Genomic DNA, 56,905 nt, shown 5'->3' on the forward strand with positions numbered 1-56,905 from the left:
ACTTATCCAAGAACTTTATGTCCCGGACTCTTTATATATTGATGGTAGTCGATGATTAAATTGAAAATGCATTTGTCGCAAGCTTTTTTCTACTTTAGTCCTCTTTTTTGGGGACGACAAATTCAAAATGAATTCTATCTTACTTTTTTGGTTTGTATGGTATATATACATGAACAATACGATAAAATAAGTGATCACAACGAATTAGATACGTTCGTTGTGATCACTTACTTTTCAAATGTTCCTGGATTAAAAATTAGTTTCCATTCGTTAAATGGCCAATACCTCCAAACTACTTTATCTACAATTTTTTATCAACAAGACCAACCACATCAAATTGGCTATCTATACTATTATAAATAAATCTATTCGTTCTGCCACTCATTCATCCCAATCTATACATTAACTAAATAAAAAATTTCATATAATATATTTTCATATTAAATGTTAAAAACTATCCTTTTAGGGTAAGACATAAATAAACATGCTTTTTAAAGGTGATTTATAAATGATTTATAATAAATTAATTAGTGGTGTATTAGCTTTTACAATAATTTTGAGTGGATGTAGCTTAAACCTGAATTTAGATGATAAAGATAAAAAAAGTTCGAATGATCCACAACAATCAAAAGTGACAAAAAATGATAAAAACTCATCAAATGACCAAAATGAATCAGAGAATAATATCAATAATCAAAATATTAGTAAATCTTCAACATCTAAAGAAAATAATCAACAACCTCCAATAAATAAAAAACCTATAAGTGAATATCATGCATTAAATGTAGCTAAAATTTATGCTAAAAAATATTTAAATTCTGGACGAGAACAAAGTGGATTTTATATTGATAAAAATGCAACAAATAATGAAGCTTATTTTGTTAATTTTAAAAACGGAACAGTTGCTGGGCCTGCATTAACACAAACAATTAAGGTTAATAAATATCGTGGAGAAGTCGTAGATAGTTATACTAATGCAACTGATGAAGAAATGAAACAATTTAATAAAGCTAAAGAACAAAAGTATGGTCAAAATCAAGAAGACAATAATCAAATTACTAATGATAATCAAGAAGAAACAAACACCAAAAATCAATCATCGGAAGATAAAGAAGGTACGGAATCTAATCATAATGATGATAATGTGCAAGAAGAATCATCGTCTTCTGAGGATCAACAAGCACAAGACAAATCATCAGAAAATGATTAGTAGCTTAAATCTATGTAATTTAGACTATATTTTTAACATATTTTAGTGGAAATAGATAGAATACAAGAAAAATAAGGAGTGTTAAGTATGGCTAATAAAATTGCAATTGCTGGGGCGGGTGCAATGGGAAGTCGTATTGGTACTTACCTAAAACAAAGTGGACAAGATGTTACATTAATAGATTACTGGAAAGATCATGTTCATCGAATAAATGAAAAAGGAGTAGAAGTTCAAACTGAACATAATACTTATACTGTTGAAATGCATGCCACATTCCCTGAAGAGGTCAATCAAACCTATGATATTATCGTACTTTTAACAAAATCAATGCAATCTGAACAAATGATGCAAATTTTAAAAGAGCAGGGAGCAATTAGCGAGGATACTGCCATCTTATGTATGATGAATGGTTTAGGCCATGACGAACGTCTATCACAATTCGTTCCAAAATCACAAATTTTCTTAGCCGTAACAATGTGGACAGCTGGATTACGTGGTCCAGGTCAATTGCTATTAGAAGGTGAAGGTTCAATTGACTTTCAACGTGCTGATGGTAAAAAAGACCCACGTACTCAAGAAATTGCAGATATCTTAAATCAAGCTCATTTAAATGCCACTATTAGTAATGATGTATTTAAAGCAATATGGTCTAAAGCCACGCTTAACAGTGTTTTAAATCCACTGTGCACGATATTAGATAAAACAATCGGTGAATTGGGCGCTTATGATCATTCTAGAGCAATGATACGCCCAATCATTGAAGAAATTGTCGACGTAGCACATGCTAAAAATGTAGATATTCATATTAACGACTTAATCTCGAAAATTGAAGCAGCTTATCCTGATCATGCACAAGGTTTACACTATCCTTCAATGCATCAAGATTATAATCATGGTCGTTTAACTGAAATAGATTACTTAAATGGTCAAATTGTGAACTATGGTAAATCATTAGGTATCGCAACTCCTAATAATGAACTGATTACTCATCTCATTCATCAATTAGAAATGAAGTTAAATAAACGTTAATATGAAATAATGTAAAATTAAACTATACTTTTTTGTGAATTATTTGAAAGAATTGGTATTTTTGTGATAAAACTCAATTGTTGTCATTGCCCTAAATAATATATATATTGATTTTTAAATTAACTTGTAAATGAATAATCAATATTAAATCTTTCTATATAAGAATAAAATAATAAGACCACTAGTCAAAATTGTTAGACTAATGGTCTTATTATTTTATATATTATTTGTAAATATTTTAATTACTTTTTCAATAGCTTTATCCCAAAATGCATAATCATGTTTTCCTGAGCTCTTTATAAAGTCATACTGTACATTTTTTTTATCTAAATAGTTAATAAAATCTAAGTTACCTTTATAAAGTTCATCTTCTGTACCACACATAATTAATAACTCTGGCAAATCAATATTTTTCTCTATAGCTTTATCAACGAGATGATAAGGATCAAAATTACTACCAACTATCTCCTTATCCGTTCCAACTATAGACTCTGGTGAAAAATCATACCATTTGTATTTTTTAAGCATAGAAACGTCGAATGCAGCAGATAAAGGAGCAGCTTTAGAAAACAACTGACTTTGTGTTAATGCAAATTTAATTGTTCCATATCCTCCCATTGAATGCCCTGCAATAAAATTATCTTCTCTTTTTTTAGACAACGGTAAAATCTGGTGTACATAATTGTAAACTTCTAAAATGTAATCATAATAACTGTGTCCAAAAGCCATATTCGTATAAAAACTGTGATCTGCATTAGGCATTATAATCGCTAATTGATATTCATTAGCATAGCGTTCTATACTTGTATATCTCATATACGAATGAGTGTCGCTAGATAGTCCATGAAATAACATCATTGTTTTAAGTTTTTTTGTTTCGTTCGCTGAATCAAAATAACTGTCATCTTCAGGTAAAATAACATTTAAAGATTGATGCATTCCAAGCGTTTTTGATAAATAATTCATCTGGATTAAAGCCATATTATCTACTCCTTAAATACTTTATTAATTATTCGTTTGTGTAGCTGGATCTAATTTTTTCTCTGCTAGACGTAAAATAATATCTATAAGGATTACTATCACAACAATGGGTAATGCACCAGCCAAGATAAATAGTGTGCCATCAGTAGCATTCGTACCACGAATAACGACATCACCAAGTGAAGGCGCTCCAATGAACGAACCAACAGCAACAACACCTATTGCAACTACTAGTGCAATACGTATGCCTCCAATAATTACTGATAAAGAAAGTGGTAACTCAATCATACGTAAGACTTGATTACGTGTCATTCCCATTCCTTTTCCAGCATCTTTAATATTGATATCCACTTCATTAATACCAGTATACGTATTTTTTATAATAGGAAGAAGTGCATATAAGAAAACAGTGAAAATAACAGTATTAATACCTAGTCCTATTACTAACATTAAAATTGCTAACATAGCAATTACAGGCACTGTTTGAATAATGTTAGCTAATGTAATAATAATTCCAGACAACTTACCAAACCTTGCAATAAGTATTCCAAGAGGTATACCGATAATAGCAGCAAATAATACTCCATATATTGACATTAAGAAGTGATTAATAAATAACTCCCATAGATAACCAAAATTTGTTTGATAATAATGTATTAGTTGTTCGAATAAATTACCTTCCATTAGTTTTGAACACCTTTCTGTTTAGAGTCATTTTCATCGTCAAAGTAATTATGTTTTTTTAAGAAATCTTCTGCTACTGTTGCTGGTTCTTTACCTTTTCCATCTGCTTGATAGTTTAGTTCTTGCATTTGTTCAGTTGAAATTTTACCTTCCAATTTTTTTATAATTGGTTTTAATTCTGGTTTTTCTTTTAATAATTGATCAGTCGCTAAAGGACTTGCATCATATGGTGGAAAGAAATGTTTATCATCTTTAAGTACTTTCAAATCATATGCCGCTATACGACCATCAGTAGAATAACCTACTGCTACATCTAAATTACCAGAATGTAATGCATCATAAACCAAGCCAATTTGCATAGGTCTTACTGTTTTAAAATCGATACCATATTCTTTTTTAAATCCTGAATAGCCATCACCTTTACGACTTTCCCAAGAACTATCCATACCTACCCTTAATTTATTTGCATGTTTTTTCAAATCAGAGACTGTTTCTAAATGATATTTTTTTGCTGTTTCTTTCGTTACCATCAAAGCGTAAGTATTTGCAAAACCATATGAATTAAAGAATGTTTGATGATATTTATCTTTAAAGCCTTTTTGTGTTGCCTTCATTGCTTTGTTAGGGTCTTTAATTGGATCTTCCCCTAATGCCCCTGTTAAATCAGTACCTGTATAACGTGTACCAGACATATTTGCTTGATCACTTGTAATAGCATTATGCTGAATAACACTTGATCCTAAGTTATTAATTAAAGTAGGTTGTATTTTATTATTTGTATCATGTTCAATTAAAATTCTTAACATATGTGAAATGATTTGAGATTCACTTGTGCCTAAAGATGTAATTCTAACATCGTCATCTGAATTACTATTTTTTAAACCTGGTAAACTACATCCAGACAACACAGTTAGACATAGTACAAAAACTGCAATATATTTTTTATAATATTTCATAATGTCCTCCTTTATTGTTTATCTGGAAACTTTAAGTCCTTTCGGAACTATCCACTTTTCAATTTGAGCTAAAATTAAATCTACAATTAGTGCAAGTACAGTTACTAAAATAGTACCTACGATAATCATCATTGGCTCATATAAAGCTAAACCATTGAAAATCAAGTCACCTAGTCCTCCAGCACCAACATAACTTGCTAAAGCTGCCCAGCTAATTACATATACTGAAGATAAACGGATACCACTTAAAATCATTGGTAAAGCTAATGGTAATTCGACATCTTTCATCAATTGAAAATTTGTCATACCCATACTACGTCCTGCTTCTTTTACATTGCTATCAATATTTTGGACACCTACAATTGTATTATTTAAAATTGGTAATAATACGTAAATAAATAATGCAATAATTGCTGTTGTTTTACCCACACCAAAAAGTGGAATCATTAAAGCTAAAATTGCTAAAGTTGGAATTGTTTGTAAGATTCCAGCTACAGTTAAAGAAATCTTCGATAACTTTTCTCTTTTTGATAGTAGAACCCCCAAAGGAATAGCAACAATCATAGCAAGTAATAACGCTACTACTGATATATACAGATGCTCAAAAGTTTTATTAACTAATATGCCACCATTGTCTATTAAATAACTCATACTTTATCCGCCCCTATTTCTTTAGGCTCGACAATGCCTTCATCTTCATTTATTGTTTCTTCTTCAATTTCACCCCAAAGTGTATCGTATACGATATCTACTAAGTTAGATCGAGTTACTAATCCGATTAGAGTTTTACCATCTGTATCAACAATGGGGACATTTCTTACATTACGTTTTAAAATTGTACGTACAGTATCTTGTAATTTACTATCAACTTTAACGCGATAAATATCTCGCTGCATTGTATCAATAAGTTCTTTCATTTGACGTAGTCCTTGATTAATATCTTCAATATCTAAATATCCAAGTAAATGATGTTTATTATCAATTACAAAAACTGTGTCTACTCGTCGGTTTCTCATAATATTAACTGCATCATTTAATGACTCATCAATATGTACAGTGACTGGTGTAATCATTGCATCTTTTACTGTTCGTACATTTGGTCTATCTTGAATCAAACGATTCTGACCAATAAAATCTTTAACAAAATCGTTAGCTGGATGACGTAAAATATTATCTGGTGTATCATATTGAATTACTTTACCTTCAGACATAATACAAATTTTATCTGCTAATTTAATTGCTTCATCCATATCATGTGTAACAAAAATGAATGTTTTTCCTAGTTGTTTTTGTAATTTTTTCACTAAATCTTGTAATGTGTCTCTGGTAATTGGATCTAATGCACCAAATGGCTCATCCATTAAAATAATATCTTGCTCAGCTGCCAAGGCACGTACTACACCAATACGTTGTTGTTGTCCACCAGATAATTGTGAAGGATATCTATCTAAATATTCTTCAGGCAAATCTGCAAGTTTAATCAACTCTTTTGCTTTTCTGTCTTTTTTCTCTTGCGACCATTTTAATAGTTTAGGTACAAGTACAATATTTTCTTTAACTGTCATATGAGGCATTAGACCAATTTGTTGAATCACATAACCAATATTTCTTCTTAATTCTACTGCATTGATATCTTTAATATTCTTACCATTAATTGTAATCTCACCATCTGATGATTCGATCATTCTATTAATCATTCTTAATGCGGTTGTTTTACCACTCCCACTTGTTCCTATGAAAGCAACAAAATCTCCTGATTCAATATCAATGTTCATATTATCTACTGCTTTTTTCCCACCTGCATAGACTTTTGATAAGTTTCTAATACTTAACATATATCCAGTCCTCTCTTTTTTTATATTTATTACAAACTGAGGACTTAAAGTGTATGTTATACAAAGTTTACTAAGTAAAAACAAGGCACATTAAGTCCTCCATATTTCAATCATTCAATTATTAACTACTAAATTAGCCTCTATTTTCTTCTATTAATTCCTATTCGATGTCCTAATTGTTTAGGTCTTTCATTAATAGGTGTTGTATTAAAATATAACTCTATAGATTCTAATATTTGTTCAGGAAAAGGTGATGATCTATTTGTATTTATATCTATTCCCATCAACATAACTTCATATATGGCGCTACATATATCATCCTTATTAAACATCTCCATATAAACGTGTACACGTTTACTATCGTAATCATAAAGATGTACTTTTACCTGAATATTTTCGTCTTCTTTCATTTCTTTTAAAAATGTTATATGATTTTCTAATGTGAAAATTGTATACTGCAATCTTTGAATTGTTTCTTGATTAAGACCAATTAATGCTAACCATGCATCTGTTGCATCACTAAAAACACGGTTGTATTCAGCATCATTCATATGTCCGTTATAATCAACCCATTCTTTTTTTACATTTGTTTGGTAAATATAATGTTCTGACATATTAATTTACCACTTGATGTTTTTTAGATTTTTTCATTGAATCTGTATCTTCTGGCCAATATTCTTCTGCGAGTTGTTTTACTTTAATCAAGAATTCATTACGTTTTTGATCAAGTTCTGACATTGTATATCCTTGTGATGTCGCTTCACTACCGCTCACTACTTTTTCGTAAAGATCCTCTGTCAATTCTGGCGCAATTAACTTAGTCCATGGTTTTTTCAATGCAGGACCAAATTGTTTAAGCATGTGTCTCATACCACCTTCGCCACCTGCAAGATGAAATGTCATGAATGGTCCATATTGTGCATAACGTAAACCAGCTGCATGCGTAAATGCTTTATCTACTTCTTCTGTTGTCGCAATACCATCATTAACAATATGTAGAGATTCTCTCCATAATGCCTCCATTAGACGATCTGCAATATGTCCTTCAATTTCATTTCTTACATGGAGGACATCCATGCCAATATTCTCATAAATTTCCTCAGCTTTAATAATCGTTTCTTCTGAAGTACTTTGACCTGGTACAATCTCAACAAGAGGTAAGATATATACTGGATGGAAAGGATGTGCTACTACTAAACGTTCAGGATTCTTTAAATTTTTTTGCAATTCAGTTGGTATAATACCAGATGTACTTGAACCAATAATAGCAGACGGTTTCGCATAAAAATCAATTTCTTTTAAAACCGAATCTTTAATAGATTCTACTTCAGGAACGTTTTCTTGAATAAGATCTGCATCCTTAACTGCTGATTTTAAGTCCGTAGTAAAGCTTAAATTATCTAGTGATGCATTCTTAGCTAACCCCATTTTTTTAGCATAAGGCCAGTTTTGTTTAACTTGTGTTAGCATTCTTTCATAGGCACCTTCGCTAGGATCTGTAGCAACGACTTCATGCCCATGAGCGAGTATTCTTGTTATCCAGCCACTACCAATTACGCCTGTTCCAACTACTGCGAACTTCATTATTTACCTCCTTGATTATTTTTAAGATTAAGTTTCTCTCTTGCTTCTGCAGGTGTTAATGGGACTAAATCATATTCTTTCATTATTTTCTTAGCTTCTTCAACTAATGCTTCGTTAGTTGCTTTAACACCTTTTGAAATATACAAGTTATCTTCAAGACCAACACGAATATTTCCACCGCGTTTAGCAACTTCTCTAACTGTCGGTAATTGCATTCTACCAATACCGAATGCAGACCATTGTGCATCTTCAGGGATTCTTGAAATAAGATAGTCTAACGTTTGACCATCATTTTCAGCACCCCAAGGTATACCTAAACAAAATTGGAACATAGGTTGTTCGACTAAGCCTTCTTTAACAAGTTGCTTTGCAAAACTGACATGACCTGTATCAAAACATTCAAGTTCTGGTTGTACACCTGCATCTTTAATCATTTGCGCTTGTTCTCTCAGCCATGAAGCGGGACTAATATATATCGAATCTCCCATATTAACGCTGCCACAATCAAGCGTACACATTTCTGGTAATGTGTCACCTACTGGTCTATGACGCTCTTTAGGCGTTTGAATCCAGGTTCCTTTACCACCTGTTTCTGGGTGTTCTTGACTTGGAATAAAGTCGCCACCGCCACCAGCTGTTACATTAATAATAATATCTTCGTCTGCCTCTCTAATGAGTCTTACAGTTTCACTATACAGTTCTGGATCATGACTCACCCCGCCTGTTTTAGGGTCTCTAACATGAATATGTGCTACTGTTGCTCCAGCTTTTGCACACTTAATTGCTGAATCAGCAAGTTCTTGTGGTGTTACTGGAACATTTTCATTTTTGTCAATTGTATCTCCAGCGCCTGTAATTGCTGCAGTTAATAACACTTTTTTCAAGATAAGCACTCCTTTATATTTTAAATACGTTACAAACTATACCAACTGGTCGGTAAAGTTTCAACCGTAGCATAAAAAATAAGCTGAAAAGTTTCAATCTCACCTAACAGCTTAAAACCTGAAAATTTATTTTTTTTCTTTATTAATACCTACTTCTACGTTTTCTTTTAACCGATTTATTACTCTTTCACGCATTGATTCATCAATTGCACTTATTCCAAAAACTTCTGATAACCATAAACCATCAACAGCTAACCTAATGATTGTTGCATCTATTTCATCTAGACCGTCATTAACAATTTGAGATTGCCAATCTTCATATAAAGATTTTAATGGTAAGAGTAGCGCTTTATTTGAACCTTGTGCAGCAAGCATTGCAGAAGTAATAGGCGCATTTTCAACACGATGCTCTTTCGTTGCTTCAATAAACGCATTTAACCATTGTCCTTGTTTACAATGTGTATTATCAATATGACTATTTACATTTTCTCGATATAATTCATTAGCATAATTGACAAGTTCTTTTATTAGACCTTCTCTATTTTTAACATGATAAAGCAAACCACCCTTGCTTATACTTGCTTCTTTTGCTACTGCATCTAATGTTAAATAGTCAGTACCTTGTCTATTTACTATATTAGCTGCAGATTCTAAAATATACTGTTTCTTAGATTTCCTCGTCATCAATTCACCCTCTTCCAATTAAAATCAATATTGTTTACATAATACTCTTAAATAGATAGAGATTATTATATTATATAAATTATTTTAAAAAAAGTTTTACGTTCTAATCTTTTTAACTATATTAAAAATGATTACACTTAAAAAATGTATAAAGTATGTGAGAATAAGACAAAGAATTCAAAATGCATTCTTCTTCCTATCCCAACTGTGTATGTAACCTAATTTATATTGAATATAAACTTCTTTTACGAAAGTCCTAGCTCTATGACTTAAATCAAATTGAACTTAAATTTTTTAACCTTTTGTATTGATTGTATAAGAGTAGAAGTGAAAAACTTAATATAAGTGTATTTTCTTTCATTTTAATTATTGATTATCTTTGTAAACGATCATTTAAAATGCTTTATGTCAAGTAGATAAGTAAATAATTAAAAGATACTATTAAATTTAACTAATTTCTCATCTTTAAATTTCATTTTCATATTCTTCTCTCAATAAACTATCTGAGAATTCCCCAGGTAATCCTAAAAATTGTCGATTTTGTTTAGTTAAATCGTTAGTCACAATAATTCACTTTCTCCCTTTGCTTATTTGTGATTTCTTTAAAGTTGTTCGTTAGCAAGACGTTCTATAGGAAGACCTTTTTTAAAACGTTCAATATAACGATTAAAGCTTACTATTTCTTTTTTCATTTGGTTCAATTTTGATAGAATCAGTATCTTTAAAAGCAATTTCATTAAGATAACTAGATAAATTTACATAGTTTTCTGCTACAAGATATCTAGCTAAAACAGCAATCCCCCCATGCTCCACCCTCACTAGCAGTTTGCATAACACTAACGGGACTTTGCATTGCTGCTGCCAAAAATGTTTGAGCAACTTTTTTGGTTTTGAATATACCTCCGTGTCCATATATTGAATTAATTTCAATATCTTCATTCTTTTTAATAAATCAATACCAATTTTTAATGTACTAAATGCACTATATATGTGAGTCTTCATTATATTAGCTAAATTGAATGAACTATCTATCGATCATACTAACATAGGATAACCTGTTGAACCTCTGTAATAAATTCTCCGGAAATTATCACTTTTAAACTTAAATATTGTAATATTATAATTTATACCCCAAAACTGACTCCATCTTTACAATAGTTTTTATTGTGCTATCCTACACTTGGAATATTCTTAATCTAACATAAAAATTTTAACCACTTTCACTTTATTATATATAGTTTTACTAAACAATAAGCTTAAAAATAGAAAGAGATAACTCTATTCTCTATTATATTCGGAATGAATCTATAAGTGGATATCATACGTTTATTGATTACTTAAAAAATTATTATAAAATCATCTTGTAAATAAATTTGAATGTATATTTACAATAGAATTAATCATCATATTCTTCCCGGAGTAAACTATACACATAACTATCTGAAAATTCTCCTTGTAAACGTTCATCACTTCTCAATATACCCTCTTGTGTGAAACCAAGTCTTGTTGGTATAGCTCGGCTTTTCTTATTTTTAGTAGACATTCGTATTTCGATTCGGTTAATATCATATTCTTCATATACATATTGAATAAGTGCTTTAGTGCATCTAGTCATAATACCTTTCTTTTGAAAGTCTTCAGCTAAATAATAACCAATCGAAGTTGTTTTATTAACTAAGTCTAAATAGTGCAATCCTATGACCCCAATCAGTTCTTTATTACTCCATATTCCACAATGAAATCCATTACCATCGATAAATTGTTGCAACGCTGAATGGATAAAGTGTTTACTATCTTCCACCTTCTTTGTATGTTCGACAAAAGGTAGAAATTCTGCTAAGTAGTTACGATTGCTATCTACTAATTTAAATAACTGTTCTGCTTCTCGTTCTTCTAATATCTTTAATTTAATATCTTTATCTACTTGGTAACCAAAAATCATAACTATCCCGCCTATGTATTTAATTATTAATAAATCTCAAAGAAAAACCGCTACTAAAGTGGATATGGAAAGCCATCACCACGAGTGAACTATTCTAGTGCCGACTGAATAAACTTCTTACTGTGCGTAACTTCCGTTGTGTATTCTACAAATGGCAAGAACTCGCCTAAATAATCCCGATTCGCATCAACTAATTTGAAAAGTTGCTCCGCTTCACGTTCTTCTAATATCTTCAACGTCACATGTTCATTCACTTGATAACCAAACATCATAACTATCGCCTCCAGTTTAAATTTTCAAATTATTCGGTAAATTAAATATATAGTAACATAAATTGATTTAATTAATATTAAAGCTCATAAATTATTATGCTTCAAAAATCCTTAAAAATTAAGGCTGAGCAATTAAATTCAATCGCTCAACCTCATTATGATAATAACTATTCATTTATTAATAACCAGAACCGACTTCCTCACCATCTTCATCGTATTCAGTTACATAACCATCGTCAGTGTCAACGGTATATGATCCGGCTAAATCTCCGTCTTTGTCAGTAAATGAGAAGCCCCATTTACCATCATCTGTTTTTTCTGGTTCTTTGTATGTGTAAGTATCCGTATCTAACGTATGACCTTCGTATGATTCTACTTTATCAATGACGTTATCACGTGTCACTTCGCCTGAACTTGAATCAGAATCATCGCTATCACTATCAGACTCAGCATCCATTTTGTCATCAATATACTTATCAATCTCATCATCATCAAACGTAACTGTGACATCTGTTACGTCATCATCGTCTTCTCCAGAACTAGTCACATTAACAGAATCTGATTTGAACGTTTTACCTTCATAAGTACCTTGTGCATAAACAGTTACTTCTTCATCAGGGTCATATGGTCCAAATGTTTCAGAAGATGATTCACTTCCAATTTCTTTATCATTCGCGTATATTTTCACATTGTTTAACATATAGCCGCCATCAACGCTGACTGTGAAACGTTTTTGTTTAAATGATTCATAAGCAGTAGCATCATCACTCATGTTAATCATTAACGCACCTTTGAATTTCTTACCATCGATGTCTTTTGTTGCTTTTAAATTGTAATCACCGATTGGGAACGTACCTAACGTTTTTTCGTCATCTTCCGTAACCGTTGTCGTACGCTTTTTACCATTATATTCGTAAGTAATATCTCCACTACTACTTGGATAAATGCTCACTGATTTTTGTGGAACATTGAATGAATAATTATCAAAAAATAGGAATTTCTTGCCATCCTTTGAAATATTTAACACACTATTTCCATTAGCATCTACAGATAAATTATTATAACGATTATCTTTAATTTCTTTCGCGCTTTGTTCTACGTTACTACCGACATTATTTAAGTCGTCTTCTGTTTTGATGTAGTTTAAATATGCGCGTGCTTCTTGTTTGCTTAATTTTTGGTCATTTTGAGTTGTAACTTCTTTGGCTAATGCCTTTTCGTCATCTTTCTTGATTGCTTGTGCAATATTAGATGCTTGCTTTTCCGGAGAAAATTGATTTTTTAATACTGAAAATGCAAGAATCAAAGCAATTAGCAATACAGCTATAACTGCAATAATAATCCAAGTCTTTTTATTATCGCCTTTACGTGGTTGTTGATCATGTCTGTCGGTATAACCGTTTTGATTATGGTTATTATACCCTTGATATTGATGCTGCTCATGCTTATCTTGTCGACTTTGGTTGTGATGATCTTGCTGTGTGTTAGAGTGATTTGTTTTAGATTGCTGAACGGGTTTCCCACAATTTGTACATACCTTCACACCTTCGCGAAGAGGTTGACCGCAATTACTACAATATTTCATTAGTAAATCGAACTCCCATCAAATAGATTATTGAACTCACTGATTAAGTTTCCAAAGATTTGGTTAAATAAAGATTCACCGAAAATAGTCACAAATAAGAAGAACACAATAATGTAAATAATCACACCGTAAAAACTTGAAAAGCGAGTATGATGATTTGCACTATATTTGGCAATCATGTAAACACCTGAAACAACGATTAATAAAATGGATAGTATAAATAATGCGCCACCAAAGCTAAAAGAATTAGCGAACATTAAAATAAGTGCAATCAATAGTACTGCGACTGAAACACTATTAATAAGTACAAAATCTGACAATACTTTTTTAAATGTGATTGGCTGTCTAACTACTAAGCGCGTAATACCATATGTTGCTCCCACTATCACTGCTAGGAATAAAATGATACCTAAAACAACAGAAAAGATAATTTGGCTTTTCGGTGTTTCAAACATTCCAACTGATGAAGGAATTACAATAGCAAGCAACAGTGCTACGACTAATAAACCGACAATGATTAAAGAAAATAACAATTTAAAACTAAATGCTTGTTGGCTTTTTAGTACTTGATCAGGTGAAGCGAAAGCACTTTTAAAGAAACCTTTACTTTCTTCTGTCACTTCTTTTGCATGGTCACTAAATTGGCTTGTTTGTTGTGGTTGTTGATGGTTTGAATATGACTGATCGTATTGTGGTTGATTGTGATATGTATGTGATGCATTGTTGTGAGGTTGTTGGTGCTGATTTGATTGAGGTTGATGCATTTGATGTTGTTGTGTCGATGTAGTATGTTCAGGTACATGCTGATGATCTCGCACTTTACCATCTTCATTAGGATGTTTATCCTGTTTCGATTCGTTTGTTCTTGATAAATAATCACTTTGATTTGATGTCGTTTCGTTACCTTCACCTAATGATCCAGTTGAATCGTGTCGTCTACCATTAGCTTCAGCATTAGAGATATCTTTTTCAGCAGAATTAATAGTATGAGACTGTCTATCTATTTTATGGCCACACTCTCCACAAAATAAATCGTTAGGTTCGATAGCATTTCCACAATTTGGACATTGCATAGGAATCCCTCCAATTTTATTATTTTTTAAATCTTCAAAAAGTATATCATTTATTTTGTGTTGCTTTCTATATTATTTTAAACTTTTTATCAAAATAATTATATATTTTAAAAAGCATTATTTAGATGTGCGTATTTAATATAATAATCTAAATATTGACTTGACTAAACTGAAATAAAAAAACGATGAAGTCTAAGACTACACCGCCAATAAAATTTTAATTATTTAATTGTTTTTTCTAAAATGTGCCTGGGTTAAAACCAGCTTCCCATTTATTAAATGGCCAATATCTTAAAACAACTTTACCTACAAGTTGGTCTTTATCTACTAAACCAACTTCACCAAAACGGCTATCTACACTATTTTGTCTATTATCACCTAAAACTAAATACTTATCTTTAGGGATTTTATTTTTGCCATTTGCACCGTTCACTTGGCTTGTTTTAAATGTACCTGTCAAATACTTACCTTGTTTATGCTTCTTATTATAATCTAAATAAGGCTCTGATACCTTTTTGTCATTAACATATAATTGATCACCTTTATACTCAACTTTATCACCTGGCGTACCAATCACACGCTTAATAAAATCACGTTGTGCATCTTCATGGAAGACAACGACATCACCATTATCAATGTGGTTCAATGTTTTCGAAATCTTACTAACTATCACTTTATTTCTATCTTGGAAAGTTGGATACATCGATGAACCTGATACTGTGTATGATGTTCCAATAAACTTTAATACAATACCTACAATTAAGAGTGCGCCACCAATGGCTACAATCCATTCAATTATCTCTTTTTTCAATTAAACCCCGCCTATCATCTTTTATAAACACAACTTACTTTATCACAAATATATTGCAAAGTCGTTTCACTCATCTTTAAAAAGCGTAACGTTAATCAATTTACTTCGTTTTGAAAATTAAGCTCATCAAGAAAATCATCCTCAATGTGCTTATTGATAGCTTCATCGTAACAAACCTCTCACAAGATTACTATTCAAGTTATCACATTTAAGAATGCCTTCTTACTTACAATTTCAAAAAATAATCTAATCTTTCATATTCGTAAGAAATGGCATCGACTTTGTAAGGTTAGATAAAGGCAGTACTGACGCAACCCTTCTACAATTATAAGTGTAATAGAAACAAGGAGTGATGATATTGAAAACCTTAAGAAATATATTCATTGCAGTTGCCGTCATTGCAATTATTGTTATCGGAGGATTGTTTGGATTAAATGCTTATTCCAATCAACACCCTAACAATCGCTCAATCAATGACTGGAACAAGCTCAATCCTTTAGCCCAAACATATGAATATTACGTTAAGACTCAGAAACCATCTAAAGTGGAAGTCGTTGATAAAGAAAAAGACTTCTATATCTATCATTACAATCAAACTGGTTACACGAAAGATGGTAAATCTAAAAAAATTGAATACACAGCATCCAAAAAATTAAAACAAAATCATTACTTAGTTGTACGCGAAAAATCTCACACAATTCTGTCATACGAAGAAGTTAAAAAATCAGAAATTCCAACTAAAGCAAAAGAAAAATTATAAATCAAACAAGGAGTGCAATCGACATGCCAATTTTAAACGTCAATCATTTATCAAAAGTATATGGAAATAAGCAAAAGTATAAAGCCCTAAACGACATCAACTTTTCAGTGGATAAAGGAGAATTCGTTGCCATAATGGGACCTTCAGGTTCAGGTAAGACTACCCTCCTCAATGTCATTAGTTCCATCGATAGTATTTCTGGAGGAACTGTAGAAGTAAGTGGCAATGAAGTTAATCAACTCAAAGATAAGCAATTAGCACAATTTCGTAAGAAAGAACTTGGATTTATATTCCAAGATTATAGCGTCTTACCTACCTTAACCGTTAAAGAAAATATTATGTTGCCACTATCCGTTCAAAAAGTAAGTAAAGATGAGATGGAACAAAATTATAAAGAAGTCACTGAAGCACTCGGTATTTATGAGTTAAGCGATAAATATCCAAGCGAAATATCAGGTGGTCAGCAACAACGTACCGCTGCCGCACGTGCATTCGTTCATAAACCGTCTATCATCTTTGCCGATGAACCGACAGGAGCACTTGATTCGAAAAGCGCACAAGACTTACTTAACCGTCTAGAAGATATGAATGAGCGATTCAATAGCACGATTATCATGGTAACTCATGACCCATCTGCAGCGAGTTTTGCACGGCGTGTCATTATGTTAAAAGATGGCAATATTCATTCAGAAATCCATCAAGAAGATAAATCTAAACGTGAATTTTATGATGAAATCATTCAAGTACAGTCAGCCTTAGGTGGTGTCGCAAATGACGTTTAATCAAATTACATTCAAAAACTTAAAAAGTAATTTTAAAAATTATGCACTGTATCTTTTTTCACTCATTTTTAGTATTATTTTATACTTTAGCTTTGTCACTTTGCAGTACACACATAGTATTAATAATGGTGATTCTCCAAAAGTAATCCAAGAAGGTGCTAAAGTAGGCGCAGTTTTCCTATTTATTACAATTATTATTTTCTTAATGTATACGAACCAATTATTTATTAAACGTAGAACACGAGAATTTGCGCTATTTCAACTTATCGGACTAACACGACAAAACATTTTAAGAATGCTAGCTATTGAACAGTTCATATTCTTTGTTATTACTGGCATCATAGGTATTGTAATTGGTATTGTAGGCTCTGAAATTCTACTCAATATTTTAGTGAAGATGATGCATTTGAAAGTAGGTGTCTCAATCGGATTTGAATTTCCTGCATTGATTCAAACAATTGTGATGCTTGTACTAGCATTTATCTTGATTATGTTCCAGAACTTTCTTTTCCTAAAAAGAAAAACCATTCTGTCAATGATGAAAGATAGTACTAAATCAGAAGCTACTAAAGCTAAAATTACCGTTCCTGAACTTATTGCTGGTATTCTAGGCATTATCATGATCATCTTTGGGTATTATATTTCCACTGAGATGTTTGGTAAGTTCGAAGCTTTAACAATGGTCTTGATCACACCTTTCTTAATTCTGTTTCTAACCGTTGTGGGGGCTTATCTATTCTTTAGAAGTTCAGTATCTATTATATTTAAATCACTGAAAAAATCTAAACATGGACGCATTTCAATTACAGATGTCGTATTTACTTCATCAATTATGCATCGCATGAAGAAAAATGCGATGTCACTAACAATTATTGCTATTATTTCAGCAGTGACAGTAACTATTCTATGTTTTGGTGCAATTAGCAAAGCAAATACAGATTATATGATTCAAGTATCCTCACCTCAAGATATTAACTTTGCTAAAGCGCAATCAGCTCAAAAGTATGAAAAACTATTAAAACAAAATCATATTCAATATGACACGAAAACTTTTGAAGGTAGTAATACGAAATTATTTAAAAATGATGTCTTAAAAAGTAAAACAAACGAAGGTATGCAAAATGCTGGTATCGTTGTTATGCCAGATAAAAATATTAATGGTAACCATGCTACTATTACTAACCTACAAGGACCACTTTCTGGCATTGTAAGTGTTCATACGAATGAAGATATGACACTTCAAGGTCAACAAAAAATGACATTAAACGTGAATAAAAAGGATGACAATGAGGTAATTCCGTCGACCGTTTCTATAGGAGGTCCTGTCTTAAAAGTAAGTCCAGATAATTTCAATAAATTGAAAATGAAGGACCAACTAATGCATCATTACGGTTTTAATATCACAGATCATAAAGACCTCTCTAAAGCGGAAAAACTAGCTCAGAAAGTAAGTGCAAATGTTGAATTAAAAAATGACACGAAGAAAATGCTAGATGAAAGTAACGGTATTCTAATGTTTGTCACATCATTCTTAGGATTAGCGTTTCTCATCGCAGCGGGATGTATTATCTATATTAAACAAATGGATGAAACCGAAGATGAAATTAACAATTATCGCATATTAAGACGTATCGGCTTCACACACACGGATATGACGAAAGGTCTAGCATTAAAGATTCTATTCAACTTCGGTTTACCTTTAATCATCGCATTATTACACGCACTATTTGCTGCAATGGTATTTATGAAACTAATGGGAGAATACTCTCCAACACCGATTATCATTGTGATGATTGTTTATTCACTTGTTTACCTTATCTTTGCAGCAATCTCATTTATCCATGCAAATCGAATTGTAAAACACTCTATTTAATAATTGAAAAGAAAGGACGTTGTTTAAATGAATATTAAAGAATTAATTCGCAAATCTTACGAGGATTTATTAAGTTTGAAAGTCAATTGGTTTAACGGTCTTATGTTAGTACTTATCGTCTTCATCTTGAGTGGCATTGCGACACCATTTATTGGAGTACCAGTAGGCTTACTTGGTGGTGGTTATATTCTAAAACGTTATGAAGAAAAGACTAATAACTAATATTGAAAATCAAAGCATTTAGAACAAATATATTAAAGGGCTACATTGCAAATAGACAGTAGTTAACTGAGCTGAGAAAGTGCCTTAAATCAAGCGATTCTCAGCTCTATTCATACATACGGGGTTTGGGGCCACAACATAGAGAATTTCACAAAGAAATTCTACAAGCTAAGCAGATTAGGGTAGGATAGAATTCAAAGGAATTCTATCCTACCCCTTTTTTCATTTTATTTTAATAATTATGATTATTATATATTAATACCGTTTTTTTATTTTATATATTTTATAATTAAATTGACAGAAATATTTTATTCATCTAAGAAAGGACATCAAGTTATGCAACAAAAAAACAAAGTATCGCTTCTCTATTCGAAAGTTTTCAATAGGAACAGTCTCCATATTATTAGATGCCTTTTTATTTATGGACTTTCAAGATGTAGCTCATGCAAGTGAATTACATAATAGTACGTCAACAACGGACACGGCTTCCAATCAACAATCTTTTGAAAAGAAAGTCAATAATTCAACACATGAAGACGTACAAAATGCAGCTTCACCATCTCAATCTATTCCCCTGAAAAATTTAGAAAATACAACAAAACTCAACCCAAATTTCGATGCTGAACCATTAACGATTACAGCGACTGTTATAGTAACTGAAGGAAATGGCATCTTAAATGCCAATGTAAGTTATGCATATGATTCAGATGATGATAATAATCAGGCATTCACTAACTATTACGTAACACCCAAGCAATTAGACTTTGATGTTCATTTTACAAAATCTTTAGTTGGTCGTCCGTTGAATAATGGAGAGTTTCAATTCACTATGAAAAATGCTGACAGCGAAGTTATCGCTACTGGTACAAATAATGCGACAGGTCAAATTAATTTCAACTTTATTGAAGGTAAACGTCCAACTTATACAAATGCCGATGCCGGTAAGACCTTCACGTATACTGTTGAAGAAGTTCCTAGTAACTTACCGAATATAAATAGTGATGCTATGAAAGCAATTGTAACTGTGAATGTCACTAAAGATTTACATGTGCTTACAGCAACATCCATTGTGCCAGCAGATACTGAATTTAACAACACTGTTGAACCACCAGTACCACCAACGCCAAACAAACCACCACATAATCCGCCTAAAACACCGGGTCAACCTCCAGTTAACCCACCAGGCAACCCACCTGAAAAACCAGGTGTGCCACCGATACATCATGTGCCACCAACACCTAAACAACCAAATCAACCGAAACACCTACCAAATACTGGTAGCGACGACGCTAATATGAATAAATCATTATTAGCAACAATGTTTGCAGGTTTAGGTAGCGTATTATTAATTGGTAGAAGAAGATTACGCAATAAATAATCACTTATAATTACTAAAGGCCTATGAAGCATTGCGTTTCATAGGCCTTTAAATTGTTATGGTAAAAATTTAAATGATAGATAAATACTCAACCAGCATATGATTACAAATGCGCCTACTACAAAGATAAATGATAAGATACACGTAATGAAATTGCGTGTTTTAGTAGTCTGAACTTCATTAGGATCTTGACCATTCATAAAAGCTACGATTCGATCGTAATTATCCATGCCGTGTTTATATTTAATTTTATCTATCCTTGTAGAACTATAAAAACCTATAGAAAAAATGACATAGGTTATCGCAACACCCCACCAACTTAAATAAAATAAAAGCGGTCCTATTAAAACACATGCTAATAACGTCCAAATTAGCATCATCCACGTCCAAAAATCCATGTCTTTTTTAATTTCTTCATGTTCCATACGTTTCACGTCTCCTTTGACAAGATCATCTAATGAAACATTAAATAAGTTACACATCATTAATAAATTATGGATATCTGGATAGCTTCTTTCATTCTCCCAATTAGAAATCGTTTGTCTCGAAACATATAATTTCTCAGCTAGGTACTCTTGAGAATAATTTTCTTTTTCTCTATATTTCCGAATTTGTTGACCGATTTCCATCACCCATAACTCCTTAACCATTTAGATTAATCTTGCCTAGATTAGAAGCAAGATAGACATTAATAGTTGTATCTCACTTCAACTCCATAGAAACGTTTCTTCATATAAAAAACTACCAAATTTCTTTGTCATTCGCATCTTTTTCATTGTCAAAGTCCTTTTACATGTTGATTTATCAGTATTTATAAGACTTCTCGACGTCTAAAAAAGGAACTGCGCTATTTATTTAAACGCAGTTCCTTTTGTTAATTAAGATATTATTGATTAAAAGATTTTAAGATAACGTCTAGCATTTTTTCAATATATGCTTCATCAAGTGTTTCCGGTTTAATTAAAATATTGAAATAAATTGGTGAGAAAATCATATCTATAAATAAATCTTGATCCTCTTCTTTTATGTGATGTGCTATGATTGATTTCAATAATTTTCGATTACTTTTAAAATAACCCTTCATAAACAATTCACGTGCTTCAACTTGTTGATTACTAATTAATATTTCAATAACCGCACGCCCTAAATTCGTTTTATAAATTTCCATTATTTTAATTAAGAATTGATACAACCCCGTGTGTAGATCTTTATTTTCATTTTCAAAAATCTGTGTTCTACTCACGAACATATCTACAATAATTGAAGATTTATCTTTCCAACGTCGATATATTGTAGCTTTAGACACACCTGTGTTTTCAGAAATTTGATCGATGGTAATGTCTCTAAAATGTGTTGTAGCCAACATTCGATCTAATTCATTAAAAATTTTATGATTGATTGTCGGATCTTTCGGTCTTCCAGCCATGTTTTCCCCTTCTTAAATGCGTAATAAATTCAACCGCTTCAAAAATAATTACTGCACTTACAAACCATGCAATAAATCCAATAACAATACTAAGTAGCCATTGATTTGTAAAATATAGCATCGCCCATGTTGCTAGTATACTAATAAGTACGCCCGTCATGCCAAAAACTGCACCTCTACTTACGTGCTTAGCAATAACATCGCCATGTTGCATTCCTGTGATAAACAATGAAACCAAGAATACTGCAGGTAATGTAGCAAACACACCCCCGAGTTCTTTCCAAGGTAAAATAACAGAGATAATATAACTCAGCGTAACTGCAAGTCCCCCAACCAAGAATTTAATTAATGCTAATTTCATTACAAAAGCCTCCAATGATTAATTCATATGTCTAACAACAAATATACTTAGAGAAATTACAAGCCAACATATTAATGCAAATCCTGTTCCTCTTTTATAATCTCTTTTACTAATATAAAGAGACGTTAAAAAGACTGTTATGATGCACGATATAATTCCAATAATGGCACCAGAACTAAGATGAATTGACATTTGAACTAATTGATTGCCACGATGATCTATCGCAAGGGCTATAATTGCAGCTAAGTAGACTGCCGGCATAGTAGCGATAATGCCACCCATTTTACCACCGACCTTCTCAGCCATTATAGATGCAATCGCCACTGCAAGACCTCCAATAACAAAATGAAGAATAGCACTAGAAATGGATATTCCGAACACAATAAACCCTTCTTCTTTAATTATTAAACGATACGTTTCGTTTAATAATATTGTAAATCTATTTATTAGCTATGTAAACAGCACTTTATAATAAAAATGAATGCTATATGAACATAAAAAACACTAAAATGATTCAACTTTTAATCATCTTAGTGCTATTATTAAGTGGTATAACTTTAAAACCTATTTTTCAAGGAATAGCATTATACACACTTTTCATCTATTTTTTATAAATTTTTATTTTAATTTCGTAATAATCATCATGTTCTTTATCACGTTGTTCTACACGTATACCAGATTGTTCAATGGCTTGAATGCTTTTTCCAACTTCGTCACGGGCTTGTGTTAAATCTTTAGAGAATTGAAAAGATTGAGCCTTTACTTTTTCTGGTCCAATTTTCTGTTTAACACGTGCCTCTGTTTGTTTAACATTTAATTTTTGACTAATCACTTGTTCAATTAGCTTTTCTTGATCGTCCTCTTTAAGAGATAAGACAGCACGAGCATGACGCTCAGTAATCTTGCCTTCTCTTAAACGACTAATCACTTTAGGTGCTAATTTCAATAATCGCAATTTATTTGCGATAAAACTTTGACTTTTACCTAAACTTTTAGCTAATTCATTTTGCGTTGTGCCACCAATCTCAAGAAGCTTTTTATAAGCTTCCGCTTCTTCAACAGCAGATAAATTTTCACGTTGAATATTCTCAATTAATGCAACAACTGCTGTTTCTTCATCATTCATATGACGTATAATGACATCTGCTTGAGATTTATGCAGTGACTGTAGTGCTCTAAAACGTCGTTCACCCGCAATAATTTCGTACATATTCTCTTCAATCGGTCTTACAACGATGGGTTGTAATAAACCATGCTCATCAATAGATTCAGCAAGTTCAGTAATCTTACTTGAGTCAAACACCTGTCTTGGTTGATAACGGTTAGGTACAATACGCTCAATTTGAATGGATTCGACGCTAGAATTGCGATCTTCTTCAATGTATCCAACGATGTCATCTTTATTTTTCAATCCAAATAATTTTGAAAAAGGCTTTTTCATTATCCATTCACTCCTCTTAAAATTAATTTTAACATGTAGGTGCTATTAATTTTCTAGTAAAGGAGATTTATTAGGCGTACCAGGTTTTCTAGGATATTTTTTAGATGTTTGACGACGTTTATCTATAATAATCATTTGTCGTTCACCAGCATCTTCTGGTAAATCAAATGTATAAGAATCACTAAAGACGCCACCTAATATACTAATCCCAAATTGTGCTTCTTTTAATTCTTCTTCTCCTTTAGAAGACTTCAATGCGATGAACTGGCCACCCTTTTTAACTAAAGGAAGGCACAATTCACTTAAAACTGTAAGTCTGGCTACTGCACGTGCTGTAACTAAGTCATACGTTTCTCTGTTTACGCCTTTACCGAATGTTTCAGCGCGATCATGTACAAAGCTAACTTGTGTTAAACCAAGTTCAGCAGCTAGATGATTTAAAAATTGAATACGTTTATTTAAAGAATCTACAATGGTTACTTTCAATTCAGGGTAAACAATCTTCAATGGAATACTTGGGAAACCTGCACCTGCACCAACATCACAGATGGTTAAAGGCTGATTGAAATCATAATAAAAGCTCGGTGTAATTGAATCATAGAAATGTTTCAAATAAACTTCATGTTCATCTGTAATACTTGTGAGATTCATTTTCTCATTCCATTCTACAAGTAAACGATAATATGTTTGAAATTGTTCTTTTTGTTTATCTGACAATTCAATTCCATGTTCACTTAATTCTTTAGCTAGCCATTCTACGCCATTCATTAATTTTTCACCCTTTGCAATTTACCTTGCTCTAAATAAACAAGTAAGATTGAGATGTCTGCTGGGTTAACACCAGAGATTCGTGATGCTTGTGCAATATTCAATGGTTTAACTTCAGCTAATTTTTCACGAGCTTCAGTCGCTAAACTATCCACTTTACTATAATCTAAGTCTTCCGGAATTTTTTTCTCTTCCATGCGTTTAACTTTTTCAACTTGTTGCAATGATTTATTGATATAGCCTTCGTATTTCGTTTGAATTTCAACTTGCTCTTCAACCGCTTCAGGTAATTGATGACTTTCTTCTAGAATTTCTAAGATTGTATTATATGTCATTTCAGGACGTCGTAATAGATCAATTGCTAGAATGCCATCTTTTAGACGTGAACCACCATTTGCCTCAATGACAGATTGTGTGTGTTCATTTGGTTTAATACGAATATCAGTTAAACGTTGGATTTCATCTTGAATTTGCTGACGCTTTTCATTAAAACGCGCGTAACGTTCTTCTGAAATCATACCTAATTCATAACCTACATCAGTCAAACGCAAGTCAGCATTATCATGACGTAGTAATAATCTATATTCTGCACGAGATGTTAATAAGCGGTAAGGCTCATTCGTACCTTTTGTAACTAAGTCATCAATTAAAACACCAATATATGCATCTGAACGACTTAAGATTTTTTCTCCGGTACCAAGCACTTTACCTGCAGCATTGATTCCAGCCATAATACCTTGACCAGCCGCTTCCTCATATCCTGAAGTACCATTGATTTGTCCAGCCGTATATAAATTTTTAATCATTTTAGTTTCCAATGTTGGCCATAATTGCGTTGGCACAATCGCATCATATTCAATGGCATAACCCGCACGCATCATGTCTGCCTTTTCAAGACCAGGAATCGTTTCTAACATTTGACGTTGTACGTGTTCTGGTAAGCTTGTTGAAAGTCCTTGAACGTAAACTTCATTTGTATTACGACCTTCAGGCTCTAGGAAAAGTTGATGTCTAGGTTTATCATTAAAACGCACAAATTTATCTTCAATTGATGGACAATAACGAGGACCTGTTCCTTTAATCATACCTGAATACATAGCTGATAAATGTAGATTATCATCGATGACTTTATGTGTACGATCATTGGTATATGTTAACCAACAAGGTAATTGGTCTAGGATATATTCTGTAGTTTCAAAACTAAATGCACGACCTACATCATCACCAGGTTGAATTTCCGTCTTAGAATAGTCAATTGTTTTCGCGTTTACACGTGGAGGTGTACCCGTTTTAAAGCGCACAACTTCAAAACCTAATTCTCTTAAATTATCAGCTAGAGTGATAGATGGAAGTTGATGATTTGGACCACTTGAATATTTCATGTTACCTAAGATTATTTCACCACGTAAGAATGTACCTGTCGTAATAACAACCGCTTGAGCGCGATATTCAGTACCGATATTTGTGCGGACACCTTTTACTTCATTGTCTTCAATAATTAATTCATCCACCATACCTTGCATGATGTCTAAATTATCTTCATCTTCAATAACACGTTTCATTTCTTGTTGATATAACACTTTGTCTGCTTGAGCACGTAACGCACGTACTGCTGGTCCTTTACCAGTATTTAACATACGCATTTGGATATGTGTTTTATCAATCGCTTTAGCCATTTGTCCACCTAATGCGTCAATTTCTCGAACGACAATACCTTTCGCTGGACCACCTACTGATGGGTTACATGGCATGAATGCAATATTATCTAGATTAATTGTTAGCATTAGTGTTTTTGCGCCACGTCTTGCAGATGCCAAACCTGCTTCAATACCTGCATGTCCAGCACCAATGACGATTACATCATATTCTTGAACCACCTAATTGACCTCCTTTAAATTTCCTTTGTCCTTAATTTTATAAATAAGACTTCCTACCGTCTCAGTTTCTTTAATATTTATCATTTCTTAAACGTTACATAGCTATAAGGTATAAACTATTATTTTCCTAAGCAGAATTGACTAAATAGTTGATCAATCAATTCATCACTAGCAGATTCACCAATAATTTCACCTAATAATTCCCAAGTACGCGTTAAGTCAATTTGAACCATATCCATAGGAATACCTGATTCAGCTGCATCAATCGCATCTTGAATGGCATTTCTAGCTTGCTTTAATAAAGAGATATGTCTTGAATTAGATACATACGTCATATCTTGGTTTTGAACATCGCCACCAAAGAATAAATCTCGTATTTGTAATTCTAGTTGATCAATACCTTCTTGTTTAAGCATAGATGTTTGGATAAGTGGTGTATCACCAATCATTTCTTTTACTTCATTTATATCTAAGTTTTGTTCTAAATCAGTTTTGTTAACAATTACAATGGCTTCTTCATTTTTAATAACTTCATATAATGTACGATCTTCTTGTGTTAATGGCTCATTGTTATTTAATACAAATAAGATTAGATCTGCTTCACTTAAGGCTTTGCGTGAACGTTCGACACCAATTTTTTCAACGATATCTTCAGTGTCACGAATACCTGCAGTATCTACCAATCTTAATGGTACACCTCTAACATTGACGTATTCTTCTAAAACGTCACGAGTTGTACCTGCAACTTCAGTTACGATGGCTTTATTATCTTGAATAAGGCTATTTAACATTGACGATTTCCCTACATTTGGTTTACCAACGATAACGGTTGAAAGACCCTCTCTCATAATTTTACCTTGTGTTCCAGTCTCTAATAATAGATTAATTTCGTTTTTAATCTTTTTAGATTGCTCTAATAGGAATTCAGTTGTAGCATCTTCAACATCGTCATATTCTGGATAATCAATGTTCACTTCTACTTGCGCGAGAATTTCTAAAATGGATTGACGTTGTCGCTTAATTAAATCACTTAGTCGCCCTTCGATTTGGTTCATGGCAACTTTAGAAGCACGATCTGTTTTAGAACGAATAAAATCCATAACAGCTTCAGCTTGTGATAAATCGATACGCCCGTTCAAGAATGCACGCTTTGTATATTCCCCTGGCTCTGCCATTCTTGCACCATGCGTCATTGTAAGTTCTAATATTCGATTAATTGTTAAAATACCACCGTGACAATTAATTTCAATAATGTCCTCGCGTGTAAATGTTTTTGGTGCTCTTAGCACAGATATCATAACTTCTTCAACAACTTCATTTGTTTCAGGGTCTACGATATGACCATAATTAATCGTATGCGAATCTACGTCTTGTAACTTTTTCTTTCCTTTATATAGCTTATCTCCAATTTCAACGGCTTGTGGTCCAGATAAACGGACAATACCGATTGCTCCTTCACCCATAGGTGTTGAAATACTAGTTATCGTATCAAAATCCATGATTATCCTCGCCTCCTTATTCAAGTAAAATTTCATTATAACATTGTAATTTGTTTCTATAAAAATTGCTAATAAGTTGATTTATCGCTCATAAGGTAAGACTTCGGTTTGTCTAGCCTCAGACTAACGGGAGTCTAAAACTCCCCTACCCTTCTATTTAATCTTTTTATTAAAGACCTTTGCAATTTTTAATACATGTTCTAAGCTACCCTGGATTTCAAGTGTAGTCATATCCTTAGCTGGTTGCCTAGCAATAACGATAATATCACGTGCAATAATATCTTCTTTATGAATTTTGAAATTCTCTCTTATCGCACGTTTAATTCTATTTCGAGTCACTGCATTGCCTAATTTTTTAGATACACTAATACCTAATCGAAAATGATCTTTATTACTATTGTAGGTATAAACAACAAACTGTCTATTTGCTACCGATTTTCCTCTTTTATAAATCTTTTGAAAATCAGTATTCTTTTTTATACGGTAAGCCTTCTCCACGTTCACATCACTCGCTTATTTTATTCTTTGCCATCTTAGCTAAGGTTAGTTTTGATATAGCGTATCTCAATTTATACCTATTCAAACGAAAAAAAAGACCACTGAGAAGTCAGTGATCTTATGCTGATAAAACTTTACGGCCTTTACGACGACGACGTGCTAAAACTTTACGGCCATTTTTAGTGCTCATGCGTTTTCTGAAACCATGAACTTTACTATGTTTACGTTTATTTGGTTGATAAGTACGTTTTACCATGCAAAACACCTCCATCTACATATTTATCCAGCTCACTTGCTCTTGTAGTGATCCTGATTATTTTAATAGATAAATTATAATTTCTGATATCAGAATTCTTGTTTTAATTCAATTTTATCTAGTCATAATTCAAACAACTACTACAATATAACAAATTACTATTTATAAAGCAAGTAGCATTTGCATTAAGATGTTATTTTTTAACCACTTGTCAACAACCATTTTTAATATTTATACATTTCGCCAAACGTGCGTCTCACACACTTTATTCATTTTAAATTCATCTTTATAAACTATTTCCCAAAGCTGTTGTAGTACATAAACTAAGTTTTTTAAAATTATCCACTTATACACATACGAGATTCAATCTTCTGTGGATAATATATTAATTATTAACAGAGTTATACCAAATTTAACAACATATTCACACCTATTTGACATCTCTCTAAGTTAAAAAGTATAATTATGTGGATAAGTCGTCTAACTCATTATTTTTAAAGGATTTATTTATTGATTTTATATACGTATTTAGTGTGAATAAATCATAGCATATATAAAGTTATCCACTGAATGTTATTAACTTGTGGATAATTATTAACATGCTGTGATTATTTTTATCCACTTGTCTAAATGTCTGTGTATAAGTCCTAAATTTAAAAGAAGATGGAGTTTATTTTATGTCAGAACAAGAAATTTGGAAAAAAGTATTAGAAGTTGCTGAATCAGAAATATCTAAATCGACATTTAATACTTTTTTGAAAGATACAGAACTCAAAGAAATTCGTGATAATGTTGCAATCATCTTTGTAATTCATGAATTTTACGCAGAATGGTTAAATTCAAACTACAAAGAAGTAATCCAAACAATTATGAAAGATGTTATTGGTTATGAAGTTGAACCCAAATTTTTCACTGCTGAACAATTAGCTGAACTTGATGAGACAAGTCGTAAATCTAACACGCCAAGCGAATCTCAACGTCAAATCATTGAAGATGGTCATGAAGGCACAGATCAATTCAATACTCACAATACATTTGATACTTTCGTCATTGGACCTGGCAATAGATTTCCACATGCAGCAAGTCTTGCAGTTGCTGAAGCACCAGCACAAGCATACAACCCTCTATTTATATATGGTGGCGTTGGTCTTGGTAAGACACATCTTATGCATGCGATCGGTCATCATGTTCTTAGCAATCAACCAAATGCTAAAGTACTATATACTTCAAGTGAAAAATTCACAAATGACTTCATCAAATCAATTCGTAACAATGAACCTGAAGCCTTTAGAGAGAAGTATAGAAACATCGACGTGTTACTGATTGATGACATTCAATTTATTCAGAATAAAGAACAAACGCAAGAAGAGTTCTTCCATACATTTAATGAATTACATCAAAATAAGAAGCAAATTGTCATTTCAAGTGACCGTCCACCTAAAGAAATTGCAAAATTAGAAGACCGTTTACGTTCTCGTTTCGAATGGGGATTAATCGTTGATATTACTCCTCCTGACTATGAAACGCGTATGGCGATTCTTCAGAAAAAAATCGAAGAAGAGAATTTAGAAATTCCTGCTGAAGCTTTAAATTATATTGCTAATCAAATTCAATCAAACATCCGTGAATTAGAAGGCGCACTCACACGTTTGCTTGCCTATTCTAAACTTCAAGGCAGACCTATTACGACTGAATTAGCAGCAGAAGCGCTCAAAGATATTATTCAAGTTCCTAAATCTAAAAAAATTACGATTCAAGATATTCAAAAAGTCGTTGGACATTACTACAACGTTCGCATCGAAGATTTCAGCGCAAAAAAACGTACAAAATCAATTGCTTATCCACGTCAAATTGCGATGTATTTATCAAGAGAACTTACTGATTTTTCATTACCTAAGATTGGTGAAGAATTCGGTGGTCGAGATCATACGACAGTGATTCATGCGCACGAAAAAATCGCTAAAGATATTAAAGCCGATACAATTTTTAAACAAGAAGTTGAAGATTTGGAAAAAGAAATTCGCAATCAATAAAATAAAAGTTGAAAACTGTTATACAACAGATTATGAAATGATAAAGTGGGAAATAAAAAATAGTGACAAGTTATTATGGTATAAGAAGCATTGATTAATGATAAGCGTCATAAACATTTTATTCGTAATTGTGGATAATGTTTAAAAGTAATACACAACATCAACAGTTTATCCACATGTGTATAACTTTGGCACACAAGGATTTTCTTAACATATCCACTAATCCACAAGCCCTACTACTATTACTATGAATTTAAAACCTATATAATTATATATAAACGACTGGAAGGAGTTTAAATTAATGATGGAATTCACAATTAGAAGAGATTATTTTATTAATCAATTAAATGACACATTAAAAGCCATCTCACCAAGAACAACATTACCAATTTTAACGGGTATCAAAATCGATGCTAAAGATAACGAAGTCATTCTTACTGGTTCAGATTCTGAGATATCTATTGAAATTACAATCCCTAAACAAGTAGATGGTGAGGATATTGTCACTATTTCTGAAACAGGTTCAGTTGTACTTCCTGGTCGTTTCTTCGTAGATATTATTAAAAAACTACCAGGTAAAGATGTTAAATTATCAACAAATGAACAATTTCAAACACTGATTACTTCAGGACATTCTGAATTTAACTTAAGTGGTTTAGATCCTGATCAATATCCATTATTACCTCAAGTATCACGTGATGATGCAATCCAATTATCAGTAAAAGTATTAAAAAATATCATTGCACAAACAAATTTCGCAGTGTCCACCTCAGAAACACGCCCAGTACTTACTGGTGTTAACTGGCTTATACAAAATAATGAATTAATATGCACTGCGACCGATTCACACCGCTTGGCTGTAAGAAAGTTGAAATTAGAAGATGACTCTGAAAATAAAAATGTCATTATTCCAGGTAAAGCTTTATCAGAATTAAATAAAATTATGAGTGATAGCGATGAAGAGATTGATATTTTCTTTGCTTCAAATCAAGTTTTATTTAAAGTTGGAAATGTAAACTTTATTTCTCGCTTATTAGAAGGACATTATCCTGATACAACACGTTTATTCCCTGAGAATTACGAAATTAAATTAGGCTTAGACAACGGTGAATTCTATCACGCAATCGATCGTGCTTCTTTATTGGCACGAGAAGGTGGTAACAACGTTATTAAGTTAAGTACAGGTAATGATGTTGTAGAATTATCATCTACATCACCTGAGATTGGTACTGTAAAAGAAGAAGTTACAGCAACGGATGTAGAGGGTGGCAACTTGAAGATTTCTTTCAACTCTCGTTATATGATGGATGCGTTAAAAGCGATTGATAATGATGAAGTTGAAGTTGAATTCTTTGGTACGATGAAACCATTCATCCTTAAACCAAAAGAAGATGATTCTGTCACACAATTAATTTTACCAATTAGAACGTATTAGTTTTAAAAGCTATTAATTTGGAGTTACGACGAATTCAAAAGGAATTCCGTCCTAACTCCTTTTTTATTTAATTTAAGCTCAATCAGCCTTTAATATAGACACAAAAGTTATTCACTAGTGGGATAACTCTAAATAATATATCATCAAGCTAAAATGGCCCTTAAAATTAAAAATCAGGCTATTCTCTATACAACCTCATTTGTAATCTTCAATTTTCTTTAAAAAAGCCGCTTCAAATTGAAAATTATAACTAATTTTCCTACTAAAATTAAATATGTAAAAAGATATTGTGAAGTAAACGGTTTCACATCCCATTTTAAATGAAATTTAAACCTAAAAAAGGTATAATATATTAATGACACATAAAGAAACGGAGTGATTATTTTGGTTCAAGAAGTAGTAGTTGAAGGCGATATTACGTTAGGCCAATTTCTTAAAACGGAAGGCATTATTGAATCAGGTGGACAAGCTAAATGGTTCTTACAAGATGTTGAAGTTCTAATTAATGGCGAGCGCGAAACACGTCGTGGTAAAAAACTAGCTAACCAAGATCGAATTGATTTCCCAGATATCCCTGAAATTGATTCTGTAATCATTATTCATCAAGGTGAACAATGAAACTTAAAACACTCCAATTAGAAAATTATCGTAACTATGAAGAAGTTACGCTCGAATGTCATCCTGATGTGAATATTCTGATCGGAGAAAATGCACAAGGGAAGACGAATTTGCTTGAATCAATTTACACATTAGCTTTAGCCAAAAGTCATCGTACATCGAATGATAAGGAGCTTATACGGTTTAACTCAGAGTATGCTAAAATAGACGGTGTACTAAATTATAGACATGGAACGATGCCACTAACGATGTTTATAACTAAAAAAGGTAAACAAGTAAAAGTGAACCACTTAGAACAAAGTCGACTAACTCAGTATGTTGGACATCTTAACGTGGTTCTTTTTGCGCCAGAAGATTTAAATATTGTTAAAGGATCCCCTCAGATACGAAGACGCTTTATTGATATGGAATTAGGTCAGATATCTGCAGTATATTTAAATGATTTGGCTCAATACCAGCGTATTCTCAAACAGAAGAATAATTACTTAAAGCAACTGCAATTGGGCCAGAAGCAAGACACTACAATGTTAGAAGTCTTAAACCAACAATTTGCACAATATGCTTTAAATGTAACGTTGAGACGAGAGCATTTCATCAAAGAATTAGAATCATTGGCTAAACCGATTCATGCAGGTATCACGAATGAGAGAGAAACGTTGTCATTAACTTATTTACCAAGTATTAAACTCAGTGATATGAGCAAAGGTGAACAGACGTTATTGGACGAAGTGATTACGCTATTGAATGACAATATTAAGCGAGAAATGGATAGAGGCGTCTGTTTATTTGGACCACATAGAGATGATTTAGGCTTTAATGTAAATGATATGGATGCACAAACATATGGATCTCAAGGGCAACAACGTACGACTGCATTATCCATTAAATTAGCAGAAATAGAGTTAATGAATATTGAAGTTGGAGAATATCCAATCTTATTATTGGATGATGTGTTAAGCGAATTAGATGATTCTCGACAAACACATCTATTAAGCACGATTCAACATAAAGTACAAACCTTTGTAACAACAACATCTGTAGACGGCATAGATCATGAAATTATGAATAATGCTAAGCTTTATCGAATCAATCAAGGTGAAATTATAAAGTAATAGAAAGTGATGGTGAATACATTGTCAGATGTAAACAACATAGATAACTATGGTGCTGGACAGATACAGGTATTAGAAGGGTTAGAAGCCGTTCGTAAAAGACCTGGTATGTATATAGGGTCAACTTCAGAAAGAGGTTTGCACCACTTAGTATGGGAAATCGTGGATAACAGTATCGACGAGGCACTTGCTGGTTATGCAAATCAAATCGAAGTTATTATTGAAAAAGACAATTGGATTAAAGTAGCTGACAATGGTCGAGGCATTCCTGTTGATATTCAAGAAAAAATGGGTCGTCCAGCAGTTGAAGTTATCTTAACTGTACTGCATGCTGGTGGTAAATTCGGCGGTGGCGGTTATAAAGTATCTGGTGGTCTACATGGTGTAGGTTCTTCAGTTGTTAACGCATTGTCTGAAGATTTAGAGGTATACGTTCATCGTAACGATACTATCTATCATCAAGCATATAAAAAAGGTGTACCTCAATTTGATCTTAAAGAAGTAGGTAGCACTGGTAAAACAGGTACAGTCATTCGCTTTAAAGCAGATAGTGAGATATTCACTGAAACAACTGTTTATAACTATGAAACGCTACAAAAGCGTATTAGAGAGCTTGCATTCTTGAACAAAGGTATTTCAATCACTTTAAGAGATGAGCGTGAAGATGTAGAGCAACGCGAAGATACATATCACTATGAAGGCGGTATTAAATCTTACGTTGAACTATTAAACGAAAATAAAGAGCCTATTCATGAAGAACCTATTTATATTCATCAAACTAAAGATGATGTAGAAAAAGAAATTGCTATGCAATATAACAGCGGTTATGCAACAAACTTATTATCTTATGCGAATAATATTCATACTTATGAAGGTGGTACGCATGAAGATGGTTTCAAACGTGCCTTAACGCGTATATTAAATAGCTATGGAACACAAAGTAAGATTATTAAAGACGATAAAGAAAGATTGTCTGGTGAAGATACACGTGAAGGTTTAACAGCCGTCGTATCAATTAAACACGGTGATCCTCAATTCGAAGGACAAACTAAAACGAAATTAGGTAACTCTGAAGTACGTCAAATTGTTGATAGATTGTTTGCCGAGCATTTTGAACGTTTCTTATATGAACATCCAAATGTTGCACGCATCGTTGTGGAAAAAGGAATTATGGCATCACGTGCACGTGTCGCAGCAAAGAAAGCACGTGAAGTGACACGTCGTAAATCAGCTTTAGAAATTTCAAGCTTACCAGGTAAACTTGCAGACTGTTCAAGTAAGAAACCTGAAGAAAGTGAAATCTTCCTAGTAGAGGGTGACTCTGCCGGGGGGTCTACAAAAGAAGGTCGTGACTCTAAAACACAAGCTATCTTGCCATTAAGAGGTAAAATCTTAAACGTTGAAAAAGCACGTTTAGACCGTATTCTTAACAATAATGAAATACGTCAAATGATTACAGCCTTTGGTACTGGTATTGGTGGCGAGTTCGATATCTCTAAAGCACGTTATCATAAAATTGTAATCATGACAGATGCTGATGTGGATGGCGCGCATATAAGAACTTTATTACTAACGTTCTTCTATCGTTTCATGAGACCACTAATCGAAGCGGGATATGTGTATATTGCACAACCGCCATTGTATAAATTAGCACAAGGCAAACAAAAATATTATGTATTTAATGATCGTGAACTTGATAAATTGAAATCAGAATTAAGCCCTACACCTAAATGGCAAATATCACGTTATAAAGGTTTAGGAGAAATGAATGCGGATCAATTATGGGAAACGACTATGAATCCTGAAAACCGTATGATGTTACAAGTTAAATTAGAAGATGCGATTGAAGCGGACCAAACATTTGAAATGTTAATGGGTGATGTAGTTGAAAATCGTAGACAATTTATCGAAGACAATGCAGTATATGCGAACCTAGATTTCTAAGTTAACGTCTAGTATTGAAAATCTTGAAGACTGTACAGCATAATGGCTTGCAGTCTTGCTATTTTAAGTGAATTGATTATAGAAGGAGGATATCTTGATGGCTGACTTACCTCAATCAAGAATAAATGAACGAAATATAACCAGCGAGATGCGCGAATCATTCTTAGACTATGCAATGAGCGTTATCGTTTCACGTGCGTTACCTGATGTACGTGATGGTTTAAAACCTGTACACCGTCGTATCTTATATGGCTTAAATGAACAAGGTATGACTCCTGATAAACCATATAAAAAATCAGCACGTATCGTTGGGGATGTAATGGGTAAATATCACCCTCACGGAGACTCATCAATCTATGATGCCATGGTCAGAATGGCACAAACATTCAGTTATCGTTATCCACTTGTCGATGGTCAAGGTAACTTTGGTTCAATGGACGGCGATGGTGCCGCTGCCATGCGTTATACTGAAGCGAAGATGACTAAGATTACGTTAGAATTACTGCGTGATATTAACAAAGATACAATCGATTTTCTAGATAACTATGATGGTACTGAAAGAGAGCCGGAAGTCTTACCTTCTCGTTTCCCTAACTTATTAGTTAATGGTGCATCAGGTATCGCTGTAGGTATGGCAACAAATATTCCTCCTCACAATTTAACTGAAGTCATCAATGGTGTTTTACATTTAAGTAAGAATCCAGATGTAACGATTGCAGAACTTATGGAAGATATTCAAGGCCCTGATTTTCCAACAGCTGGTTTAATTCTAGGGAAAAGTGGCATCCGACGTGCTTATGAAACAGGTCGAGGATCAATTCAAATGCGTGCACGTGCGGAAATTGAAGAGCGAGGTGGCGGTCGCCAACGTATCGTAGTGACTCAAATCCCGTATCAAGTTAATAAAGCGCGTATGATTGAGAAGATTGCAGAACTTGTTCGTGAAAAGAAAATTGAAGGTATTACTGATTTACGTGATGAAACAAGTTTACGTACTGGCGTTAGAGTAGTAATCGATGTTCGTAAAGATGCAAATGCCAATGTTATTTTAAACAATTTATATAAACAGACGTCATTACAAACTTCATTTGGTGTTAATATGATTGCACTTGTTAATGGACGTCCAAAATTAATCAATTTAAAACAAGCTTTAGTTGAATATTTAGAACATCAAAAGACAGTTGTACGTCGTCGTACTGAATACAACTTGAAAAAAGCGAAAGACCGAGCACATATCTTAGAAGGTTTACGTATAGCGTTAGATCATATCGATGAGATTATTACGACAATTCGTGAATCAGAAACAGATAAAGTCGCTATGGAAACATTGCAAGAGCGTTTTAAATTATCTGAACGTCAAGCGCAAGCTATTTTAGATATGCGTTTGAGACGTTTAACTGGTTTAGAACGAGATAAAATTGAAAATGAATACAACGAATTACTCGGTTATATTTCTGAACTTGAAGAAATCTTAGCCGATGACGAAGTTTTACTTCAATTAGTTCGTGATGAGTTAACTGATATTAAAGAACGTTTTGGTGACGAACGTCGTACAGAAATTCAATTAGGTGGCTTAGATGATTTAGAAGATGAAGATTTAATTCCTGAAGAACAAATCGTCATCACATTGAGCCATAATAACTATATTAAACGTTTACCAGTTTCAACGTATCGTTCACAACACCGTGGCGGACGCGGCGTTCAAGGTATGAATACATTGGAAGAAGATTTCGTAAGTCAACTTGTAACGTTAAGTACACATGACCACGTTCTATTCTTCACGAATAAAGGCCGTGTTTATAAACTTAAAGGATACGAAGTTCCAGAATTATCTCGCCAATCTAAAGGTATTCCAGTCATTAATGCGATTGAATTAGATAATGATGAAACAATCAGTACGATGATTGCTGTTAGAAACCTTGAAGATGAAGATAGTTACTTAGTATTTGCAACTAAAAATGGTATTGTGAAACGTTCTGCTTTAAGCAATTTCTCACATATCAATAAGAACGGTAAGATTGCGATTGGATTCAAAGAAGACGATGAATTAATTGCAGTACGTCTTACAGATGGTAACCAAGATATCTTAATTGGAACATCCCATGCTTCATTAATTAGATTTGCAGAAACAAGTTTACGTCCATTAGGTCGTACTGCTGCAGGTGTAAGAGGTATCTCATTACGTGAAGATGATGTCGTTGTAGGTCTAGATGTTGCCCATCCCGATAGCGAAGATGAAGTGCTAGTCGTCACTGAAAATGGTTATGGTAAACGTACGCCAGTGAGTGAATATCGCTTATCAAATCGTGGTGGTAAAGGTATCAAGACTGCGAAGATTACTGAACGTAATGGTAATATCGTTTGTATCACAACTGTTAATGGCGAAGAAGACTTAATGATTGTTACAAATAGTGGTGTTATCATTCGTTTAGAAGTAGAAGATATTTCTCAAAATGGTCGTGCAACTCAAGGTGTTCGCTTAATGAAATTAGGCGATGATCAATTTGTATCAACAGTTGCTAAAGTTATTGATAAAACAGAAGATGAAGATGCGACTGAGGCTGCTCAAACTGAAAATGGTGAATCAAATGCAGAAAGTACAGAAAGTCCTAGTGAAGAAGTAATTGATGATGATACACCAGGTAACGCACTTCAAACTGAAGCGGACGAAGAGACTACAGTTTCATCTGATGAAGATGCAACAGATGAACGTATTGAAGTTAGACAAGACTTCATGGATCGTGTAAATGAAGACATTGAAAATGCATCTAACAATGATGAAGATGACGAAAACTAAAGAATAGAAGGTTAATCAATAATAGAAAGTTACAACAATATTGATTTCTTCAACAAATAAGACTTCCCTAATACCAGGGAAGCCTTATTTTTATAGCTTATTTAGTTTTCTAATTCTTTCATAACGTATGGAATTTCACTAATTAAACGTGAAGGTGGTACGACATACATAGATTCAGATAATTTTTCTCCAATATAACTATGTGTATAAGTTGCGCTTGTTATCGCATCTCTAAAATCATCAAATTGTCCAACAAAGCTTGTAATCATACCAGCTAACGTATCTCCCATGCCACCAGTCGCCATTGCCGGTGTACCAATGGCAAGTCTATATTCTTTGTCTTTGAAGAATATTTCAGTACCGTGTTTTTTCAGTACAACTGCAGCACCTAACTTATCTACAGCTTCTCTATTACGTTCATAAGTTTGTTCTTCAATAGGGATACCACTCAAACGTTCCCATTCCTTTTGATGTGGCGTGAAGATAACACGGCAAGTTGGGATATCAGGTTTTAATTTACTAAATATCGTTATAGCATCACCATCAACAATTAAGTTTTGATGTGGCTGAATATTTTGTAGTAAAAATGTAATTGCGTTATTACCTTTGAAATCGACACCTAAGCCTGGCCCAATTAAAATACTATCAGTGTTCTCAATCATTTTAGTTAACATTTTAGTGTCGTTAATATCGATAACCATCGCTTCTGGGCAACGAGAATGAAGTGCAGCATGATTTGTAGGATGTGTAGCTACTGTAATTAATCCACTCCCACTATAAACACATGCACGCGCAGCCAACATGATTGCTCCCCCTAAATTGGCACTCCCACCTATAAGTAAAATCTTTCCATAGTCACCTTTATGTGTCTCTTCTTTTCTTTTCGGAATATTAACTGTTGTTAATGTTTCCATGAATTAAACCCTCCCTTGAAGACGTTTCGAACGTATAATACTAAATTGTAAAAATGTGATTATTGTCAATTCTATATATAACTCAAATTTTAAGTGACGATGAGATGCGTAGCGAAAGCATCAACAACTAACTCGCCTGTTGAGTTTTAAATTTGAATGTTTGTTTATGACCTTTTTAAATACAATAGAAAATATTATACCTGTGAATGACTTTCGTCAACACTATTATGAAGATTATTTTGTAATGAATGATGGGGAGTGATTATGTTGGCTAATAGAGTGTGTTTACGAGTAGCATGAATATAATATTATTTACAATTTACTTGCTAATTATAAAGGAGTTTGCTATATTAAAAATAACTTAATAAGTTATTGTTCGTGGGACAAGTAACATAATTAATTAATTTCAGAGAGCTTGTGTTGAGTGTGAACAAGTAATTGATTGTTATGCGAATCTACCTACAATTGTGAACAACCGGTAATAACCGTTATTTTAAGGAAAGTGCAATTTGATACATATGTAGTGTTAAATTGTTAAATAGGGTGGCAACGCGTAGACCACGTCCCTTGTAAAGGGGATGTGGTCTTTTTTTATTGAAAATACGCACGTTATCCGAAATTAAATTTTTCAAAAATTGGGAAGGATGAGTATTACATGTTAGACATTAGACTATTCAGAGAACAAGCAGACACAGTTAAGAGCAAAATTGAACTACGTGGAGATGATCCTAAAGTAGTTGACGAAGTATTAGAATTAGATAATGAACGTCGTCAATTAATCGGTAAAACTGAAGAAATGAAAGCACGTCGTAACAAAGTAAGTGAAGAAATCGCTGAAAAGAAACGTAACAAAGAAAATGCAGACGAAGTTATCAAAGAAATGCGTGAACTTGGTGACGAAATCAAAGAAAACGACGCTAAACTTAACGAAGTGGATAATAAAGTTAGAGATATCTTAATTCGTATCCCTAACCTAATTGCTGAAGATGTACCACAAGGGGATTCTGATGAAGAAAACGTTGAAGTTAAAAAATGGGGTACACCTCGTGAATTTGACTTTGAACCAAAAGCACACTGGGACTTAGTAGAAGAATTAAAAATGGCAGACTTTGAACGTGCTGCAAAAATTTCAGGTGCGCGTTTCGTATACTTAACTAAAGATGGTGCATTATTAGAACGTGCATTAATGAACTACATGCTTACTAAACATACAACGCAACACGGTTATACTGAAATGATGACACCTCAATTAGTTAATGCAGATACAATGTTTGGTACTGGTCAATTACCTAAATTTGAAGAAGATTTATTCAAAGTTGAAAAAGAAGGTTTATACACAATTCCAACTGCAGAAGTTCCATTAACAAACTTCTATAGAGATGAAATCATCCAACCAGGCGTATTACCAGAAAAATTCACTGCTCAAACAGCTTGTTTCCGTAGTGAAGCAGGATCAGCTGGTAGAGATACAAGAGGTTTAATCCGTTTACACCAATTCGACAAAGTTGAAATGGTTCGTATCGAAAAACCTGAAGATTCTTGGGACGCTTTAGAAGATATGACACAAAATGCTGAAGCAATTCTTGAAGAATTAGGTTTACCATATCGTCGTGTTATCTTATGTACTGGCGACATCGGTTTCAGTGCTAGTAAAACATACGACTTAGAAGTATGGTTACCAAGTTATGACAACTATAAAGAAATTAGTTCTTGCTCAAACTGTACTGATTTCCAAGCGCGTCGTGCTAACATCCGCTTTAAACGTGATGCCGCTTCTAAACCAGAATTAGCACATACTTTAAATGGTAGTGGACTTGCTGTAGGTCGTACATTTGCAGCTATCGTTGAAAACTATCAAAATGCAGATGGTTCAATAACAATTCCAGAAGCGTTAGTACCATTCATGGGTGGTAAAACTGAAATCCGTCCAGTAAACGACTAATTCATTAGTTAGTAAGAAGTACAGATTAAAATAAATATGTTAAGGCTACATCGCAAATTCGTAGTAGCTTACTAAACTGAGAAAATGCTCTTACCGAGCTTTTCTCAGTTTTTTTCGTCCTTACATATGAGATTCTAATATATTAAATTTAGTCCATCTCCTCTTAGTATATTTCTAATAATTAATTGCATAAAATTCCACTTTTTCTTAATAAAGGGATGAAGTAAAAAGGCTAATTTAGACTACTTTTTAAGAGATAAATAAACCGTTGTCTACAAAAACAGACACATTTAAAATCCTTTAAAATCAACACTTCTAAGTAGTCGTTCAGTCTAATGTCACACAACCCTGCGTCTAATGTTGTTGCCACTCTAGCATCCGTATATTAGACTGAAAATATTAGTATATTACTTTATAAAATTAATAAGAATAAAGGAGGTTACAAAGATGCCATCACATGTGACATTTAAACAGGGCGTTAAAGAATGTATACCTACTTTATTAGGCTACGTTGGAATTGGACTATCATTTGGAATAGTGGCGGCTTCACAACACTTTAGTATCATCGAAATACTATTATTATGTTTGCTTGTGTATGCTGGTGCAGCACAATTTATTATATGTGCGCTTGTGGCTACTGGAACACCGATTTCTGCCATTGTCCTTACAACATTGATTGTCAATTCACGTTTCTTCCTACTTTCAATGACGTTAGCACCTAATTATAAAGATTATGGTATCTGGAATCGACTAGGCTTATCTTCAATTTTGACAGATGAAACCTTTGGCGTTGCAATCACGCCTCATTTAAAAGGGGAGAAGATAAACGATCGTTGGTTACATGGATTGAATCTAACTGCATATTCATTTTGGGCACTAGCAAGTATTGTTGGTGCGTTACTCGGTAAATACATATCTAATCCAGGTATGTTAGGTCTCGATTTTGCGATTACCGCGATGTTTATCTTTTTAACAATGGCACAATTTGAATCAATCACTTCATCTAAACTTAAAATTTACATAGTACTTATCGTATTTGTCATCGTGATGATGCTCAGTTTAAGCTGGTTCATGCCGTCATACGTCGCAATTTTAATTGCATCTATGTTAGCAGCAACATTAGGGGTGGTGATGGATAAATGACAACATCTTGGCACATGTTTATATTAATCGTGTTGTGTGGACTTGTAACTTTAATTATTCGAGTAGTCCCATTCTTAATGATTTCACGTATTCAACTTTCAGAAACGGTAATTAAATGGTTATCGTTTATACCAATTACATTATTTACAGCACTTATCTTAGATGGCATTATCGAGCAACAAGAGGGCGTAGCAGGATATACACTCAATATCCCATTTGTTTTAGTAACAATTCCGACTGTTTTTGTTGCACTTTTTACACGAAGTCTTACGACAACAATATTAGTGGGTATTGTTCTTATAGCAGGTTTACGTTTCTTCTTTTAGAAAAGGCAGAACCCAACAACTAACAATTGAAATTGGTTATACAATTAGATAAAATAAAAGTCTAGAACGTAAATGGTACATTGATACTATTTTATAAATACGCAGTAAATGAATAGAGTTAAAAAACTTATTAAGAGAAGTGGAGGGACACGGCCCTGAGAAACTTCAGCAACCGGCGATGCATACGCACGGTGCTACTACCAACGAGATACTCGAATGATAAGTAATGGAGACAAATCGCCTCATACTTTAATAATAGAGTATAGGCGATTTTTTATTTAAAAGGAGGTAACCATATGACCAATTACACAGTAGAAACTTTAAATTTAGGACCCTTTACAACTGAATCAGGTGAAATGATTGATAATTTACAATTACGTTATGAACATGTAGGCTATGCTGGTCAACCGCTTGTTGTAGTGTGTCACGCACTTACTGGTAATCATCTAACATATGGCACAGATGACGAGCCTGGTTGGTGGCGTGAAATTATAGACGGTGGTTATATGCCGATTTATGATTATCAATTTCTAACGTTTAATGTTATTGGTAGTCCCTTTGGTTCAAGTTCTCCTTTAACTAATCCAAATTTTCCAAAGCATTTAACTTTGAGAGATATTGTAAAAGCTATTGAATTGGGCATACGCGCACTTGGCTTCAACAAGATTAATATTTTAATTGGTGGTAGTCTAGGTGGCATGCAAGTCATGGAGCTTCTATATAATCAACAATTCGAAGTGGATAAGGCGGTTATTCTAGCAGCAACTGATAAGACGTCGTCATATAGTCGTGCTTTCAATGAAATTGCACGAGAAGCGATTCATCTTGGTGGCAAAGAAGGTCTTAGTATTGCACGACAATTAGGCTTTCTAACGTATCGTTCATCTAAAAGTTATGACCAACGCTTTTCACCAGATGAAGTGGTGAGTTATCAACGACATCAAGGTAATAAATTTAAAGAAACTTATGATTTGTCCTGTTATTTAACAATGCTAAATGTTTTAGATAGCCATAATGTTGATCGCGGACGTACGAATGTAGATGATGTTTATCAATCTCTAGATACTAAGGTCTTAACAATGGGATTTACGGATGATTTATTATATCCAGATGATCAAGTGAGGGCAGTTGGGGAGCGATTTAAATATCATCGTCATTTCTTTGTTCCGGATAATGTAGGTCATGATGGCTTTTTATTAAATTTTAATGATTGGGCACCTAACTTGTATCATTTTCTTAAAGTAACGAAATTTAAGCGGAAATAGACGAAGCGGGTAGGTCGCTATGGAAGTAAAAACACATTGTTATAGTCTTATGCTATACCTCAATCTTCACAATTTGTTTTAATTTTGCTTAGAGGTTAAAATAGAAGTTATAGTCAAAATAGTATAGGAGTGGCGAATTTGTTTTCAAAAGTACATCCTAAAGCGACAATTATAGGAACAATTGCACTTGTTATGGTTGCTTTAGTTACGTATGTATTACCAGTACTTGGATTAATTCTATGTTTATTCGCTACAATTCCAGGTATTATTTTATGGAATAAGTCTATTCCATCATTTGGAATTGGAGCTTTGATCACAGTTATTCTTACCACATTGTTGGGTAATACATTTGTATTAAGTGCCATGATTTTAGTTTTAATACTTAGCTTTATTATTGGCCAATTATTAAAAGAACGTGCCTCTAAAGAACGCATCTTATTTATAGCTACAACATATTTAAGTATATTTACTTTAGTCGCATTTATGTTATTACAAACGTTTAAAAAGATACCTAGCGCTACGACATTAATTAAGCCTTTTAAAGATACAATGCATAATGCTGTTGTAACATCAGGTGTTGAAGCAGATTATAAAACAATCTTAGAAGAAGGCTTCCGTCAAATGGCAGTTCAACTTCCAAGTTTTATTATCATTACGGTCTTTATTTTAGTCTTAATTAACTTAATTATTACATTTCCAATTCTTCGTAAATTTAAAGTAGCTACACCAATTTTTAAACCTTTATTTGCTTGGCAGCTTAACCGTTCATTACTATGGGTATATATGGTTGTTTTACTTTGTGTAATGTTCGCTACTGAACCAAGTACTTTCCAAAGTATCGTGTTAAATTTCGAAGTTGTGTTATCATTACTGATGTATATCCAAGGATTGAGTGTAATTCATTTCTTTGGTAAAGCAAAACGTATACCAAACGCTGTAACGATATTGCTGATGGTTGTGGGGACAATTATTACACCAGCAACACATATCATTGCATTACTTGGCGTACTTGATTTAGGAATTAATTTAAAACGAATGATTAAAAAATGACTTTAAAAAGTGAATAGAGGTGGAATAATGAACCGTCAATCCACTAAGAAGGCGCTACTGATACCATTTATTTTAATGGTACTCACTTCGATTGCACTTGTAGTTGTATGGTTTATCTTTAAGCCATTAGTCGCTACAATTGCAGCAGCTATTTTAGTCGTGATGATTATTATTAGCATCGTGTTAGTCAGACAAGCCTTATTGAAAATGGATAATTATGTGGATAACTTAAGTGGTCACATCTCGGCTGGAAGCAACAGAGCAATTAAACGATTACCTATTGGTATGGTCGTGCTTGATGCTGATGACCATATTGAATGGATTAACCAGTACATGTCTGAACACTTAGAAACGAATGTCATCTCAGAACCAGTCAATGAAGTTTTTCCGAATATTTTAAAGCAGCTTGAAAAAGTACAAGAAGTTGAAATCGAACATGGTCAATATCATTACCACGTTCGTCATTCAGAGGAAGAAAGTTGTTTATATTTCTTCGATATTACAGATGAAGTACAAACTAATGAGTTATATGAAGAATCAAAACCAATCATCGCAACGTTATTCTTAGATAACTACGATGAAATTACGCAAAATATGAACGATACGCAACGTTCTGAAATCAACTCAATGGTAACACGAGTGATTAGTCGTTGGGCATCAGAATACAATATTTACTTTAAACGATATAATTCTGACCAGTTCGTAGCGTATTTAAATCAAAAAATATTAGCCGAAATCGAAGAATCTAACTTTGAAATCCTTAGCCAATTACGTGAAAAGAGTGTCGGTTATCGTGCTCAACTAACACTAAGTATCGGTGTCGGAGAAGGTACAGAGAACTTAATCGATCTTGGTGAATTATCACAATCTGGTCTAGATTTAGCATTAGGTCGTGGTGGTGACCAAGTAGCTATCAAGAATATGAACGGAAACGTGCGATTCTATGGCGGTAAGACTGACCCGATGGAAAAACGTACACGTGTAAGAGCGCGTGTTATTTCTCACGCATTAAAGGATATCTTAACTGAAGGCGATAAAGTTATCATTATGGGACATAAACGTCCTGACTTAGATGCTATAGGTGCGGCAATTGGGGTTTCAAGATTCGCATTAATGAATAATTTAGAGGCCTATGTTGTCTTAAACGAGGAAGATATTGATCCAACGTTACGCCGAGTGATGGATGAAATCGATAAGAAACCTGAGTTGAAAGAACGATTTGTTACATCAGATGAAGCATGGGATATGATGACATCTAAATCTACAATTGTCGTTGTGGATACGCATAAACCAGAAATGGTATTAGATGAGAACATTCTAAATAAAGCTAATCGTAAAGTCGTGATTGACCATCATAGACGAGGAGAAAGCTTTATTTCTAACCCATTATTAGTATATATGGAACCTTATGCAAGTTCGACTGCAGAACTTGTAACAGAATTATTAGAATATCAACCAACTGAACAACGTTTAACACGTTTAGAATCTACTGTTATGTATGCAGGTATCATTGTTGATACACGTAACTTCACATTGCGTACAGGTTCTAGAACGTTTGACGCGGCAAGCTATTTACGTGCCCATGGTGCAGATACGATATTAACGCAACACTTCTTAAAAGATGACGTCGATACGTATATTAATCGTTCAGAACTTATTCGAACGGTTGAAGTTCAAGATAATGGCATTGCGATTGCACATGGTTCTAACGAAAAAATTTATCATCCTGTTACAGTTGCACAAGCTGCGGATGAGTTGTTAAGTTTAGAAGGTATAGAAGCTTCTTATGTAGTAGCTAAACGTGAAGATAATTTAATCGGTATATCAGCACGTTCATTAGGCTCTATTAATGTTCAATTAACGATGGAAGCCTTAGGTGGCGGTGGTCACTTAACTAACGCTGCAACACAATTGAAAGGATTATCAATTGAAGAAGCGATTGAACAATTACAACAAGCAATTACAGAACAAATGAGTAGGAGTGAAGACGCATGAAAGTAATTTTCACACAAGATGTTAAAGGTAAAGGTAAAAAAGGCGAAATTAAAGATGTACCAGTAGGGTATGCAAATAACTTTTTAATTAAAAATAATTATGCTGTTGAAGCAACTCCAGGTAATTTGAAACAATTGGAACAACAAAATAAACGTGCTGAAGCAGATAGACAAAAAGAAATTGATGACGCTAAAGCCTTAAAATCAAAATTAGAAGAAATTGAAGTTGAAGTGAGTGCTAAAACTGGTGAAGGAGGCAAATTATTTGGTTCTGTAAGTACTAAACAAATTGCTGAAGCACTTAAAACACAACATGATATTAAAGTTGATAAACGTAAAATGGATTTACCTCAAGGTATCCATGCATTAGGTTATACAAATGTACCTGTTAAATTAGACAAAGAAGTTGAAGGTACAATCCGTGTTCACACTGTAGAGAAGTAAGAAGCGAGTAAAGTAGTTCTTTGATTATAATCATTAGAACTACTTACTTAAGTGCTAAAGCACTTAAGTTATAAAGCACTTAAGTTCATTAAAAATTGTGTATTTGAGCGTCATTCAACTACGCTACGTGAACTAATGACTAAAAATTTTCAAATAACAATGTTGCACTATGATTTGTGAAAATTAAGATGGATTTAGAGGTGTAATGATTAATGGATAATATGTATGAGCAAAAGCAAATGCCACATAATAATGAAGCTGAACAATCTGTCTTAGGTGCAATTATTTTAGATCCACAATTGATTAATTCGACTCAGGAAGTGCTCCTTCCTGAGTCCTTTTATAGAGGTGCCCACCAACACATCTTCAGAGCAATGATGAACTTAAATGAAGATGGTGATGAAATTGATGTCGTAACGTTAATGGATCAATTAACGAAAGAAGGTACATTAAGCGAGGCTGGTGGTCCTCAGTATTTAGCGGAACTCTCAAATAATGTACCTACGACACGTAACATTCAGTATTATACAAATATCGTCGCAAACCATGCATTAAAACGTAGATTAATTCAAACTGCGGATAGTATTGCCAACGATGGTTATGATAATGAACTTGAATTAGATGCGATATTAAGTGATGCCGAGCGACGTATTCTTGAATTATCCTCTAATCGTCAAAGTGATGGATTTAAGGATATTAGAGATGTATTAGGACAAGTTTATGAAACAGCTGAAGAGCTCGACCAAAATAGTGGTCAAACTCCGGGTATTCCTACAGGTTATCGTGATTTAGATCAAATGACAGCTGGATTTAACAGAAATGACTTAATTATCTTAGCTGCCCGTCCTTCAGTAGGTAAGACTGCCTTCGCTCTTAACATTGCTCAAAAGGTAGCGACACATGAAGGTAATTATACTGTCGGCATTTTCTCACTTGAGATGGGGGCAGACCAATTAGCAACACGTATGATTTGTAGTTCAGGTAATGTGGATTCCAATCGACTACGTACAGGTACGATGACAGAAGAAGACTGGAATCGATTTACAATAGCAGTCGGTAAATTATCACGTACCAAGATCTTCATTGATGATACACCTGGTATTCGAATTACAGACTTACGTTCTAAATGCCGTCGTTTAAAACAAGAACATGGTTTAGACATGATTGTGATTGACTATTTACAGTTAATTCAAGGTAGTGGTTCACGTGCTTCTGATAACAGACAGCAAGAAGTATCTGAAATTTCACGTACTTTAAAAGCGATTGCTCGTGAATTAGAATGTCCAGTTATTGCACTAAGTCAGTTATCTCGTGGCGTGGAACAACGTCAAGATAAACGACCAATGATGAGTGATATTCGTGAATCAGGTTCTATCGAGCAAGATGCAGATATCGTTGCCTTCTTATATCGTGATGATTATTATAATCGTGGTGAAGGCGAAGATGACGATGACGGTGGAAATTTCGAACCACAATCGAATGATGAAAATGGTGAAATTGAAATCATTATCGCTAAACAACGTAATGGTCCGACTGGTACTGTGAAGTTACACTTCATGAAACAATATAATAAATTTACAGACATTGATTATGCACATGCAGAAATGTCATAAAAATATTTTACCGTACATTAAATTATATTATCAATTTAATGTACGGTTTTTACTTTGTTTTGATGATAGAATTTGAGCGTAAGTATGTGTAATGATTTTTTGGCAAATGAGTTTGAATCGTTGTATTATCAAGGTTTTAACAGTTTTGTTAAATAAATTGACGTTAGAGTGTAGAACTATTATACGCTAAAATTAATGTTCGATTTTTATTTGCATTATGAGGTTCGTATTGATAGAATACTTAATGGTTAATTGAGAAAACTTTGGAGGTGCTCACATGTCATCAATCGTAGTTGTTGGGACACAATGGGGAGACGAAGGTAAAGGTAAAATTACAGATTTCTTAGCGGAACAAGCAGATGTTATTGCACGTTTTTCAGGAGGTAATAACGCAGGTCATACGATTCAATTTGGTGGTGAAACTTATAAATTACATTTAGTGCCATCAGGTATATTTTATAAAGATAAACTTGCAGTTATAGGTAACGGTGTAGTTGTAGATCCAGTTGCATTATTAAAAGAATTAGACGGTTTAAATGAACGTGGTGTATCTACTTCAAACTTACGTATTTCTAACCGTGCGCAAGTCATTCTTCCATATCACTTAGCACAAGATGAATATGAAGAACGTCGTCGTGGTGATAATAAAATCGGTACTACTAAGAAAGGTATCGGACCAGCTTATGTGGATAAAGCGCAACGTATTGGTATCCGTATGGCTGACTTATTAGAAAAAGAAACATTTGAAAGACGTTTAAAAGAAAACATTGAAGTTAAAAATGCATACTTCAAAGGCATGTTTAATGAAACTTGCCCACGTTTCGATGAAATCTTTGATGAATACTATGCTGCAGGCCAACGTTTGAAAGAGTTTGTTACAGATACTTCTAAAATCTTAGATGATGCATTTGTAGCTGAAGAAAAAGTTTTATTTGAAGGTGCACAAGGTGTTATGTTAGATATTGACCATGGTACATATCCTTTCGTAACTTCAAGTAACCCTGTTGCAGGTAATGTAACAGTTGGTACAGGTGTAGGCCCAACTTTCGTATCTAAAGTGATTGGTGTATGTAAAGCATATACATCTCGTGTAGGCGATGGTCCATTCCCTACAGAATTATTTGATGAAGATGGACATCATATTAGAGAAGTTGGTCGTGAATACGGTACAACAACAGGACGTCCACGTCGTGTAGGTTGGTTTGACTCAGTTGTATTACGTCACTCTCGTCGTGTTAGTGGTATTACAGACTTATCTATTAACTCTATCGACGTACTTACAGGTCTTGATACAGTGAAGATTTGTACTGCTTACGAATTAGATGGAGAAGAAATTACAGAATATCCTGCTAACTTAGATCAATTACGTCGTTGTAAACCAATTTTTGAAGAGTTACCAGGATGGGAAGAAGATATCACTGGTTGCCGTACATTAGAAGAATTACCAGATAATGCACGTAAATACTTAGAACGCATCTCTGAATTATGTAATGTACGTATTTCAATCTTCTCAGTAGGTCCAGACCGTGACCAAACAAACCTATTAGAACAATTGTGGTAAAAAAGGTGCGCAAGTGAGCGTTTAGGTTTTGAGCAGAATCGAAAAGTGAGCAAAACTGTTTCTCAGGTTTTGTCGAACTTTGAGTATTTCTGCCGAAAAACCTGCTCACAGTAACCCGTCTATCATTCCAACAATATTAATAATTAGTGAGGCTGGGACAAAATAAAATGTCTCAGCCTACTTTATTATTTTGTCAGTAGATGACTGATTTGAAAATGCGCTTGAATCAAGCTTTTTTCAAACCTAGTCATCCTTGACGAGGTAACAACGAAATAAACTTTGAGAAAATTTTATTTCTGTCGCACCCCCGTTTTTTATAAAAATATAAGTGTAAAAAATCGATAAATATAGCATTTGTAACCTTAAAACCATTGTTATTACAACGTTTATCCAAAAAATTAAGGAATTATAAAAAAATATTAAAATTATGTAAAAAATGTCTTGTCTTCAAAATAAAGCCTGTGCTATAATCTATCTTGTGCTTAAGAACGGCTCCTTGGTCAAGCGGTTAAGACACCGCCCTTTCACGGCGGTAACACGGGTTCGAGTCCCGTAGGAGTCACCATTTTTTAGGTCTCGTAGTGTAGCGGTTAACACGCCTGCCTGTCACGCAGGAGATCGCGGGTTCGATTCCCGTCGAGACCGTATTGCTTATCCAAAAGGATAGGCATTTTTTTATGCCTTCATTTTACTTACTCATGTAAATCCACATTTTAAACTTTTTAGATATCCTTTTCAAAAAATCAAAAAATATACTAAAAGCTAAATATCGTAATACATTATTTAGCATTACAAAAGTATGACGTCGCAACAGAATCTTAATATTATTCTTATGTTTAAAATTGAAAGCTTGCTACTAAACCATTGAGTCGTATCATCATTCTGTAATAATGGGTTAAATGGGCGTCACTACGACTTTTGTCCCGTATTCAAAGGGTTCAACTTATTTGTAATATTAAATTAGAGTGGTAAACTTTAAACGAATATTATTCTATAATTTTAAATATGAAAATAGAATTACATGAATATTAATGGTAAATTATATAGTAGATTAATATGCGCTATAAACTTATTAAAAACGCATCAAATCACAGTTTAATCTTTACTAATTCATAAGAACGAATAATAAAATATAGAACTACAATTTGAGAAATGAGGTTTATAGATATGGCAAGAAAAGTTGTTGTTGTAGATGACGAAAAGCCAATTGCGGACATCTTAGAATTTAATTTGAAAAAAGAAGGATATGATGTTTACTGTGCCTATGATGGTAATGATGCAGTAGATTTAATCTACGAGGAAGAACCAGACATCGTATTATTAGATATCATGTTACCTGGTCGTGACGGTATGGAAGTGTGCCGTGAAGTACGTAAGAAATTCGAAATGCCGATTATTATGTTAACAGCGAAAGACTCTGAAATCGATAAAGTATTAGGTCTTGAACTTGGTGCGGATGATTATGTTACGAAACCGTTCAGCACACGTGAATTAATCGCACGTGTGAAAGCGAACTTACGTCGCCATTATTCACAACCAGCTCAAGAAGTAAGTGGTACGACAAATGAAATTACAATTAAAGATATTGTCATTTACCCAGATGCTTACTCGATTAAAAAGCGTGGGGAAGATATTGAATTAACACACAGAGAATTTGAACTCTTCCACTACCTTTCTAAACATATGGGTCAAGTCATGACACGTGAACATTTACTACAAACAGTATGGGGTTATGATTACTTCGGTGACGTGCGTACAGTAGACGTAACGATTCGTCGTTTACGTGAGAAGATTGAAGATGATCCTTCACACCCTGAATATATTGTGACACGTAGAGGCGTTGGATACTTTCTCCAACAACATGATTAGGGGCTTGCGACTATGAAGTGGCTGAAACAGTTACAATCCCTTCACACCAAGCTTGTTATTGTTTATGTGTTATTGATTATTATTGGAATGCAGATCATCGGTCTGTATTTCACTAATAGTTTAGAAAAAGAACTGACAAATAACTTCATGAAGAATATTAAACAGTATGCGACACAGCTTGAAGTTAACATTGAGCGGATATACAGAGATGATCCCTCTAACGCTCAAAAAGAAGTTCAAAGTTTATTAAATGAGTATGCCAACCGTCAAGAAATTGAAGAAATTCGTTTTATTGATAAAGATCAAATTATCATGGCTACAGCGAAGATATCATCACATAATATGATTAATCAAAAGGTTAACGATAACTCCGTTCAAAAAGCCTTATCGCTAGGTGAATCAAATAGTCACAATGTTTTAAAAGACTATGGTAGCGGTAAAGAGCGAATTTGGATTTACAACTTACCCGTAAAGAATGGCAACGAGACGATTGGTAATATTTACATAGAATCGAATATTAATGATGTATATAATCAGTTGAATAATATTAACCAAATATTCATTATCGGTACTGCGATTTCCCTCTTCATTACCGTTATACTTGGTTTCTTTATCGCGAGGACGATTACAAGGCCGATTACTGACATGCGTAATCAGACGGTAGAGATGTCTAAAGGTAATTATACGCAACGCGTTAAGATATATGGTAATGACGAAATCGGTGAATTAGCTTTAGCCTTCAACAACTTGTCTAAGCGAGTTCAAGAGGCACAAGCGAATACTGAGAGTGAGAAACGTCGTTTAGACTCAGTTATCACGCATATGAGTGACGGTATTATCGCAACAGACCGACGTGGTCGAGTGCGTATCGTCAATGATATGGCGATAAAAATGTTAGGTATGTCTAAGGAAGACTTAATCGGTTATTACATGCTAAGTGTATTGCATTTAGAAGACGAATTCTCATTGGATGAAATTCAAGAGAATAACGATAGCTTCTTATTAGATATGAATGAAGATGAAGGCATCATCGCACGTGTGAATTTCAGTACGATTGTTCAAGAAACTGGATTTGTGACAGGTTACATCGCCGTATTACATGACGTTACAGAACAACAACAAGTTGAACGTGAACGTCGTGAATTCGTTGCGAACGTATCTCACGAATTACGTACGCCTTTAACATCAATGAACAGTTACATAGAGGCACTTGAAGAAGGTGCTTGGAAAGATGATAATTTAGCACCATCTTTCTTATCGGTAACACGTGAAGAGACAGAGCGAATGATTCGTCTTGTTAATGATTTACTACAGTTATCGAAAATGGATAACGAATCTGAACAAATTACGAAGGAAATTGTCGACTTCAACATGTTCATTAATAAGATTATTAATCGTCATGAAATGGCCGCGAAAGACACGACGTTTGTACGTGAAATTCCTTCTGAAACCATCTTTACTGAAATTGATCCAGATAAGATGACACAAGTGTTTGATAACGTTATTACTAACGCGATGAAATATTCTCGTGGTGAAAAACGCGTCGAGTTCCACGTGAAACAAAACGCTTTATACAATCGTATGACGATTCGTATTAAAGACAATGGTATAGGTATCCCAATTAACAAAGTGGATAAAATCTTTGATCGTTTCTATCGTGTAGATAAAGCACGTACACGTAAAATGGGTGGTACAGGTTTAGGACTTGCCATTTCGAAAGAGATTGTAGAAGCGCATAATGGAAGAATTTGGGCGAATAGCGTTGAAGGACAAGGCACATCGATATTTATTACACTTCCATGTGAAGTTATAGACGACGGTGATTGGGATGAAGAGTAAAGAGCATATTAAATCTATTATTCTTTTCCTATTAGTTATGATGAGTGTTGTGCTTACGTTTATGGTGTGGAATTTTTCACCAGATTTAAATAATATTGATAGCACAGATAGTAAAAAGAGCAATACTAAGACGATTGGTAAGCCCATGTCTGCCAATATTGAGAATGTGATATCTCCGTATCAAATTGTAGAAGTTAAAGGCGATAAGGTTAAAGGGCTGGCACCATCTCGTGCTCAATTGTCTCAAATAACAGGTACATTGAAGAATCATGAAGTCAGTAAAGTGGAACATATTCATCGAGATTATAATTTAAATATTCCCATGTTAAATGACCACTTTACTGTGCTAGATTTTACTTATGATATGCCGCTAACGACATATTTAGGTCAAGTATTGAATTCATCAGCGAAGGTACCTAAAAACTTCAAATTTAATCGTATTATCGTAAGTCAAAATCCTAAAGAGAATTTAGAGTTGTATGCGATTAGTGAAGATCGTCATGAAGTAATGAAAGTAACATTGACTACGAAAGCTAATCATTTTATTAAAGTGATGGATCATTTGAATAAAGAAATGCAGAAATATTCAGAGGTAATCACAAATAAAGATACGATTGATAAATCAACGCATATATTTGCGCCAAATCGTCCGAAAGACATGCGTTCTTACCGTATGGTTTATGATACGATTCCAGTCGAAACGATGAATGCTATTCTATTTGACGACTCAGTGATTATTCGAAGCGGTAAGAGTGGTTCGACAACGTACAATAATAACACTGGCGTAGCGAACTATAATGATGAAAGTAAGAAATATCATTATAAAAATCTATCTGAAAATGAATCTAGCTCAAGTGATATGGATTCAACGATTCCAAGTACATTTGAATATATAAATGGACATGGTGGATTCTTCAATGATGACTTTCGTCTTTTCAATACAGATAATTCATCGGGTGAATTAACGTACCAACTTTTCCTCAATGGGCACCCAACATTCAATGATCAGCAATTAAATGATATAGAGATTACTTGGGGAGATAAAGGCATTTATGACTACAAACGTGCGCTATTGCGTTCTAGTGTACCTTTAGAAGGTAAAACGAAGTCACTTGATAGTGTTGAAAGTGTTCGTTCTTCACTCGCAAATAATCATACGATTGATTTTGAAAAGGTAACGAATATGGTCATTGGTTATAAAGAAGATGATCAACCTGATAAAGATGATATAGAAGTGCAACGTAATAGTGAGTTTGTGCCAACATGGTATGTTCAATATGACGGCGATTGGTACGCTTATGAGGATGGGAGGCTTGAATAAATGAATTGGAAACGAACGAAGACATTGTTTATTTTCGTGTTTATTCTAGTTAATATCCTACTCGTATTGATTTACGTGAATAAGGTGACGAAGTCTCAAATTAACGAATCTGAAAGTGATAATGAGGTTAAATTCCAGCAAGAAGAAATTAAAATTTCGAAGGATATTTTAAATAAAGATGTAAGTGGGACGAAGATGCAGATGATTACTGCTAAGTCTAAAGACTTCGAAAGTTATGCGAAGGGTAAGTCGTCATTAGAAGCGGAAGATTCTGGTAATACGTTAACTGGTGAGATTGATAGTACAGTTAATGTGAGTGATAGTAATTTAAGTGATTTAAAAGATTACATCGTGAGTAATGTTTACAATGGTAAGATGTATCAACTTGGTGATGTTACATCTGATACTGTGACATATGAACAGGCTTATGAAGGTTATCCGTTGATGAACAATAATAAAGCGCGTCTACGCTTTAATATCAATGATGGTAAAGCGACAAGTTATGAACAATCGGTAATGAATAATATTGAACCTGCTAAGAGTGATAATAATCCTAAGAAGCAAGTGATTACACCACGTAAAGCAGTAGAAACGTTATACTTTAATCGTTACTTGAAATCAGGCGATGAAGTGATGGACGCAAGACTGGGATATTACTCGGTTGTGAGAGAAACGAATGTGCAATTATTGCAGGCGAACTGGGAAATTAAAGTGAAGCATAAAGGTAAAGAAGACGTGAAAACTTATTATGTTGAAGCGACATCATCAAATCCGAAAGTGATTGATAATTAGGGAGCAGGGTTGTAAAGAAATTCTCAGATGAATATTTATTCATTCTGTTGTGATGCTTGCCTAGGGGGACTGGGTCGAGCCTCGGTCTCGACACTCATCCTACTCCCTCAGGCGTCACACAACGTCATTCGTAGTTCATTTTTAGAATTTCTTACATAAGTGCTAACGCACTTATGTACATTAATAATCAGGCTCTATAATAAATTGGACTGATGACTAAAA

At 33.6% G+C, this 56,905-nt stretch carries 51 protein-coding genes, 2 tRNA genes, 2 pseudogenes and 1 riboswitch; of the genes and pseudogenes, 29 read left to right on the forward strand and 26 right to left on the reverse strand.

The annotated features are described in order from the left end of the window. Positions 1-156 precede the first annotated feature (156 nt). The 3 genes from HMPREF3134_RS12665 (at position 157) to HMPREF3134_RS08025 (ending at position 2,239) form a co-directional block, all read left to right on the forward strand. The gene (locus tag HMPREF3134_RS12665) at positions 157-363 is read left to right on the forward strand and encodes a hypothetical protein (protein WP_176744136.1); all 207 of its coding nucleotides are present in this window, start codon (positions 157-159) and stop codon (positions 361-363) included. A gap of 145 nt (positions 364-508) precedes the next feature. Beyond that, complete coding sequence (locus HMPREF3134_RS08020) at positions 509-1,210, forward strand: hypothetical protein (RefSeq protein WP_070442065.1); 702 nt, start codon at positions 509-511, stop codon at positions 1,208-1,210. A gap of 87 nt (positions 1,211-1,297) precedes the next feature. Then, positions 1,298-2,239, forward strand: a complete 942-nt coding sequence (locus tag HMPREF3134_RS08025) for a ketopantoate reductase family protein (protein ID WP_070442068.1) — start codon at positions 1,298-1,300, stop codon at positions 2,237-2,239. Between the two features lie 216 nt (positions 2,240-2,455). Here HMPREF3134_RS08025 and HMPREF3134_RS08030 read toward each other — a convergent pair whose 3' ends face one another. The 15 genes and pseudogenes from HMPREF3134_RS08030 to lepB all read right to left on the reverse strand — a co-directional run bounded on the left by HMPREF3134_RS08030 (position 2,456) and on the right by lepB (position 15,530). Beyond that, a complete protein-coding gene (locus tag HMPREF3134_RS08030) occupies positions 2,456-3,220 on the reverse strand; it encodes an alpha/beta hydrolase (RefSeq protein ID WP_002502244.1) in 765 nt (254 codons plus the stop codon). Positions 3,221-3,244: 24 nt separating this feature from the next. Beyond that, positions 3,245-3,904, reverse strand: a complete 660-nt coding sequence (locus HMPREF3134_RS08035; protein WP_016930948.1) for an ABC transporter permease — start codon at positions 3,902-3,904, stop codon at positions 3,245-3,247. Beyond that, positions 3,904-4,860: an osmoprotectant ABC transporter substrate-binding protein gene (locus HMPREF3134_RS08040; RefSeq protein ID WP_002502246.1), complete on the reverse strand. Its 957-nt coding sequence runs from the start codon at positions 4,858-4,860 to the stop codon at positions 3,904-3,906. Before HMPREF3134_RS08040 ends, HMPREF3134_RS08035 begins: the two co-directional genes overlap by 1 nt. Before the next feature lie 18 nt (positions 4,861-4,878). Further along, positions 4,879-5,511, reverse strand: coding sequence for an ABC transporter permease (locus HMPREF3134_RS08045; RefSeq protein WP_049426377.1), 633 nt, complete (start codon positions 5,509-5,511; stop codon positions 4,879-4,881). Next, positions 5,508-6,695 carry a betaine/proline/choline family ABC transporter ATP-binding protein gene (locus HMPREF3134_RS08050; RefSeq protein WP_016930946.1) on the reverse strand — a complete coding sequence of 396 codons (1,188 nt, stop codon included), beginning with the start codon at positions 6,693-6,695 and terminating at the stop codon, positions 5,508-5,510. Before HMPREF3134_RS08050 ends, HMPREF3134_RS08045 begins: the two co-directional genes overlap by 4 nt. Positions 6,696-6,835: 140 nt before the next feature. Then, the gene (locus HMPREF3134_RS08055; protein WP_070442071.1) at positions 6,836-7,309 is read right to left on the reverse strand and encodes a thioesterase family protein; all 474 of its coding nucleotides are present in this window, start codon (positions 7,307-7,309) and stop codon (positions 6,836-6,838) included. Position 7,310: 1 nt separating this feature from the next. Then, positions 7,311-8,279: a 3-hydroxyacyl-CoA dehydrogenase NAD-binding domain-containing protein gene (locus HMPREF3134_RS08060; protein WP_070442074.1), complete on the reverse strand. Its 969-nt coding sequence runs from the start codon at positions 8,277-8,279 to the stop codon at positions 7,311-7,313. Beyond that, positions 8,279-9,163 carry a beta-keto acid cleavage family enzyme gene (locus tag HMPREF3134_RS08065; RefSeq protein WP_016930943.1) on the reverse strand — a complete coding sequence of 295 codons (885 nt, stop codon included), beginning with the start codon at positions 9,161-9,163 and terminating at the stop codon, positions 8,279-8,281. The genes HMPREF3134_RS08060 and HMPREF3134_RS08065 overlap by 1 nt, the downstream gene beginning before the upstream one ends. A gap of 126 nt (positions 9,164-9,289) precedes the next feature. Then, entirely contained in the window at positions 9,290-9,847 is a 558-nt protein-coding gene (locus HMPREF3134_RS08070) for a TetR/AcrR family transcriptional regulator (protein ID WP_016930942.1), read from the reverse strand. Between the two features lie 602 nt (positions 9,848-10,449). Then, positions 10,450-10,935 (reverse strand): annotated as a pseudogene (locus HMPREF3134_RS08075) (FGGY-family carbohydrate kinase); the annotation flags it as partial. Between the two features lie 308 nt (positions 10,936-11,243). Beyond that, positions 11,244-11,786 (reverse strand): GNAT family N-acetyltransferase, encoded by a 543-nt coding sequence (locus tag HMPREF3134_RS08080; protein ID WP_119882037.1) that lies wholly within the window; start codon positions 11,784-11,786, stop codon positions 11,244-11,246. 167 nt (positions 11,787-11,953) lie between these two features. Further along, a pseudogene (locus HMPREF3134_RS12670) lies at positions 11,954-12,058 on the reverse strand (RimJ/RimL family protein N-acetyltransferase); the annotation flags it as partial. 181 nt (positions 12,059-12,239) lie between these two features. Continuing rightward, positions 12,240-13,646 carry a zinc ribbon domain-containing protein gene (locus HMPREF3134_RS08090; RefSeq protein ID WP_070442080.1) on the reverse strand — a complete coding sequence of 469 codons (1,407 nt, stop codon included), beginning with the start codon at positions 13,644-13,646 and terminating at the stop codon, positions 12,240-12,242. Further along, positions 13,646-14,719: a zinc-ribbon domain-containing protein gene (locus HMPREF3134_RS08095; protein WP_070442085.1), complete on the reverse strand. Its 1,074-nt coding sequence runs from the start codon at positions 14,717-14,719 to the stop codon at positions 13,646-13,648. The genes HMPREF3134_RS08090 and HMPREF3134_RS08095 overlap by 1 nt, the downstream gene beginning before the upstream one ends. A 238-nt stretch (positions 14,720-14,957) precedes the next feature. Then, positions 14,958-15,530, reverse strand: a complete 573-nt coding sequence (gene lepB / locus HMPREF3134_RS08100) for a signal peptidase I (RefSeq protein ID WP_048667873.1) — start codon at positions 15,528-15,530, stop codon at positions 14,958-14,960. Positions 15,531-15,882: 352 nt separating this feature from the next. Between lepB and HMPREF3134_RS08105 the strand changes: the two genes are divergently transcribed. From HMPREF3134_RS08105 to HMPREF3134_RS08125, 5 genes are all read left to right on the forward strand, one after another. After that, a complete protein-coding gene (locus tag HMPREF3134_RS08105; protein WP_070442088.1) occupies positions 15,883-16,290 on the forward strand; it encodes a YxeA family protein in 408 nt (135 codons plus the stop codon). A gap of 23 nt (positions 16,291-16,313) precedes the next feature. Continuing rightward, positions 16,314-17,072 (forward strand): ABC transporter ATP-binding protein, encoded by a 759-nt coding sequence (locus HMPREF3134_RS08110; RefSeq protein ID WP_070442091.1) that lies wholly within the window; start codon positions 16,314-16,316, stop codon positions 17,070-17,072. Beyond that, on the forward strand, positions 17,062-18,945 hold the full coding sequence (locus HMPREF3134_RS08115; RefSeq protein WP_070442094.1) for an FtsX-like permease family protein: 1,884 nt from the start codon (positions 17,062-17,064) through the stop codon (positions 18,943-18,945). The genes HMPREF3134_RS08110 and HMPREF3134_RS08115 overlap by 11 nt, the downstream gene beginning before the upstream one ends. A gap of 27 nt (positions 18,946-18,972) precedes the next feature. After that, a complete protein-coding gene (locus HMPREF3134_RS08120) occupies positions 18,973-19,167 on the forward strand; it encodes a VraH family peptide resistance protein (protein WP_053023567.1) in 195 nt (64 codons plus the stop codon). Positions 19,168-19,495: 328 nt separating this feature from the next. Continuing rightward, positions 19,496-20,545, forward strand: coding sequence for a Spy0128 family protein (locus HMPREF3134_RS08125; protein WP_256262281.1), 1,050 nt, complete (start codon positions 19,496-19,498; stop codon positions 20,543-20,545). Positions 20,546-20,601: 56 nt separating this feature from the next. Here the strand turns inward: HMPREF3134_RS08125 and HMPREF3134_RS08130 are convergent, their stop codons facing one another. From HMPREF3134_RS08130 to rpmH, 10 genes are all read right to left on the reverse strand, one after another. Beyond that, the gene (locus HMPREF3134_RS08130) at positions 20,602-21,174 is read right to left on the reverse strand and encodes a helix-turn-helix transcriptional regulator (RefSeq protein WP_053023565.1); all 573 of its coding nucleotides are present in this window, start codon (positions 21,172-21,174) and stop codon (positions 20,602-20,604) included. A gap of 257 nt (positions 21,175-21,431) precedes the next feature. Beyond that, the gene (locus HMPREF3134_RS08135; RefSeq protein WP_037551843.1) at positions 21,432-21,971 is read right to left on the reverse strand and encodes a TetR/AcrR family transcriptional regulator; all 540 of its coding nucleotides are present in this window, start codon (positions 21,969-21,971) and stop codon (positions 21,432-21,434) included. Then, the gene (locus HMPREF3134_RS08140) at positions 21,934-22,332 is read right to left on the reverse strand and encodes a DUF3147 family protein (RefSeq protein WP_037551846.1); all 399 of its coding nucleotides are present in this window, start codon (positions 22,330-22,332) and stop codon (positions 21,934-21,936) included. Before HMPREF3134_RS08140 ends, HMPREF3134_RS08135 begins: the two co-directional genes overlap by 38 nt. Before the next feature lie 18 nt (positions 22,333-22,350). Further along, positions 22,351-22,713, reverse strand: a complete 363-nt coding sequence (locus HMPREF3134_RS08145; RefSeq protein WP_053024873.1) for a DUF3147 family protein — start codon at positions 22,711-22,713, stop codon at positions 22,351-22,353. 220 nt (positions 22,714-22,933) lie between these two features. Then, positions 22,934-23,773 carry a nucleoid occlusion protein gene (gene noc, locus HMPREF3134_RS08150; RefSeq protein ID WP_070442100.1) on the reverse strand — a complete coding sequence of 280 codons (840 nt, stop codon included), beginning with the start codon at positions 23,771-23,773 and terminating at the stop codon, positions 22,934-22,936. A gap of 45 nt (positions 23,774-23,818) precedes the next feature. Beyond that, complete coding sequence (gene rsmG / locus HMPREF3134_RS08155) at positions 23,819-24,541, reverse strand: 16S rRNA (guanine(527)-N(7))-methyltransferase RsmG (protein ID WP_070442104.1); 723 nt, start codon at positions 24,539-24,541, stop codon at positions 23,819-23,821. Next, a complete protein-coding gene (mnmG, locus tag HMPREF3134_RS08160; RefSeq protein ID WP_011276914.1) occupies positions 24,541-26,418 on the reverse strand; it encodes a tRNA uridine-5-carboxymethylaminomethyl(34) synthesis enzyme MnmG in 1,878 nt (625 codons plus the stop codon). The genes rsmG and mnmG overlap by 1 nt, the downstream gene beginning before the upstream one ends. Positions 26,419-26,537: 119 nt before the next feature. Beyond that, positions 26,538-27,917 (reverse strand): tRNA uridine-5-carboxymethylaminomethyl(34) synthesis GTPase MnmE, encoded by a 1,380-nt coding sequence (gene mnmE / locus HMPREF3134_RS08165; protein WP_070442106.1) that lies wholly within the window; start codon positions 27,915-27,917, stop codon positions 26,538-26,540. Positions 27,918-28,070: 153 nt separating this feature from the next. Then, positions 28,071-28,421, reverse strand: coding sequence for a ribonuclease P protein component (gene rnpA / locus HMPREF3134_RS08170; protein WP_176744137.1), 351 nt, complete (start codon positions 28,419-28,421; stop codon positions 28,071-28,073). 112 nt (positions 28,422-28,533) lie between these two features. Beyond that, positions 28,534-28,671 carry a 50S ribosomal protein L34 gene (gene rpmH, locus HMPREF3134_RS08175; RefSeq protein WP_000240855.1) on the reverse strand — a complete coding sequence of 46 codons (138 nt, stop codon included), beginning with the start codon at positions 28,669-28,671 and terminating at the stop codon, positions 28,534-28,536. A gap of 677 nt (positions 28,672-29,348) precedes the next feature. Here rpmH and dnaA point away from each other — a divergent pair. The 6 genes from dnaA (at position 29,349) to gyrA (ending at position 38,610) form a co-directional block, all read left to right on the forward strand. After that, complete coding sequence (gene dnaA, locus HMPREF3134_RS08180) at positions 29,349-30,704, forward strand: chromosomal replication initiator protein DnaA (protein ID WP_070442112.1); 1,356 nt, start codon at positions 29,349-29,351, stop codon at positions 30,702-30,704. 301 nt (positions 30,705-31,005) lie between these two features. Then, complete coding sequence (gene dnaN / locus HMPREF3134_RS08185) at positions 31,006-32,139, forward strand: DNA polymerase III subunit beta (RefSeq protein ID WP_070442115.1); 1,134 nt, start codon at positions 31,006-31,008, stop codon at positions 32,137-32,139. Between the two features lie 375 nt (positions 32,140-32,514). Next, on the forward strand, positions 32,515-32,757 hold the full coding sequence (gene yaaA, locus HMPREF3134_RS08190) for a S4 domain-containing protein YaaA (RefSeq protein WP_172458781.1): 243 nt from the start codon (positions 32,515-32,517) through the stop codon (positions 32,755-32,757). Then, the gene (gene recF, locus HMPREF3134_RS08195) at positions 32,754-33,869 is read left to right on the forward strand and encodes a DNA replication/repair protein RecF (RefSeq protein WP_070442117.1); all 1,116 of its coding nucleotides are present in this window, start codon (positions 32,754-32,756) and stop codon (positions 33,867-33,869) included. The genes yaaA and recF overlap by 4 nt, the downstream gene beginning before the upstream one ends. A 9-nt stretch (positions 33,870-33,878) precedes the next feature. Continuing rightward, entirely contained in the window at positions 33,879-35,813 is a 1,935-nt protein-coding gene (gyrB, locus tag HMPREF3134_RS08200) for a DNA topoisomerase (ATP-hydrolyzing) subunit B (protein WP_070442120.1), read from the forward strand. 97 nt (positions 35,814-35,910) lie between these two features. Then, entirely contained in the window at positions 35,911-38,610 is a 2,700-nt protein-coding gene (gyrA, locus tag HMPREF3134_RS08205; protein ID WP_070442123.1) for a DNA gyrase subunit A, read from the forward strand. 101 nt (positions 38,611-38,711) lie between these two features. On the opposite strand, the gene HMPREF3134_RS08210 is transcribed toward gyrA, so the two are convergent. Then, on the reverse strand, positions 38,712-39,524 hold the full coding sequence (locus HMPREF3134_RS08210; protein WP_053016920.1) for an NAD(P)H-hydrate dehydratase: 813 nt from the start codon (positions 39,522-39,524) through the stop codon (positions 38,712-38,714). Positions 39,525-40,179: 655 nt separating this feature from the next. Here HMPREF3134_RS08210 and serS point away from each other — a divergent pair. The 15 genes from serS (at position 40,180) to HMPREF3134_RS08285 (ending at position 56,683) form a co-directional block, all read left to right on the forward strand. After that, positions 40,180-41,466: a serine--tRNA ligase gene (gene serS, locus HMPREF3134_RS08215; protein WP_070442126.1), complete on the forward strand. Its 1,287-nt coding sequence runs from the start codon at positions 40,180-40,182 to the stop codon at positions 41,464-41,466. Positions 41,467-41,913: 447 nt separating this feature from the next. Continuing rightward, positions 41,914-42,609: an AzlC family ABC transporter permease gene (locus HMPREF3134_RS08220; protein WP_070442129.1), complete on the forward strand. Its 696-nt coding sequence runs from the start codon at positions 41,914-41,916 to the stop codon at positions 42,607-42,609. Next, positions 42,606-42,935 (forward strand): AzlD domain-containing protein, encoded by a 330-nt coding sequence (locus tag HMPREF3134_RS08225; RefSeq protein WP_011274368.1) that lies wholly within the window; start codon positions 42,606-42,608, stop codon positions 42,933-42,935. The genes HMPREF3134_RS08220 and HMPREF3134_RS08225 overlap by 4 nt, the downstream gene beginning before the upstream one ends. Positions 42,936-43,059: 124 nt before the next feature. Beyond that, positions 43,060-43,161: riboswitch (SAM riboswitch) on the forward strand. Between the two features lie 70 nt (positions 43,162-43,231). Continuing rightward, complete coding sequence (locus tag HMPREF3134_RS08230) at positions 43,232-44,200, forward strand: homoserine O-acetyltransferase MetX (protein ID WP_049394865.1); 969 nt, start codon at positions 43,232-43,234, stop codon at positions 44,198-44,200. Positions 44,201-44,323: 123 nt separating this feature from the next. Continuing rightward, complete coding sequence (locus HMPREF3134_RS08235) at positions 44,324-45,250, forward strand: YybS family protein (RefSeq protein ID WP_029376641.1); 927 nt, start codon at positions 44,324-44,326, stop codon at positions 45,248-45,250. A gap of 27 nt (positions 45,251-45,277) precedes the next feature. Beyond that, positions 45,278-47,245 (forward strand): DHH family phosphoesterase, encoded by a 1,968-nt coding sequence (locus HMPREF3134_RS08240; protein ID WP_011274371.1) that lies wholly within the window; start codon positions 45,278-45,280, stop codon positions 47,243-47,245. Then, entirely contained in the window at positions 47,242-47,688 is a 447-nt protein-coding gene (gene rplI, locus HMPREF3134_RS08245; protein WP_053036259.1) for a 50S ribosomal protein L9, read from the forward strand. Before HMPREF3134_RS08240 ends, rplI begins: the two co-directional genes overlap by 4 nt. Positions 47,689-47,900: 212 nt before the next feature. Then, the gene (dnaB, locus tag HMPREF3134_RS08250; RefSeq protein ID WP_011274373.1) at positions 47,901-49,301 is read left to right on the forward strand and encodes a replicative DNA helicase; all 1,401 of its coding nucleotides are present in this window, start codon (positions 47,901-47,903) and stop codon (positions 49,299-49,301) included. A gap of 277 nt (positions 49,302-49,578) precedes the next feature. Next, a complete protein-coding gene (locus HMPREF3134_RS08255; protein WP_048667871.1) occupies positions 49,579-50,862 on the forward strand; it encodes an adenylosuccinate synthase in 1,284 nt (427 codons plus the stop codon). Positions 50,863-51,352: 490 nt separating this feature from the next. Beyond that, positions 51,353-51,427 (forward strand) — tRNA-Glu (locus tag HMPREF3134_RS08260). Positions 51,428-51,434: 7 nt separating this feature from the next. Further along, positions 51,435-51,507 (forward strand) — tRNA-Asp (locus HMPREF3134_RS08265). Between the two features lie 522 nt (positions 51,508-52,029). Next, positions 52,030-52,731 (forward strand): response regulator YycF, encoded by a 702-nt coding sequence (yycF, locus tag HMPREF3134_RS08270; RefSeq protein WP_011274375.1) that lies wholly within the window; start codon positions 52,030-52,032, stop codon positions 52,729-52,731. Between the two features lie 12 nt (positions 52,732-52,743). Further along, positions 52,744-54,570, forward strand: a complete 1,827-nt coding sequence (gene walK / locus HMPREF3134_RS08275; protein ID WP_037552504.1) for a cell wall metabolism sensor histidine kinase WalK — start codon at positions 52,744-52,746, stop codon at positions 54,568-54,570. Beyond that, on the forward strand, positions 54,560-55,891 hold the full coding sequence (locus HMPREF3134_RS08280) for a YycH family regulatory protein (RefSeq protein ID WP_070442132.1): 1,332 nt from the start codon (positions 54,560-54,562) through the stop codon (positions 55,889-55,891). The genes walK and HMPREF3134_RS08280 overlap by 11 nt, the downstream gene beginning before the upstream one ends. Then, positions 55,892-56,683 (forward strand): two-component system regulatory protein YycI, encoded by a 792-nt coding sequence (locus tag HMPREF3134_RS08285; protein WP_037552501.1) that lies wholly within the window; start codon positions 55,892-55,894, stop codon positions 56,681-56,683. Positions 56,684-56,905: the final 222 nt, after the last annotated feature.

The organism is Staphylococcus sp. HMSC14D10 (genome assembly GCF_001808125.1).
GTDB lineage: Bacteria > Bacillota > Bacilli > Staphylococcales > Staphylococcaceae > Staphylococcus > Staphylococcus haemolyticus.

Coding starts and splice junctions, on each gene's coding strand:
- HMPREF3134_RS08110 (WP_070442091.1), top strand. CDS start 16,314: ATGCCAATTTTAAACGTCAATCATTTATCAAAAGTATATGGAAATAAG.
- HMPREF3134_RS08105 (WP_070442088.1), top strand. CDS start 15,883: ATGATATTGAAAACCTTAAGAAATATATTCATTGCAGTTGCCGTCATT.
- HMPREF3134_RS12665 (WP_176744136.1), top strand. CDS start 157: ATGGTATATATACATGAACAATACGATAAAATAAGTGATCACAACGAA.
- HMPREF3134_RS08220 (WP_070442129.1), top strand. CDS start 41,914: ATGCCATCACATGTGACATTTAAACAGGGCGTTAAAGAATGTATACCT.
- HMPREF3134_RS08130 (WP_053023565.1), bottom strand. CDS start 21,174: ATGGAAATCGGTCAACAAATTCGGAAATATAGAGAAAAAGAAAATTAT.
- HMPREF3134_RS08255 (WP_048667871.1), top strand. CDS start 49,579: ATGTCATCAATCGTAGTTGTTGGGACACAATGGGGAGACGAAGGTAAA.
- HMPREF3134_RS08115 (WP_070442094.1), top strand. CDS start 17,062: ATGACGTTTAATCAAATTACATTCAAAAACTTAAAAAGTAATTTTAAA.
- HMPREF3134_RS08135 (WP_037551843.1), bottom strand. CDS start 21,971: ATGGCTGGAAGACCGAAAGATCCGACAATCAATCATAAAATTTTTAAT.
- HMPREF3134_RS08060 (WP_070442074.1), bottom strand. CDS start 8,279: ATGAAGTTCGCAGTAGTTGGAACAGGCGTAATTGGTAGTGGCTGGATA.
- rsmG (WP_070442104.1), bottom strand. CDS start 24,541: ATGAATGGCGTAGAATGGCTAGCTAAAGAATTAAGTGAACATGGAATT.
- recF (WP_070442117.1), top strand. CDS start 32,754: ATGAAACTTAAAACACTCCAATTAGAAAATTATCGTAACTATGAAGAA.
- HMPREF3134_RS08140 (WP_037551846.1), bottom strand. CDS start 22,332: ATGAAATTAGCATTAATTAAATTCTTGGTTGGGGGACTTGCAGTTACG.
- walK (WP_037552504.1), top strand. CDS start 52,744: ATGAAGTGGCTGAAACAGTTACAATCCCTTCACACCAAGCTTGTTATT.
- HMPREF3134_RS08285 (WP_037552501.1), top strand. CDS start 55,892: ATGAATTGGAAACGAACGAAGACATTGTTTATTTTCGTGTTTATTCTA.
- HMPREF3134_RS08210 (WP_053016920.1), bottom strand. CDS start 39,524: ATGGAAACATTAACAACAGTTAATATTCCGAAAAGAAAAGAAGAGACA.
- HMPREF3134_RS08240 (WP_011274371.1), top strand. CDS start 45,278: ATGAACCGTCAATCCACTAAGAAGGCGCTACTGATACCATTTATTTTA.
- dnaA (WP_070442112.1), top strand. CDS start 29,349: ATGTCAGAACAAGAAATTTGGAAAAAAGTATTAGAAGTTGCTGAATCA.
- HMPREF3134_RS08090 (WP_070442080.1), bottom strand. CDS start 13,646: ATGAAATATTGTAGTAATTGCGGTCAACCTCTTCGCGAAGGTGTGAAG.
- HMPREF3134_RS08230 (WP_049394865.1), top strand. CDS start 43,232: ATGACCAATTACACAGTAGAAACTTTAAATTTAGGACCCTTTACAACT.
- gyrB (WP_070442120.1), top strand. CDS start 33,879: ATGGTGAATACATTGTCAGATGTAAACAACATAGATAACTATGGTGCT.
- HMPREF3134_RS08025 (WP_070442068.1), top strand. CDS start 1,298: ATGGCTAATAAAATTGCAATTGCTGGGGCGGGTGCAATGGGAAGTCGT.
- HMPREF3134_RS08050 (WP_016930946.1), bottom strand. CDS start 6,695: ATGTTAAGTATTAGAAACTTATCAAAAGTCTATGCAGGTGGGAAAAAA.
- HMPREF3134_RS08040 (WP_002502246.1), bottom strand. CDS start 4,860: ATGAAATATTATAAAAAATATATTGCAGTTTTTGTACTATGTCTAACT.
- dnaN (WP_070442115.1), top strand. CDS start 31,006: ATGATGGAATTCACAATTAGAAGAGATTATTTTATTAATCAATTAAAT.
- HMPREF3134_RS08280 (WP_070442132.1), top strand. CDS start 54,560: ATGAAGAGTAAAGAGCATATTAAATCTATTATTCTTTTCCTATTAGTT.
- HMPREF3134_RS08225 (WP_011274368.1), top strand. CDS start 42,606: ATGACAACATCTTGGCACATGTTTATATTAATCGTGTTGTGTGGACTT.
- HMPREF3134_RS08095 (WP_070442085.1), bottom strand. CDS start 14,719: ATGCAATGTCCAAATTGTGGAAATGCTATCGAACCTAACGATTTATTT.
- HMPREF3134_RS08120 (WP_053023567.1), top strand. CDS start 18,973: ATGAATATTAAAGAATTAATTCGCAAATCTTACGAGGATTTATTAAGT.
- HMPREF3134_RS08030 (WP_002502244.1), bottom strand. CDS start 3,220: ATGGCTTTAATCCAGATGAATTATTTATCAAAAACGCTTGGAATGCAT.
- HMPREF3134_RS08035 (WP_016930948.1), bottom strand. CDS start 3,904: ATGGAAGGTAATTTATTCGAACAACTAATACATTATTATCAAACAAAT.
- yycF (WP_011274375.1), top strand. CDS start 52,030: ATGGCAAGAAAAGTTGTTGTTGTAGATGACGAAAAGCCAATTGCGGAC.
- HMPREF3134_RS08045 (WP_049426377.1), bottom strand. CDS start 5,511: ATGAGTTATTTAATAGACAATGGTGGCATATTAGTTAATAAAACTTTT.
- HMPREF3134_RS08070 (WP_016930942.1), bottom strand. CDS start 9,847: ATGACGAGGAAATCTAAGAAACAGTATATTTTAGAATCTGCAGCTAAT.
- HMPREF3134_RS08020 (WP_070442065.1), top strand. CDS start 509: ATGATTTATAATAAATTAATTAGTGGTGTATTAGCTTTTACAATAATT.
- rpmH (WP_000240855.1), bottom strand. CDS start 28,671: ATGGTAAAACGTACTTATCAACCAAATAAACGTAAACATAGTAAAGTT.
- noc (WP_070442100.1), bottom strand. CDS start 23,773: ATGAAAAAGCCTTTTTCAAAATTATTTGGATTGAAAAATAAAGATGAC.
- serS (WP_070442126.1), top strand. CDS start 40,180: ATGTTAGACATTAGACTATTCAGAGAACAAGCAGACACAGTTAAGAGC.
- HMPREF3134_RS08055 (WP_070442071.1), bottom strand. CDS start 7,309: ATGTCAGAACATTATATTTACCAAACAAATGTAAAAAAAGAATGGGTT.
- mnmE (WP_070442106.1), bottom strand. CDS start 27,917: ATGGATTTTGATACGATAACTAGTATTTCAACACCTATGGGTGAAGGA.
- rplI (WP_053036259.1), top strand. CDS start 47,242: ATGAAAGTAATTTTCACACAAGATGTTAAAGGTAAAGGTAAAAAAGGC.
- gyrA (WP_070442123.1), top strand. CDS start 35,911: ATGGCTGACTTACCTCAATCAAGAATAAATGAACGAAATATAACCAGC.
- dnaB (WP_011274373.1), top strand. CDS start 47,901: ATGGATAATATGTATGAGCAAAAGCAAATGCCACATAATAATGAAGCT.